Raw genomic sequence first — 57671 nt, 5'->3', positions numbered from 1 at the left:
CCACTAAGACCTTAATCTTTTGCATAACCTCACCTGAAAGTTAAAAAATAAGCTTTAACATTCCCTTAAAGCCAGAAATATCCCTAACCCCTTCCATACCTTTTTTTCTACCAAGAAAAACCACTTGCGCACCAACTCCTCTTCCCACTGACTCCCCACACCTGAATCCATAATTTCCTGCACCTTATCCAGGGGTAAGGCCTTGCGATAAGACCTATCTGAAGTCATGGCTTCAAAGGCATCCACCACACTTAACATTTTAATGGGCAGGGTAAGCTGATCCCCTCTTAAACCTTCTGGATAGCCTTTACCATCGACTCGTTCATGGTGGTAATAGACCAGAGGGATTACATCCTTTAAAGACTCCACTTTTCCCAGTATTTCTCTGGCAATTACAGGATGTTTTTTCATTACCTCAAATTCTTCTTTGGTTAACTTGCCTGGCTTATTTAAAATATTATCCGGGATACCAATCTTACCTATATCGTGTAAAACGCCAGCTACATAAAGCAGCTCACACTCCCTTTCTTCTAATCCCAGAAAACGAGCAAAGTTAAGGGCATAACGGGCAACATTGTCTGAATGACCTTTGGTATAGTAGTCTTTTGCTTCCACTGCCTTGGCATAAGAGTGCATGATATCCAAATTTAAACTATTTAACTTTTTCAGAGCCCAGGCATTTTGTAAGCTACTGGCTGCATGATTGCAAAAAATACTAATCAATTGCTTTTTGGTGCTTAGCAGTTGTTCATCCTTACCAGCTTCTTTTAATAATAAGGTAGCTCCAACCTTTTCCTTTTGGACAATTAAAGGAGTAACCACCAAAGAAAACACCTGTTGTTTATCTTTAAAGCTAAAAGAGTTATCCCAGAGGGTTTTGCCTGCCTTCAAAGCTTCTTCCATTTTGTGAAGTAGAAGAAATAAGGAATTGTAATTTCTTCTAATTACAGCCCCTCTTAAAATGCGAGGTCTTAAGTTGCCTTGAGAATAAAGGCCTACAATAATGCCGTCCGGGTTAAAATTGCGCTGCAAGTGATAAATAAACTCCTCTAAAATGCCATCCAGGTTTTGCAAACGATTTAAGGCATTACTCAAATTTAAAATCCTGACTACATTACTTAGCCTCTTTTGTTCTAGTCTGCGCTCTCGCTCCTGAAGGACTTTTTTTACCTTAATTAAAAGATGAGAGATATTAAAAGGCTTGGGCAAATAATCAGCAGCTCCCAGCTTTATACACTCTACAGCTACTTCAATGGTGCCAAAACCAGTGGTAATTAAAAAATCTGCTTCCAGCCCTTCTTTTTTAGCCTGGCGTAAAAACTCAATCCCATTTAAACGAGGCATTTTTAAATCAGATACAACCAGGGCAATATCGCTATCTTTTCGCAGAAGTTCCAGGCCTTCCTGTCCATCTTCAGCAGTCAACACTTCATAGCCTTCATCTTCTAGGGCATCCTGACAAATAACCCGGAGACTTTCCTCATCATCTACCACCAGCAACTTTAACTTGGATTCCATATTCTGACCTCTTTAAAAGACTTGTCTTACCTCGCTAAAAAAACTATTATTTTCTTTACGGGATGTGGCTCAGCCTGGCTAGAGCGCAGCGTTCGGGACGCTGAAGTCCGGGGTTCGAATCCCCGCATCCCGACCACTTTTTATCCCACTGTTTTGCGACCAATACTAAAGTAGGCAAATCCCATTTCTCCCATAAGTCTAGGCGGATAAAGATTTCGCCCATCAAAGATTAAAGGTGCTTTTAACTCCTTTTTTATCCTGTTAAAATCTGGATTTCTAAACTGATTCCACTCCGTAATAACAGCCAGGGCATCTGCCTCTTCCAGGGCTGCATATTGATCATCTACTATTTCTACATATTTATTGTCCTTTAAAAGCTCCTTGGCCCGTTCTCCAGCCACTGGATCAAAGGCCCTGATGCGCATCCCCTCTTTTGTCAGCAGGTCAATTAAAACCAGCGCAGGAGCTTCTCGCATATCATCTGTATTGGGCTTAAAACTAAGCCCCCACAGGGCCAGGGTTTTTCCCTGCACTCCTCCTTGAGGCTCAAAATATTGCTTGATTTTAAAAGCTAAAATTCTTTTCTGTAAATCATTTACCCTATCTACAGCCTGCAATAAAATGGGGTCATAGCCATATTCTATAGCAGTAGAAATAAGGGCTTTTACGTCTTTGGGAAAACAAGAACCTCCATAACCAACGCCTGGATAGATAAAATGATAGCCAATTCTATGATCTGAACCGATTCCCAGACGCACATCACCCACATCTGCTCCTACCAGTTCACAGATATTGGCAATTTCATTGATAAAGGAAATCTTTGTAGCCAACATACAATTGGCAGCATATTTGGTCATCTCTGCACTGCGTACAGACATAACAATTAACTTTTCTCTACTCCTGGCAAAAGGAGCATATAAGGCCTTGAGTAACTCTGCGGTACGCACATTATCTGTACCTACAATCACCCTATCAGGCTTCATAAAGTCATTTACAGCATCCCCTTCTTTTAAAAATTCAGGATTGGAAACCACGTCAAACTCTATACTAACCCCTCTTTTCTTTTGCTCTTCTAAAATCAAAGAGCGCACCTTATCTGCAGTGCCAACTGGCACTGTGGACTTATCCACTACAATTTTATAATCCTGCATAAACTTACCAATATCTCTGGCCACCTGATAAACATAGGATAAATCTGCACTGCCATCTTCTTTGGGAGGAGTGCCGACACAAATAAAGACAAATAAACTATCTTTAAGCCCTTCTTCTAAACTGGTAGTAAAAGACAAACGCTTTTGAGCATAATTTCTCTTAACTAATTCTTCCAGACCAGGTTCATAGATGTGTACTATCCCCTGTTTTAACTTTTCCACCACCTCAGGGTTAATATCCACGCAGCAGACATTATTTCCCATTTCAGCAAAACAGGCTGCACTGACCAAACCTACATATCCAGTACCTACGATACATACATTCATAGTTAATTCTCACTCCTTTTCAAAAGAATTCCAATTTACACCTTTTAACAAAGGGATATCCCCAAGGTCAACTACAAAGCCTTGATTTTTTTAATACCCTATGCCAAGTTTTTGTTTCTTATGGATAAAAAATATTTACTCTCTTTTGGGTGGTTTTGCTTGCCCTTTTGTTTAGGTCTTATAGGGCTTTATCTTTTTGCTCCAATAAAAAACCTTTACCCTTTTTTTCACTCTTTAAAAACAACCCATCCAGGTTTTAGCAATTTTGTACTTTTTTTAACCAATTGGGGTAATTTTTTTTTCTATCCCATCTATCTTTACTTTTTAATTAAGGGCCTAAAAGAAAAAAAGCCTAAACTTACCTATCTGGCTCTCTTTTATCTTTGTTTTCAACTTCTTATCTCCTTTCTCCTGGTAAGAATCTTAAAAATCTCCCTGGGAAGGGCCAGGCCAGAATTTGGCTCTCATTTTACCTTTTTCTCTCTTAGCTCCAGTTATCATTCCTTTCCTTCCGGGCATACCACGGAAATCTTTGGAGCAGCTCTTCCTTTGGCACTTAAAAGCAAGAAAAAAGCAAACAATTTTTACTTGGTGTTGTTGCTTTTGCTGTGGGCTTTTCTAGAATATATTTAGGCCAACATCACCTAACCGATGTCATGGCTGGTTTTATTTTGGGCAATTGTAGTGGGATCTTAACCTTTTATTTCTGGAGAAAAAAATGTCAGCAACTAGCACCTTCCAAAAAATAAATAACTTTTTAGCCAGATATCCGCTCCTACCTTTAATTTTTATTTACCTTTTACATACTCTCTTTACCCTGCACACCAGAAGCCTCTGGTTTTCAGATGAAGTGCGCTATGCCAATGTCTATGAGCACCTGGTCCAACACCAAAAATGGCTGGTCCTTTATTTAAATGGAGTACCCTATCCAGATAAACCACCTCTTTACTTCTGGTTTTTGCACCTTTTATCCCAGCTAACCACCCTAAAGGGACCGCTACTTTTTTTCCTGGGCTCAGCAATAAGTGGTTTTTTGTACCTTTTAGCCACCTATTTTTTAGGTAAAGTTGTGCTCCAGGATCCCAAAAGAGTGTTTATTGGCTGCGCTCTGCTTTTAACCAATTTTTATTTTTTAGGGCTAATTCATTATTTTCGGATGGATTTACTCTTTGCCACTTTTATCCTGGTTGCCCATATTTTTCTCTTTGTTTACCTAGAAAAAGAAAAAATCCCTTTCCTTTACCTGGGATTTTTTTGCTCTTTTTTAGCCCTTTTGACCAAAGGCCCTTTGGGTTTTGCCTTTCCCCTGCTCACTTTTCTTTTCTATGCCCTTTTAACTAAAAAAAAGAACCTGCTCTTAAACAAGCATCTGGGTTTTGCTTTACTGGGAGTTTTGGGCCTGGCTGGGCTATGGTTGGTGGGAGCTTACCTGGTAGAAGGCAAGGATTTTATTCACAACATCTTATATGACCAAATTTATAGGCGAGCTACTAACACCTGGCATCATCCCCAGCCCTTTTACCACTATTTCTTGGTGTTTCCTCTGGTAGTCTTACCCTGGTCCTTACTCTTTTTGTTTCCGCGCCAGTTAAAGCTATTTCAACTAAGCAAAGGGGAAAAATTTCTTTTAACTTTTTTCTTTTCTGGTTTTACTCTCTTATCTCTTATAAGTATAAAAATTGCAGTCTATCTCTTACCCCTTTTTGCGCCTTTTTTCTGTTTTGCTCGCGTTTTTTTATCTCTTCTAAAATGGCCATAAGAAAACCTCTGGGATTTTTCTTTTTGCTTCTGGCTATTATTTTGCCCTGGATAAATTATTTTCCTGTAATAGAAGTCACCCTACAAGGTCTCCCACTTCTAAGCCTTATGTTTCTGGTTTTAGCTATTATTCTCTTGAAAAAAAACTTTACGCCCTATCAAAGTCTTATTTTTCTACTCCTAACCTTACCCTTTATCTTTATCTTTACCGCTACAAAAGTGGCTCCTTCTTTAGACCCTCTTATGAGCCCCAAAAACCAGGCCCTGGTCATAAAAAAATACATCCAACAGGGCTATACTCCCCTAGCTTATAAAATCTATTCTGGGATTTATACTTACTATGCAGGTAAAAATATAAAGGAAACCAAAGAAATAGAAGAAGTAAAAAAACAACTACAAGAAAACCCTCATACCCTCTTAATTATGCCTGAAAAATACTACCAAAAATATGAGGATGTTTTAAAGGGTTTAAAAATAGTCCACAAACAGAAAATTGTAGAGCAAGATTATTTATTGTTGGTGAGAGGGTGATATTGTAAAGGGTGTCAAGGTATAAACTTCTTTATCATCCTTCCCAATCTAAATCTTACGATACTCCTATACAACCAGACGTATACCCAGCAGAAAAGAATGCTAAAAAAAATAAGAACTGAAGTATTTTGCCAGAAAATTACGGCCGGGATAATCCCAAAGGAACAAATAAGCCAGAGTAAGGGCGAAGTGGCAGAGTTGCGCCTGAGTCTTTCATGTCTATGAATATTATAGATAACTGGCACTACACGTTTATAAATAAGCTGATGCAAATGATAACTATCTGGTCTATCTACTCTCTGTCTTTTACAAAACTTTCTTCTAAACATAGAAAATACTGTCTCAAAAACAGGATAAACTACTGCTAAAAGTGGAAACCAGGGCGATACCTGAGGATGTCGTTTTACCAGTAACACAGATAACACAGCTATGGTAAAGCCGATAAAATAGGCCCCTCCATCTCCTAAAAAGATTTTACCAAAAGGATAATTCCAGATAAAAAAACCAGCAATACCACCTATGAGCACAAAGGAGAGAATATAAATAAATTCATCCCTTACTTTATATCCCACATACCCTAAAGCCAGTAAAATAAGAATAGAAACCACAGCAGCAAGGCCATTATAGCCATCAATAATATTAATAGCATTGGCAACACCAGCAATGGCAAAAAGAGTAAAACCTAAAGCAATTATCTTAAATTGGAAAATACTATCTATAAGGGGCAAATCTATTCTGGTAAGATATACATCTAATAAAAAATAAGCCAGCATTCCTGAAAAGATTGAAGCCAGCAAACGTATCTTCGGAGAAATTTTTTTAGTTATATCCTCGGCTAATCCAAATAAAAATAGCGGTAAGGTTGATAAAAAAAACAAAAAATACCTTTTATCATGTTTATAAAAGTTTATAAACAAAATCACGCCTAAAAAAGCCAAAAATATTCCTATTCCACCAATTCTAGGAGTAGGTTTATCATGAAATTTTTGTGGCCCATCAAAGCAATCAGAACAAAAATTATTATTTTTAGCAAAAATAAAAATAATAAAAAAACATACCACAAAAGAAATTAAAAAACTCATTAACAATAGATTAACCATTTATTGTCCTATCTGAAAGTTATTTTTCTCAGGCAGGAGGGAAATAATTTCTATTTGCAGTCCTTACCCACACAAATATCTGCCTTAATCTTTTCCAAAATCTTAGGACCTATCCCCTTTACCTTTAATAAATCCTCTACTGAGGTAAATTTGCCCTGACTTTCCCTATAACTGACAATATTTTTTGCCTTAACTGTTCCTATATGTGGTAAAGATGCTAACTCTTCTTCACTAGCTGTATTTATATTTACTTTGGCTAAAACCAAAGAAGTAAACATAAAGAAAAATATTATTATACTTAATAATATCCTCTTCATAATTTACTCTCCTTTTAATCATCCCCCCTGCCTGAGAAAGTTAAATTGAAAAATAAAAAATTTTAGTTGTTTTGACAAGTATTGTGTTAGTTAAGTGGCATATTAGTTGAGTGGAATAGTAGAATAGTGCTTAATTCTTGTTAGTTACTACCTTGCACTTCCTCAATCCACTCATCTACTTAACCACTAAACTGCTCAACAACTCATCCCTAACTCCTCCCATTCAAAATTTACAATATTCTTTTCCTCGGAGCTAAATTCTATACCAACCAGGTAAATTTCTTTAGATTTATTTAAATACTTCTGCGCATAATCTCTTTCTTTTATCTGTTTTAAGGCTTCTCCTTTCTTCCCATCAACCTTAAATTCCACTATATAAATCTTATCTCCTGCAAATAAGGTCAAATCTATACGGCCTTTATTGGTCACATCTTCACCAATAACCCTAAAACCCAGCGAGGAAACATAGGTAAATATTATACTCGCATAAAAACCTTTATACAAATTTAAATCGTTTTTGGTATAATTTGTATATGGTATTGAGGAAAATAGAGAGACAAGAGATTTTTTAAAATCTTCAAGTTTTCCATAATAAAGAGATTTTACCAATGATTCTTTAATCTTAGTATCACTATTGTAAAGATAACGAATTATGTAGTCACTTAAGGATATCTGAACTTCCAGATTGGGTATCCGAAGTTTGTATTCTATAGATTGCAAAAGCTCATTATGTATAACTTCATCTATGGTCAAATAACCTGATTGATAGAGTAAAACCTCTAAATCCATATACTCTATGTCAAAACTTGATAATATTTTGTCATCCACTTGCAAATTACTCAAACTGGGTAAAAAATACTTTTTCTCTTTGATAAGTTTGATTAAAAAGGATGGAGTTCCTGTCTCAAACCAGTAGTTTCTAAACAAAAAATTATTACTGATAAACTGCAATATATCAAAGGGATTATACACATTATCCTTTAAAAAATTATAGCCATTATACCACCGTTTCACCTTTTCCATATCTACCTTTTCTAAATAGGGCTTAAAAATTGTCTCTAAGTCATGCTGGGTATAGCCACAGATATTTCCAAACCTTGGATTTAGAGATATGTCAGTTAGCATATTTAAACCACTGAAAATTGATGCCCTGGAAAACTTGCTAACCCCTGTTAAAAAGGCAAATCTTATGCACGCATCCACACCTTTTAATATTGAATATAACCCCCTTAAAAATTCCCGATGTTTTTTTGCTTGCTCAGTATCTTCTATCACATCAAGTATAGGTTTATCATACTCATCTATTAAAACTACCACTTTTTGATTGTATTTCTCACAAGCTTTTTGAATAAGCTCTTCAAAACAAACTGATAAATTATTCTGCTCCTTACACTCTATCCTCAGCCTTTTTGCATTATCCTGGAATGCTTTTTTCACCCTATCTTTGACCGCGTCTAAACTTGTTAAATCACCTCTGAAATCTAAATGAATTACAGGGTATTTTTTATCCCAATCCCACTTATCGTAAATGTATAAATCTTCAAAGAGCTTTTTATTCCCCTCAAAAAGTTCCTTTAAGGTATCCAGAAAAAGAGATTTCCCAAATCTGCGCGGACGGGAAAGAAAAACATAGGTATAATTATTAACTAACTCATAAGCCTCTTTTGTTTTATCCACATAAACATAATCTTCTTCCCGAATTTTTCTAAAGGTTTGTATTCCTATGGGTAGTTTTTTCATGTTTGTTCCTTTTTAATTCAACGTTTACCCATTGCACATTTCAGTATTTTAACTTTTCAACATTATTTACACAACTATCCTCCTTCTCTTAAGCCAACTGTTTTCCTCTTCTCCTTTCTCTTAAAGCATCTTTAAAAAGTGCAATAAAAATCCCCAGGAATAAACTAGAAACAGTTCCTACACTTATATTAAGTACTGGTTTTGGTTTTACAGGATTATTACTTACACTAACTTCAGTTACAGGATATAAAATTTGAGGCTTTTTAAGCCATTGTTCCAAATTTTCTTTTTCTGTTAACAAATCAGCTGCCTTTGCTGGGTCATAAATAATTCCGCTTTTTTTATTTACCTCTTCTAAGGCTATCTGAATAGACTCTAACCTTGTGTTTATTTCCTTAACTTCTTTATCCACTTTCTCTTTAAATAAACTCTGATTTATTAAGTTTACTGCTTTATTTAAGCTATCTTTTGCACTCTCTGGAGATTTATCCTCTGCTTCAATTTTAATGATATTATTAGTTCCTCTAACTGCAATAAACTTTACCTCAAGCCCTGGAGATTGATTTTTTTGATATCCCTTAAAAGCCTCAGAAACTTCCGGAAAAGTAATAAACTTAAGCTCAAACAAAGCTTCTGCCCGATATTTTTTGGGCATGGAAAGGGTAATTATCAAAGCCAACAGACACCCTATAGCTGTAATACCCAGGATTAACCATTTTTGTTTGTAAAGCCTCTCCAAAAGTTCCAAAAGGTCTATTTCTTCCTCAAAGCCTTGAACCTTTTCTTCCATAGCTATATCTCCTTAAATTTTCATATAAATATTAATAGCCAGCTACCCTTCTTATTTTTGCTCTATCTATTAAATTTAAAATATTGCTCAAACCTTAAACTACATAAACCAACTTCCTAAACACACACTCACTTCGTTGCTAAGTATTTTCTAGCTATTTCAATTATTTTACTCAACTTGTCAATTCCCTTTAATCCAAATGTATCTTATAAACTCTAGAAACACTTCCCAAAAAAATAAAAAAATTTACCCTCTTGATTCTTCCTGAAAAATAGCCTAAAAATCTTTTACAAAACTTGAAAAGCAAAACTATTCACTCCTTCACCAACAAGGGAGAAAAAATGACCATTTATCCCAGTTTATCAGCCCTGGAAAGTTTTAGCCTTATTCAGGAAGTCAGTGCCAACAATCTGGCTAATATAAATACCAATGAGTTTAAAGCCAGCAGGGCTGACCTGGAAACAGGCCCTCAGGATCAGGGTGTAGTGGTCAGTCAAATCATAGAGGACAACTCTCCAGGAGCACTGATTCCAGAAATCTCCCTCAAGGAAGAAAACTCCCAGGTAGAGCAAGAACTAACCTATGTAGAAAGCAGCAATACAGATCTCATCCAGGAACTTACCACAGAGCTAATCACTGAAACCAATTTTAGTGCCAATGCTAAAGTTCTCCAAACCTATGATTCCATGGTAGGAACCTTGCTGGACCTTTTTGCCTAACTTTTTGCTTTAAACCACTTCTTTTCTCCCCTTTCCCTATTTTTCTGGTTAATTTTTTTCTTTCCCCTCTTGACTATCTCTTATCCCTTTTTATTTATATTTTTGAAAACACAATGCAGGAGGTGAAAAAATGGTCATAGATTTAAGCACTTTTTATGATATGCCAAGGCAATTGGATAAACTATTAGACACTTTTTTTAGCCCAACAACAATAAGTCAAAGGAAATTTGCCTATCCACCTGTCAACTTAAAAGAAGATGAAGAAAACATTTATGTATTAGCAGAAATACCTGGCGTTGATATCAACGATATAGAATTGACTATTACCGATGGAAGTCTGGTGATAAAAGGAGAAAGAAAATCTGAAAAAGGAAATTATTATCGTCAGGAAAGACCAAATGGACTTTTTCAAAGAATTATCAATCTAAATATAGACATAGATAAAGATAACATTAAAGCAAAGTTAAAAGACGGAATTCTTGAAGTCGTATTACCTAAGGCTAAAGAAAGTAAACCTAAAAAAATTGCAATAGAGCAAAATTAAAGGAGGAGTAAAAATGACTGAAGCAGTCGTTCAAAAAAATAGAGAAAATATTCCCATCTTTAGCCCTTATACAGATATTTTGGAAAAGGAAGAAGGTTTTTATATCCTTCTGGACTTACCTGGGGTGGGCAAAGAAGATGTGGAACTAAACTTAAAGGAAAATGAACTGGAAATAAGGGCTAAAGCCCGTATTCCAGAGCAAGAAAAGGTGAAAAACATTCACCTGGAATTTGTACCAGGGGAATACAGAAGGCAATTTACCCTTTCTGAAGTGGTGGACAAGGAAAACATTAAGGCTTCCTTAAAAAATGGGGTCTTAACTCTCTTTTTACCCAAAGCTCAGGAAGCCAAACCTAAAAAAATTGAAATAAGTGCTGAATAAAAAAATAAAATAAAAAGGAGGTGAGGGCCATGTTAGAAAGACTTCTTCCCAGCATTCGCAGCAAACGCAATGAAGGTGTTCTCACTCCTACAACCAGTGTCTTTGATGTATTCGATCAAGTAGATCGCTTTTTTAAAGAAAGTTTATGGGGCAATGGCGAACTGGCCACAGGCTTATTTACTCCCGCTGTTGAAGTAAGGGAAACTGATGAAGAAATTATTGTCAAAGCGGAAATTCCAGGCCTGGATACCAAAGACCTGGATGTACGCCTGGAAAACAATTACCTTATCCTGCAGGGAGAAAAGAAAAGGGAAGAAAAGAGCGAAAAAGAAAATATCGTGCGCATGGAAGTAAGTTATGGTTCCTTTTACCGTGCCATTCCTCTACCTGTAGAAGTACAAGAAGATAAAATCAAAGCCAAATATAAAAAGGGAGTACTCACTATCACTCTGCCCAAAGCAGAAAAGGCCAGGGCCAAGAAGATAGCCATTGAAAGCTAAAAAAGTTAAAACAGACCAAAAAGAAAGGCAGGGAGTTATCCCTGCCTTTCTTTTTCTCATGGTGCCCGGGGCCAGACTCGAACTGGCACGGTACAATGTACCGAGGGATTTTAAGTCCCTTGCGTTTACCAGATTCCGCCACCCGGGCGAAGAATTCATCTTTTAGCTTCTCTTGAAAAGAGAGTCAATATTTTTTTAAAGGGTTTAACAGAACTATAGCCTGGCTAAAAACTACTCTTTACCTTAACTCACTTAATAAGGCCAATGTGCATGTCCATCACATTGGTATAGGTGGGGCCAGTAATAACCAAAGCCTCTAATTGTTTAAATAGATTATAACTATCGTGAAGGTTCAAATATTTTCTTAAAAATAATCCCTTTTCTTCGGCTAGTTTTCTAGTTTCTCCAGAAACAATGGCTCCACAGGCATCTGTAGGCCCATCAGTTCCATCTGTACCCAGGGAAGCAAAAAGGACATTAGACAACCCTGCTATTTCCAGCCCAACTGATAGGGCCAATTCTTGATTTCTTCCTCCTTTACCTATAGGTGGAGTCAAGCAAACTGTGGGCTCTCCTCCACTTAAAATACAGGCAGGTTTAGGTACGGGGTTATCGTGATATAAAATTTCTTTGTATACACTGGCTAAAACCCTCCCCACTTCTCTGGCTTCTCCCTGGATAAAACTACTTAACAACAAGGAATTATAACCCAATTCCCTGGCCTTTTGGGCTGCTCCAAGCAAAGCCTGGCGATTGGACGCCAGAATAAAGTTAAAATTTCGTTCAAAACACGGATCTGAAGGCAGGGGAGTATCTTCGATTTCTCCTCTTAACCCCTTTCTCAGGCGAAAAATTACCCTGGGCGGAAGTTTATCTTCCAAACCATATTTCTCCACAATGTGCCAGCAATCCTCCCAGGTAGAACTATCCCCAACCAAAGGAGCAGATCCTATACTTTCCAGGTCATCACCAAGAACATCGCTAATAATCAAACTCACCACCACTGAAGGTGTTAAAAGTTTTTTCAATCTTCCACCCTTTACTTCGCTTAAGTGCTTTCTCAGGACATTAATCTCTTTGATATCTGCTCCACTGGCTAAAAGCACATCTGTAGTTTTTTGCTTGTCTTCTAAAGTAAGGCCAGAGGCAGGTAAAACCAATAAAGAGCTGGCCCCACCAGAAAGCAAAAATAAAATCAAAGTTTTTTCACTTCTGTAACCTTTAGCTATTTCCAGTAATTCTTTGGTAGCTAAAAGTCCTCTGGTATCTGGCAGGGGATGGGAGGCTTCTTTGATCTTAACTTTCTGACAATCCAGAGAGTGGTTGTCCTTTACTATGACCAGGCCAGTACTAATATAATCCTGTAAAATCTTTTCCACAGCCAGGGCCATGGAAGCACTGGCCTTGCCTGCTCCTAAAACCACCACATATTCATAATCTTCTAAATCCAACTGAAGATCTGGACCAATAAACAAAATATTTTCCTGGAGACGCAAAAATTTAGGAATTTTTTTCTCAGGCAAAACTTCGGTTAGTCCAGCCCAAAAAATTTCTTCCAGGTCTTTTTTCATCTTTTTAAGCATTTACCTTTCTCCCACCTCTGGTCTAAAACTTGCTTGACATATTTTAAAAGGAGCTATACCCGAAAATTATTTTTTACCCAACAAAAATTTTTATGCATAAGCAAAAATATAACATAGGATTTGTTTCTACCCGTTTTGCAGGTACTGACGGTGTTTCTTTAGAAGCTGCTAAATGGGGAGAAGTACTCAAAGAAGAAGGACACAAATGTTTCTGGTATGCAGGGCTTTTAGAAACTCCTAAAGAAGAATCCTTTTGCATACCTGAAGCCTACTTTGCCCATCCTGACAATGAGTGGATAAACCGTCATATCTGGGGAAAGGTCAAACGCTCTCCCAAAGTAACCCGCCGCATTTATGACTTAAGTGAATATCTCAAAAAAACTCTCTACGAATTTGTAGAAAATTTTCAAATAGACATCCTGATTATTCAAAATGCCCTGGCTATCCCTATGCACCTTCCTTTAGGAGTAGCCATTACCAGCTTTTTAGCTGAAACCTGTATCCCGGCCATTGCCCATTATCACGATTTTTACTGGGAAAGAGATAGGTTCCAGGTTAATTGTGTGCCTGATCTTTTGGATATGGCTTTTCCTCCCAGGGATGTCCAACTGCAACATGTGGTGATCAATCAAAGTGCTAGAGAACAACTGGCCTTACGCAAAGGCGTGCCTTCTATCCTGGTGCCCAATGTCCTGGACTTTGACAATCCTCCTCCAGAAGAGCCCCACCCCTGGGCAAAGGATTTGAGGCAAGATCTGGGCTTATCTCCAGAAGATAAACTTATTTTACAACCCACAAGAGTTGTGCCCCGAAAAGGCATAGAGCACAGCATAAATCTTATTCACCGTCTAAATGACCCTCAGTGCAAGTTGGTTGTCTCCCACCCTGCAGGAGATGAGGGGTCTGAATACCAATATCAATTGCAAGAATTAGCTAAATCCATGGGAGTAGAAATCATCTTTTTTGGAGACAGGGTAAATTATCGGCGCAGAATCAGTTGTGCAGGAAAAAAAATCTATATTCTTTCAGATATCTATCAGCAGGCTGACCTGGTAGTGTATCCAAGTATCTACGAAGGCTTTGGTAATGCCCTGTTAGAAGCCTTTTATTTTAAAAAACCTATTGTTATCAATAGTTATCCGGTGTGGGTACGAGACATTGCGCCCAAAGGCTTCTGGGTCCCAACCATGCATGGAATTGTAACCAATGAACTGGTAGAAGAAGTAAGAATTCTTCTAAGTGATGAAACTTACCGCCAGGAACTGGTCAACTTCAATTATGCCCTGGCCCAACGCTACTATAGTTATAAAACTCTTCGTTATTCCCTTTCCACTCTTTTAAATAATATCACCCATCAACTTTCTTAAAACTTTCATCCTTACTTATTATTTTTTTGGCCTTTACTTGCTTCTTTTTTATTTTTCCTTTATTAAAATAGAGAAAATAAAAAATAGTAACAAGGAGTAAAATGATGTGGCGTATTGAAGACTCCTTTAAAAAGCACCTGCAAAAGCGTTTAAATTTTCTCTATCCCCAGGCCAATTTAAACCGTATTTTAGATCGAATAGCCTTGCTTGTTGCCCGTTATGAAAATTTATCTTCTAAAGTGGACCCTTCTCTCTGGGAACAAAATGTAACCATTCTCATCTCCTATGGACATATGATTCAAGAAAAAGGCACAGTTCCCTTGCAAAGCCTGCTTCAATTTCTGGACTCCCAGCTTCAAGAATATATTCAAGGTATCCATATTCTTCCATTTTTCCCTTATAGCTCTGATGATGGTTTTTCTGTAATAGACTATCGCAAAGTCAATCCAGAGCTTGGAGACTGGAAAGATATAGAGCGCATTGCCAGAAAATATATCCTCATGGTAGATCTGGTGTTAAATCATGTTTCCAAGTGCTCCAGCTGGTTTCAAGACTATATTGGAGGCATCCTGCCTGCTCTAGATTTCTTTATAGAAGTAGATCCTAAAACTGATCTCTCCCAGGTAGCAAGGCCCAGAACCACTCCCTTGTTAACTCCAGTGGATACAGTTTTGGGCACTAAATGGGTCTGGACTACCTTTAGTGAAGACCAGATAGATTTAAACTACAAAAACCCGGATGTACTTATAGAAATGCTGGATATCCTTCTCTTTTATATCCTTAAGGGAGCCAGGATTATTCGCCTGGATGCTATTGCCTACCTGTGGAAGGAAATAGGCACTTCTTGTCTCAATCTTCCTCAAACCCACGAGGTAGTAAAACTCTTTAGAGATATTATAGATTATTTAGCGCCAGGAGTACTGCTCCTTACTGAAACCAATCTCCCTCAAGAGGATAATTACAGTTATTTTGGTGAACAAGATGAAGCCCATATGGTATACCAATTTAGTCTTCCACCCCTTCTACTCTATTCCTTTCACCACCAAGATTCCCAGCTTTTAACCCAATGGCTCCAGAATATCTCTCCTCCAGAAAATTGCACCTTTTTTAATTTTACAGCTTCTCACGATGGTATTGGCCTTAGGCCTCTGGAAGGGCTTATTTCTGAAAAAGAATTGGAAAATTTAGTCCAGACCATCCAGGATTTAGGAGGTCTGGTTTCCTATCGTCAGGAAAAAGATACTCAAAAGCCCTATGAACTAAATATTACCTACTTTGATGCCCTAAAAGATCCAGAGGACAAAGATAATATATCCTTACAAATCCAACGCTTTTTATGCTCTCAAGCCATTATGTTAAGCTTACAGGGAATACCTGGAATATATTTACCCAGTCTCTTTGGCACTTCCAACTATTATGAAGGAGTAGAAAAGAATAAACAAAACAGGTCTATAAATAGGCCTATTTTTCAATATGAAGAATTAAAAAACAAATTAAATAATCCTAAAAGCAAAGAATACATAGTATTTAAGGAATATAAAAAGATGCTCCTGGCCCGTAAAAACCATATCGCCTTTCACCATGAAAGTAAGCAAGAAGTATTAAACCTGGAAAAGGGACTTTTGGGTTTAAAGCGTATACCAGGTACAGAAAGTGAAAGTGTATTTTGTCTTTACAATCTAACTAAAAATTCCAGGACCATACCTCTGGACAAAATTGAATCAGGCCTTAATAAAGTAAAAGACCTTTTAACTGATAATATTATCTCCAAAGAGATAAACCTGCCTCCCTATGGTTATCTCTGGTTTAAACCAGTTTAAGAAGGAGAGTTTTATGTCTAACCTGGAGCAAAAAGAATTTTTACAAATTACAGAGCATCGTCCCTGGGGTAGCTTTACCATTTTAGCAGATGAAACAGATCACAAGGTCAAAAGGATTGTGGTTAAGCCAGGGGCAAGACTGTCCCTACAAAGGCATAAGAAAAGACAAGAACATTGGTTAGTGGTTGCAGGAAAAGCTACGGTCACCCTAAATGACTCTCTTCTTACTTTAGAACCTGGCATGGCTGTGGACATTCCCAGAGAAGCCTTACACCGAGTGGAAAACAAAGAAAATACCCCCTTAGTTTTCATAGAAGTACAACTGGGTGAATATTTTGGTGAGGACGACATAGAAAGGCTAGAAGATGACTATGGCCGCAAATAACCCAGAAGGAGTCCTTTATGGCCACGACTCAAGGAACCTATCCCCTTGAAAGAATAACCAACCTAGCCCGCAAAGTAGAGCAATATAGGGAAATACTTCTTTCCAACCTGGTACTTGTGGGCGAAATTCCTGCACCTTCTGGTCAGGAAGAAGAAAGGATAAATTTTATCCTGGAAAAATTTTTACAACTGGGCCTGGAAAACTGTGCCACAGATGAAATAGGCAATACTGTGGCCATCTTGCCTGGAAGCAAAAGAAAGCATTCCATTTTACTCACTGCTCATGTGGATGTTCCCTTTGAAATTACAGCCAATCACACCTACACTCTAGAAGAAAACAAAGTCTGGGGCATTGGAGTGGCTGACAACAGTTTGGGAGTGGCCACCTTGCTTTCTTTGCCCATTTTTTTAAAAAAATTAAATATAACTCTGGAAAATGATTTAATCCTTTTAGGAGCAGTAAAAAGCCTGGAACAAAGCAACCAGGAAGGGCTAAAATTTTTTCTTGCCAATACCCAGAAAAAGCCCCATTGTGCCCTACTTTTAGAAGGCTCTCCTTTAGGACGCTTAAACTTTCGCTCCATGTCCACCTTTGGAGGGCAGATAACCTGTCAGATAAATCGCCGTTTAAGTGAAGCAAGCGCCATTGAGATGATCTGCCAGATCATTCAAAGCTTAAAAACCCTACCCTTAGCTGAAGAAGAACATACTGTCTTAACCCTGGGAAGCATTGAAGGTGGAGCTTCTCATAAATATCCTGCCCGCAGTTGTAATTTAAAATTTCAAATTCGCAGCAATTCTGATCAAACCATAAAAAATCTTATTCAAAAGATATATCAAATCCTGGATAATATCTCTCAACACCCGGGCTTATCTGTCCATCTTAAAACCATTGCCACTAGTATTGCTGGAGGGCTTAATTCATCTCATCCTCTGGTTTTAAAGGCCAGAAATATCCAGGAAAAACTGGATATTACCCCTCAAGACAATATTTACTCTCCTGTTATTTCTCCTTTTGTGGAGCACAATATACCAGCTCTTTGCCTTGGACTTACCAATGCAGATAATCTGCATTACCTAGATGAATACATAGAAATAGAGCCCTGCAGTAAAGGTCTGGCTCAACTCATAGGTCTATTACTTCTTATAGACAAGGAGATAGATCTATGCAGAACATAAATAACTGGCTCCAAACCAATACCTTTCACCACAGTCAATTTGAAGACCTCAAGCGCTTAGTTGAAGCCAAAGAAAAACAAAACCTTACTATTTCTGTCTGCATTCCCACTTTAAATGAAGAAAAAACCATTGGAAAGGAAATTGTTATTTTTCGCTCTGAACTTATGGAGCAATATCCCCTTATTGATGAACTGGCGGTCATTGATTCTGGCTCTACAGATAGAACGCTAGAAGTTGCTGCTTCCTTTGGAGCTGATGTTTATCTTTCAGCAGAAATCTTGCCCAGGTGGGGATTTAAACGGGGCAAAGGTGAAAATCTGTGGAAAGCTATTTATCAATTAAAAGGAGATATCATTGTTTACGTAGACGCAGATATTAAAAATATCCATCCTCGCTTTGTCTATGGCCTGGTAGCCCCTTTAATTTTTAGGCCAGAAATAAAATACGTAAAGGCCTTTTATGATAGGCCCCTGGCCCTTTCTGACCAGATACGCCCTTCTGGAGGAGGAAGAGTTACAGAGATACTTATTCGACCTCTCTTTTCCCTATTTTTCCCGGAATTAACGGCCCTTATCCAGCCCTTATCTGGCGAATACGCAGTGCGAAGGGAAGTTTTGGAAAGTATACCCTTTCCCATAGGTTATGGAGTAGAGACTTCTCACTTAATAGACGTCTACTCAGACTGGGGCCTGGAAGCTCTTGCCCAAACAGATTTGGACAAAAGGGTACACCGCCATCAATCCACTAGAGATTTGGGAAAAATGGCCTTTGGCATTTTAAGAGTATTTTTCAAGCGCCTAAAGGAAAAAGGAATGCTGGAGTGTTTGCCTGAACTTTCCTATTATCTGCGACAATTTCAGGTAAAAAAAGACACTTACGAACAAATTGTCTATGAAATCTTTGAAGAAGAAAGGCCTCCCATGCTTCAGGTCCCAGAGTACCGGGAAAAAATGGGACTAAATCCTCTATAACCTCATTAAAAAGCCATGCGCATTGTGTTTATTCACTACCATCTTCAACCTGGTGGGGTGACAAAGGTCATTTTGAATACTGTAAAAGCCCTGGAGCAATCTCCTTCTTTCAAGCTCCTTATCCTCTGCGGAGAAGCTCCCCCAAGTAGCTTAGAGATAAACACTCCAGTAAAAGTAATTAAAGGGCTTGCCTATGAAGGCAAGCGCCCTCAAAATATCTCTGCTCAGGAACTAAAAAAAGAAATCTTAAAAGTTAGCAAAAGTGTATTTGGCACTTTCCCAGATATTTTTCACGTCCATAATCATAACCTGGGCAAAAACCTTCTCTTGCCTCAGGTGGTCTACGGGCTTGCCCAGGAGGGATTTCCCCTTTTTTTGCATATTCACGATTTTGCTGAAGATGGAAGGCCTGGAAACTATCAGTTACTTTTAAAACATCTGGGAGAAAATAACTTTGAAAATCTTTCCACCTACTTGTATCCTCAAGGTCCACACCTCCATTACCTCTTTTTAACTTCCAGGGACATAAAGTTTTTTCAATACGCAGGAGGTAGTTCCAATCTCCATCATTTACCCAATCCCATTCAAAATACCTTTTTTCAGCTAAGTTAGAAAAAAATATTTTCCCCCGGCAAAGACTCTGGCTCTATCCCACCAGAGGAATTAGAAGAAAAAATATAGGCGAACTTATTTTTTGGTCCACCCAGGCAAGGGCTAATGATGTTTTTGCCACCACCCTGGGACCGCAAAATCCTTTGCAACGCCCCTATTTTAAACTCTGGAAAAATTTTGCTCAAACCCATAATCTACCTCTTCACCTGGAACTAGCTAATACCTATCCCTACGAACAACTCCTAAAGGAAGCTCATTTTTGCCTCACCACCAGCATAACAGAAGGATTTGGTCTGGTTTTCCTGGAACCCTGGTTAAATAATAAAGCTCTTTTTGGCAGAGATTTACCTGAAATTACTAGAGATTTTAAAGAAAAAGAAATAAAACTACCCTATCTTTATCCCAGTTTAAAAATTTCTTTAAATAAGTTAAATCAAAACCTTCTCCATCAAAAAATACACACCAAAATAAAATCCTTATTTGCTTTATACTCACTGCCCTTAAAACAGGACTTTATAGATAAAACAATTAGTAATTGGACACAAAACAAGCAAATAGATTTTGGAAAATTAGATGAAGAACTACAAATGCAAGTATTAGAAAAGATAATAAAACATAAAGAAAAGATTTTTAACTTACCAGAAAACATAGATTATCATCTAATTGAAGAGAATAAGAAAAAAATAGAAAAAAATTTTAGCCTTTCTAATTATATATTTAAGTTAAAAAATATTTATTTAGAGGCGACAAATAAACAAAGTAAGTTAGAAGGTTTTGCAGATAGTAAAAGATTATTGGAGTGTTTTTTATCTCCAGAAAACTTGAGCTTATTAAAGATAGATGAAGTATAAATCCATTTTAAAAAAACATTTAAAACCTTTAGAGCCCATTCCGCTAAAGGTGAAACGCCAGATAACTCCTTTTTCTCCTAAATGTATTCTGTTTGATGTCTATGGAACTTTGCTTATTTCTGGTGCTGGAGACATAGGTAAAGATAGTGAGTTAAAAGAAACTTTTTTTTATCAGACAGCTAGAGAACTAGACTTACCTCTGTTAAAAATGCCATCCTCTCCTACCAACTTACTTTTAGAGCTAATAGCTCAAGAACATAAAAAGAAAAAAGATAGAGGAATTGAGTATCCAGAAGTAGATATTGTACACATCTGGAAAACCTTTTTTCTACATCTAGGAATAAATTTAAGTCTGGAAAAAATCCTGGAATTTGCTTTTCTCTATGAATTGTTAAGCAATCCCATCTGGCCTATGCCAGGGTTAAAAGAACTTTTAAACTGGCTAAAGGAAAAAAAGGTTTTGCTGGGGATTATTTCCAATGCCCAATTTTATACTCCCTTAAGTCTGGAGTTTTTTCTAGGACAAAAATTAACTCATTATTTTAATCCAGAACTCTGTTTTTGGTCTTATAAGGAAAAAATGGCCAAACCTTCCCAAGGATTATTTCAAAAGGCCCAACAAACTTTGGCTAAATGGCATATTTCTCCTGACCAGGTTTTATATGTAGGTAATGATGTTTACAAAGATATCTATCCAGGTACTAAAGTGGGTTTTAAAGGATGTTTACTGGCAGTAAATAAACGAAGTTATCGTTATAATTTTAATATTACCAATTTTGATATTATAAGTGAGTTAAAGGAAATAGGTATGTATTATCCCTAAACTTCACAAAAACATATTTTCTATTTATAGAATTTATAAAAATAGACTTCTCTTTGAATACCAATATAGAATAATTATCCCAACATGTCAGGGAAGATGTCGCCCAGGCTAGTTTAAGATGAGGGTATATTAGTTCTCTTATCTTGTTATCCTTCCCCCTAGGGGAAGGGGGAATTTCAACCTGGGCGGTAGGAGATTTTTTTATGGTATATCCTGATAATGTTAAAGAAAGTGTACTTAAACAAATTTTTGCCTCATCAAAGACAATTGCTGATATTGCAAGGGAGAATGGAATTCCATATACTACAGTGATGACGTTACTCTATGAATAAAAAATTTACAGCAGAGGAAAAACTTAACCTTCTTTTCAAAGTGCCTCAATGAATGAGGTAGAGTTAGCTGAATTTTGCAGGAAAAGGGCATTTATCCATCTACCTTGGAGAAATGGAAACAGTCTTGTCTGGAAAATATTGACAGACAACCTGGTAAGAAGTTTAAGAAGAAAGAAAAGCAATTAAAACAAAAGATAGTTAAGTTAGAAAGAGAGATAAGGAAGAAAGACAAGACCATAGCAGAGACTACGGCTCTATTGGTACTTTAAACAGAAAGAAGTTGTGTATAAAGCTATAGATGAAGCCAAAAAAGAGGGGGCTAGATTGAAAAAGGCATGTGAACTTATTGGGATATCAATAAGGACCTATCAGAGATGGAAAAGAGGGATACCTTAAAGGACAGAAGGGAGGATGTTTTAAGAAATCCTGCTAATAAGCTATCTAAACAAGAGAAACAGAAGATATTAGATACTTGTCATTCAAAGGATTTCAGAGAGTTACCTCCTTGTAAGATAGTTCCAATGTTGGCTGATAGAAGAATATACATAGGATCAGAGAGCACCTTTTACCGAGTTCTTAGGGAAGCAGGGGAATTGACCCATAGAGGTAGGTCTAAGCCCAGGACATATTTTAGGCCCAAACACTATAGAGCCACAGGCCCCAATCAGGTCTGGAGTTGGGATATTACCTACTTGCCTAGTTGTATACAGGGGATGTTTTTCTATCTTTATATGTATATTGATATTTATAGCCATAAGATTGTAGGCTGGGAAGTATATACTGAACAAAGGAGTAATTTAGCTACAAAGGTGCTTAAACGTGCCCTTCTTAAAGAAAAGATAACAGGAGAGGGCTTGGTAATCCATTCAGATAATGGCAAGCCCATGAAGGGATCTACTATGTTAGCCACAATGCAAAATTTAGGAATTATTCGTTCTTTTAGTCGTCCTCATGTTAGTGATGATAATCCCTATATAGAATCCCTCTTTAAGACAGTTAAATATTGTCCTAAGTATCCTGGTAGATTTTCAAATATAGAAGAGGCCAGAAAATGGTGCTTGGAGTTTGTTACATGGTATAATAGTAAGCATTATCATAGTAAAATTAAGTTTGTTACTCCTGAGCAACGACATTCAGGTCTAGACAATGAGATTTTGGCCAAGCGGAAAGAGGTTTACAAAAGGGCTCGCTCCAAACATCCAGAGCGCTGGTCTGGAAATGTTCGCAATTGGAACCCAGTCCTTACAGTAGACCTTAATCCAGTTAACGAACAACCTTATTTGCTGATGGAAAAAATGGCATGGCCTTTGGTGACATCTTTATTGACAAATTCCGAAAATGGGAGTGAATAAATACCTTATAGATGTTTTACGTCACCTACATAATCTATGTGAGGCGTAAGAATAAAAACACAGGAGAGCAACCATGACTAAACTACTTGAAAAAGCCTTTGAAGAAGCATCAAAATTATCAGAGCTAGAACAAAATGCTCTCGCACGCTGGTTGATTGATGAAATTATATCTGAAAAAAGTGGGAGAAGACTTTTGCTGAATCAGAAGATGTATTAGATAAGCTAGCGAATGAGGCGCTTGAAGAACATACAAAAGGTAAGACAAAACCACTAAATGTTAATCAACTATGATATCCCATACCACAGAACGGTTTCGTAACCTACTGGCTCAATTACCAAAACAAATTCAAAAACAAGCAAAGGAAGCTTACATCCAATTTGAAAAAGACCCTTATCATCCAGGATTCCGTTTCAAACGAGTACACTCAAAATTACCTATCTATTCAGTTCGCATATCAAAGGATTATCGTGCACTGGGTATACAACGGGACGGTGAAATAATTTGGTTTTGGGTGGGGTCACACTCAGATTATGATAACATATTGAAAGAAGTGAAGAATGCCTAACAAAAAAAGCTCACAGCTATTCCGCTAGCGTTCCCCCCAATTATGCCCAATAAGCTGCTATCCTTGAGCTAATTTAAGATGAAGGAATATTCATCCTTTTCTTGTCAAAGTGTGAAGTATTATTTGGGTAAAAAAAAAGTCCTGGCGACGGCCTACTTTCCCACCTTTTAGGAAGGCAGTATCATCGGCGCTGGAGGGCTTAACTTCCGAGTTCGGAATGGGATCGGGTGTTTCCCCTCCGCTATGGTCACCAGGACGAAATTTTTATTAAACAGGGGTTTAGGGAAGAGTTTTTGGGAAAATTAAGGTTAAGACTCACGGACTATTAGTACCGGTTAGCTGAACGCATCGCTGCGCTTACACTTCCGGCCTATCTACCTGGTAGTCTTCCAGGGTCCTTTAGTCATCCGAAGATGAGGGGAGACCTTATCTTGGGGAGGGCTTCCCGCTTAGATGCCTTCAGCGGTTATCCCGTCCGATCATAGCTACCCTGCTGTGCCGCTGGCGCGACAACAGGTCCACTAGAGGATCGTCCATCCCGGTCCTCTCGTACTAGGGACAGACCCCCTCAAGTCTCCTACGCCCACAGCGGATGAGGACCGAACTGTCTCACGACGTTCTAAACCCAGCTCGCGTACCACTTTAAACGGCGAACAGCCGTACCCTTGGGACCTGCTCCAGCCCCAGGATGTGATGAGCCGACATCGAGGTGCCAAACCACGCCGTCGATGTGAACTCTTGGGCGTGATCAGCCTGTTATCCCCGGCGTACCTTTTATCCGATGAGCGATGGCCCTTCCATGCGGAACCACCGGATCACTAAGGCCGACTTTCGTCCCTGCTCGAGATGTCTCTCTCACAGTCAAGCTCCCTTATGCCTTTGCACTCAACGGCTGGTTTCCAATCAGCCTGAGGGAACCTTTGCGCGCCTCCGTTACCTTTTGGGAGGCGACCGCCCCAGTCAAACTACCCACCAGACACTGTCCCCAAGCAGGATTACTGCCTTGGGTTAGAGCCCTAGATTACCAAGGGTGGTATTTCAAGGACGACTCCACCTGAACTGGCGTCCAGGCTTCCCAGTCTCCCACCTATCCTACACATGATAATCCAAGACCCAATGTCAAGCTGTAGTAAAGGTGCACAGGGTCTTTCCGTCCTGCTGCGGGTACCCGGCATCTTCACCGGGAGTTCAATTTCACCGAGCCTCTGGTTGAGACAGTGTGGGGATCGTTACGCCATTCGTGCAGGTCGGAACTTACCCGACAAGGAATTTCGCTACCTTAGGACCGTTATAGTTACGGCCGCCGTTTACCGGGGCTTCGGTTCAGAGCTTCGGGTTACCCCTAACTCCTCCCCTTAACCTTCCGGCACCGGGCAGGCGTCAGTCCCTATACGTCGTCTTACGACTTCGCAGAGACCTGTGTTTTTAGTAAACAGTCGCCCCCACCATTTCTCTGCGGCTCTCAGCAGCTCCAGTAGTTCTACCTTCACCACCAAGAGCACCCCTTCTCCCGAAGTTACAGGGTCATTTTGCCGAGTTCCTTAACCAGAGTTCGCTCGAGCGCCTTAGGTTACTCACCCCGCCCACCTGTGTCGGTTTGCGGTACGGTCTGCCAGTTAGTCTCGCTTAGAGGCTTTTCTCGGCAGCATGGGCTCAGTCACTTCGTCCGTTATAGACTCGTACTCACCCCTCAGCGTTAACAGGAGCCCGGATTTGCCTAAGCTCCCCGCCTACAGGCTTGAACCGACTATTCCAACAGTCGGCTGACCTACCCTTCTGCGTCCCCCCTTCGCTCAAACGACTAACCAACAGGTGCAGGAATATTAACCTGCTTCCCATCAGCTACGCCTCTCGGCCTCGCCTTAGGGACCGACTAACCCTGGGCAGATTAGCTTTACCCAGGAAACCTTGGGCTTACGGCGAGAGAGTTTCTCACTCTCTTTATCGTTACTCATGCCAACATATTCACTTCTCTACAGTCCAGCACACCTCACGGTATACCTTCTTCCCGTAGAGAACGCTCCCCTACCCCGAGTACCTTACGGTACTCAGCCGTGGCTTCGGTAGTACACTTGAGCCCCGTTACATTTTCGGCGCAGAGCCACTAGACCAGTGAGCTATTACGCTTTCTTTAAAGGATGGCTGCTTCTAAGCCAACCTCCTGGCTGTCTCAGTAGCTCCACCTCCTTTCCCACTTAGTGTACATTTAGGGACCTTAGCCGACGGTCTGGGCTGTTTCCCTCTCGACCATGGACCTTCTCACCCACAGTCTGACTCCCAGGCTAAACTTACGGCATTCGGAGTTTGGTAGGGTTTGGTAACCTGGTGGGGCCCCTAGCCCTTCCAGTGCTCTACCTCCGCAAGTCATCGCCTGAGGCTATACCTCAATATATTTCGGGGAGAACCAGCTATCACCGAGTTTGATTGGCCTTTCACCCCTATCCACAGGTCATCCGAGTAGTTTTCAACCTACACCGGTTCGGGCCTCCAGTAAGTGTTACCTTACCTTCACCCTGCCCATGGATAGATCACCCGGCTTCGGGTCTAATCCGCAGTACTTATCGCCCTCTTCAGACTCGCTTTCGCTACGGCTCCACCTCTTAAAGGCTTAACCTCGCACTGCAGATTAACTCGCTGGCCCATTATGCAAAAGGCACGCCCTCATCCCGCACTCACTTTAAGCCGCGAACCCTTCTCAGGTTCATCTCAACTCACCTCGACTTAAAGTGAGTGCGGGACTCGGACTGCTTGTAGGCAATCGGTTTCAGGTTCTATTTCACTCCCCTCCCGGGGTTCTTTTCACCTTTCCCTCACGGTACTATCCGCTATCGGTCGCCAGGGAGTATTTAGCCTTGGAGGATGGTCCCCCCAGATTCCCACAGGGTTCCACGTGCCCCGCAGTACTCGGGTACTGTCCGCGCCACTTTCAGTTTCGCATACGGGCCTTTCACCCTCTATGGGGCACCTTCCCAGGTGCTTCTGCTACTTACTCATGGATCGCTTGTGGACAGCCCCACAACCCCGCGTGGCAAGCCACACGGTTTGGGCTACTCCCCTTTCGCTCGCCGCTACTCAGGGAATCTCTTTTAATTTCTTCTCCTCCGGGTACTGAGATGTTTCACTTCCCCGGGTTCGCCTCCCGCACCTACTTTACTTGCGACAACCTTACATACCTCAACCCCTACGGTCACAAGTAAAGTAGGTGCGGGATACCTGGATATGACTCCAGGTGGGTTACCCCATTCGGAAATCCCCGGATCAAAGCCTGTTTGGCGGCTCCCCGAGGCTTTTCGCAGCCTCCCACGTCCTTCTTCGCCTCCTGGCGCCTAGGCATCCACCGATTGCCCTTAATATCTTAACCTATTTTCCCGCTCTTCCCTTTTTACCCCTATTTAATTCTCAATGAACCCTTTTCTAGGCTTATCTGAAGTACCTAAGTCTACACCTAGATACTCCATTCTAAACCCTTCTCTTCCTGGTGGAGGTGAACGGAGTCGAACCGATGACCTCCTGCGTGCAAGGCAGGCGCTCTCCCAGCTGAGCTACACCCCCATCTACTCCTCCACTTATGGTGGGCCTAGATGGACTTGAACCATCGACCTCACGCTTATCAGGCGTGCGCTCTAACCGAAACTGAGCTATAGGCCCATCTAAACCCTATCTTAACTCCTTTTCAAAGACCTTCTTCCTTGCTCTTCATAATTAAATAGCGAGAGTGTGGTGAGTTCTTTCTCTATAAAGGAGGTGATCCATCCGCACCTTCCGGTACGGATACCTTGTTACGACTTCACCCCAATCACCAGCCCTACCGTCGGCAGCTGCCTCCCTTACGGGTTGGCTCACTGACTTCGGGTAGAACCGGCTTTCGTGGTGTGACGGGCGGTGTGTACAAGGCCCGGGAACGTATTCACCGCGGCATGCTGATCCGCGATTACTAGCGATTCCGCCTTCATGCAGTCGAGTTGCAGACTGCAATCCGAACTACGATGGGTTTTTTGGGATTAGCTCCACCTCGCGGCTTCGCAACCCTTTGTACCCACCATTGTAGTACGTGTGTAGCCCTGGGCGTAAGGGCCATGATGACTTGACGTCGTCCCCACCTTCCTCCGAGTTAACCTCGGCAGTCCCCCTAGAGTGCCCGGCTTTACCCGATGGCAACTAAGGGCAAGGGTTGCGCTCGTTGCGGGACTTAACCCAACACCTCACGGCACGAGCTGACGACAGCCATGCAGCACCTGTCTCCGCGTTCCCCGAAGGGCACCCCACTGTTTCCAGCAGGTTCGCAGGATGTCAAGCCCAGGTAAGGTTCTTCGCGTTGCATCGAATTAAACCACATACTCCACCGCTTGTGCGGGCCCCCGTCAATTTCTTTGAGTTTCATCCTTGCGGACGTACTCCCCAGGCGGGACACTTATCGCGTTTGCTTCGACACCGAGCGGATCTAACCACCCAACGTCTAGTGTCCATCGTTTACAGCGTGGACTACCAGGGTATCTAATCCTGTTTGCTCCCCACGCTTTCGCACCTCAGCGTCAGTATCGGCCCAGGTAGTCGCCTTCGCCTCTGGTGTTCCTCCCGATATCTACGGATTTCACCCCTACACCGGGAATTCCACTACCCTCTACCGAACTCTAGCACAGCAGTCTCAAGTGCAGTCCCACAGTTAAGCCGTGGCCTTTCACACCTGACTTGCCATGCCGCCTACGCGCGCTTTACGCCCAGTGATTCCGAATAACGCTCGCACCCTCCGTATTACCGCGGCTGCTGGCACGGAGTTAGCCGGTGCTTCCTCTGGAGGTACCGTCAGCTTGGCAGCCTGTTCGACTACCAAGAGTTCTTCCCTCCTGACAAAGGTTTACGACCCGAAGGCCTTCTTCCCTCACGCGGCGTTGCTGGGTCAGGGTTTCCCCCATTGCCCAATATTCCCCACTGCTGCCTCCCGTAGGAGTCTGGGCCGTGTTCCAGTCCCAGTGTGGCCGGTCACCCTCTCAGGCCGGCTACCCATCGTAGCCTTGGTAGGCCATTACCCCACCAACTAGCTAATGGGACGCAGGCTCATCCCTAGGCGGTAGCTTCTCCGAGAGGCCACCCTTTCCTAGCCAACCACTTAATAATTGACTAGCTTATCAGGTATTAGCACCGCTTTCGCAGTGTTATCCCTGTCCTAGAGGTAGATAACCCACGCGTTACTCACCCGTGCGCCGCTTTACTCACCACCCGAAGGTGGCTTTCTCGCTCGACTTGCATGTGTTAGGCACGCCGCCAGCGTTCATTCTGAGCCAGAATCAAACCCTCCAGTTATAATTCTAAACTCCTTAAACCTTACCTCACACCATCACTCTCGCTATTCAATTGACAAAGAACAAAAAGTTTTTATCGTGTCGAGACTTTCTAAGTTATTCAAAACCGAGTCAGCTGTCAATCACTTTTTTCAACTTTTTTCGCTTTCCTTGTGAAAGTCTCGAAAACCTTATTTTCTTGTCTAAAGAACTTTTCGCCCTCACGTGCGAAGGTGCTCTTTTTAACGAGCTCTAAAAAAAAGTCAACAACTTTTTTTAAAAAAATATTTTTTTCTTATAACAGCCTATAATTATTAAAAATAAGCTTTGAGTAGCAAATTGTCGGCGTGAATAACTTCTGGATAGACAAAGGATTCGTCCAGCAAGTCTTTAAGTTCTGAGCTTTTACAGCCCAACATTTTGGCGATGTCAGCAGAGCTATAATTACTAAGTCCTACGCCTATAATCTCACCATCTTCACTTAGAATACTTAACAAAGCACCTTTCCCAAACTCCCCTTCCACCTCTTTAATGCCCACAGGCAACAGACTTTTCCCCTTTTGCAAAGCAAGACCAGCTCCCTTATCCACAATGACCTTTCCTTCTGGGTCCAGATTATAGGCCAGCCAAAACTTTCGCCGGGAAATCTTTTTTCTTCTGGCAAAACCCAGGTACCCACATTTTGCCCCTGAAAAAGTTTCTCCAAAATAAAGCGTTCTTTACCGGGCAGAATAACTGTAGGCACTCCAATCTGGGCTGCCCTTTTAGCAGCCAAAAGCTTACTATACATACCGCCAGTGCCTTCTGCACTACTGCCTTCACACAAAGAATTTAAATCCAAAGAAGTAATGTCTTCGATATAGTCTATTTTCCTGGCTTCTGGGTATAATTGAGGATTTTTATCAAAAACACCCTGGGCTGAGGTAAGATTGATAAACAAGTCTGCCTCTACCAGATTTAAAATTAAAGCTGCCAGTTGATCGTTATCGCCAAATTTTAGCTCCTGCACAGCTACAGTGTCGTTTTCATTTACCACAGGAATCACTCTCCATTCTAAAAGCTTGAGAAAGGTATTCCTGGCATTTAGAAAACGCTCCCTATCCCTTAAGTCATCACGGGTAAGCAATACCTGGGCAGTCACTTTGGAAAACCGAGCAAAGCCTTCATCGTAAAGGTGCATCAACCTGCTCTGGCCAATAGCAGAGGTAGCTTGCTTATAGGTAAGCTCTGGCTTTAGCTTACAAGAAGACATCACCTTGCAGCCTGCAGCCACTGCTCCTGAGCTAACCAGGACCACTTCCTTACCCTGATCGTGAACCAGGGATATATCGTCAATAAGGCGAGAGATAACTCGCAAGTCCAAGCCCCTGGGAGTAGTTAAGACAGCACTCCCGACCTTAATCACCACCCTTTTGGCACTTTTTAAGCTATCCAGTTTAAATTGTTCAAAATTTTGCCTGGTTGTCTTCATAGGCGTAAAATCTTTGCCACATATAAGTTAAAAGTTCGTCTACTCCCTCACCTTTAAGGGCAGAAATAAAAAAGACTTCACCGGGAAACTTTTCCTTTAATTTTCTTAGCTCTTCTGGGGTTAAAAGGTCAATCTTGTTCACGACCCAAATCTGTTCCTTTTCACTCAAAGCAGGGTTAAACTTTTCCAGTTCTTCATTTATCAACTGAAAACCAGCCTCAGGCTCTTCTGGCACAATTTCTTCTATACTTAAAATGTGTACCAAAAACCGTGTTCTTTCCACATGTTTTAAAAACCTATCTCCCAAGCCCTGCCCCAGATGAGCCCCTTCAATAAGGCCTGGAATGTCTGCTATTACCATTTTCTGGCCTTTCTCATCAGCAACCACTCCCAGGTTGGGAACCAGAGTGGTAAAAGGATAGGGAGCAATCTTGGGCTTGGCTGCAGAAATGGCAGACAAAAAAGTGGACTTGCCTGCATTGGGTAGCCCCAAAAGTCCCACATCAGCTATGAGTTTTAACTCCAGGTAAATTTTTTTCCTTCTCCAGGAAGGCCTGGCTGGGCATAACGAGGAGCCTGGTTGGTAGGGGATTTAAAATACATATTTCCCTTTCCACCCTTACCGCCCTTAGCCACCAATACCTTTTTCCCGTCTCTATCCAGGTCTGCAATTAGGACTCTCTTGCCTTCTGCCTGCACTTCATAAAGCAAAGTACCCACAGGCACCTCAATAATCAAATCTTCTCCAGATTTACCATCACACTGACTGCCCATGCCAGGCTGTCCATTTTGAGCTTCATAAACTCTTTTTAACCTAAAGTCATAAAGGGTCAGCAGTCTGTTGCTGGCCAAAAAATAAACGTCTCCGCCCTTGCCTCCACTTCCACCATCAGGTCCACCTTTGGGAATAAACTTTTCTCGCCTAAAGGAAACGCAACCTCGCCCGCCTTTGCCAGCCCGCACCAAAATTTCTGCTTCATCAATAAAACGCATTTTAAAATCCCTTTTAGTTTCCTGCTAGTTTTTGCTTTTTTCTTTACCAGCCAGGACATGTCTTTCTTTGGCAGATAAGACTGCTTTGCGCAAGCGAATGCTTTTGGGGGTTACTTCTACCAGTTCATCATCTTTAATAAAGTGAATGGCCTGTTCTACAGTTAAAGGCAAAACCGGGGTTAAAATCACAGCGTCATCTTTGCCTGCTGCCCGCAAGTTAGTAAGCTTTTTGCTCTTGCAGGGATTCACATCCAAGTCATTCTGCCTGTTATGCTCACCAATAATCATACCTTCATAAACCACATCTCCAGGACGAACAAACAACCGGCCTCGAGGCTCCAGGTTAAACAGGGCATAGGCCACAGCCTGTCCAGACCTGTCCGAGACCAGAGCACCTGTTCTTCTGCCCGGAATATCTCCAGCATAGGGAGCATAACCAGCAAACAAAGAGTGCATAATGCCCGTGCCCTTGGTGTCAGTTAAAAATTCATCTCTATAGCCAATAAGGCCTCTGGAAGGGATAAGAAACTCCATGCGCACTCTACCCTGACCATTATTAAGCAGAGAATGCATCTTACCTTTGCGTAAAGAAAGTTTTTCTGTCACCACTCCCATAAACACTTCTTCGCAATCTACCAACAAGTTTTCCATGGGCTCCTCTAATATCCCCTTTTTTTGTTTCAGAATAACTTTGGGCCTGCCCACGCAAAATTCAAAACCTTCCCGCCGCATGGTCTCTACCAGTACAGCCAGTTGAAATTCACCTCTACCCTTGACCAAAAAGGAGTCCTTATCCTCTGTTTCTTCCACCTTAATGGCTACATTTAAAAAAGTTTCTTTAAATAAACGCTCTCTAATTTTGCGAGACTGCACAAATTCCCCTTCTCTTCCAGCTAAGGGAGAGGTGTTGATACTAAAAAGCATGGACACTGTAGGCTCTTCAACCCTAATCCTGGGTAGTTGTTGCGGATTTTCCTGGGTACAGATGGTATCTCCAATATGTACGTCCTCCAGGCCTGATAACACCACAATATCTCCAGGAAAAACTCTGGAAACCTCTTTTAATTCCATCCCTTCGTACACTTGCAATTTAGAGACCTTAAGAGGTTTTTGCTCTCCTTCAGCTAAGATACAGACCAGATTTTCTTTAGCTTCTACCTCTCCGTGAAAAACCTTACCTATGGCCAGACGTCCCAGGTAGTCTGAATAGCCCAGATCTGATACCAGCATCTGAAAAGGCTTTTGGGGGTCAAAACCAGGTCCAGGAATATTTTGTAAAATAGTCCTGAAAAGTGGCTTTAAATCCTGCTTTTCTCCACCCAAAGTTTCAAAACACACTCCTTCCTTACCAATGGTATAAAGCACAGGCGCTTCCAGTTGTTCCTCTGAAGCTCCTAACTCTATGAGCAAATCATAAACCTCGTTTAAAACCTCCTGCGGTCTGGCATCCTTACGGTCAATTTTATTGATACAAATAATAAGGGCCAAATTGCCTTCCAGGGCCTTTTGCAGAACAAATCTAGTTTGAGGCAAAGGACCTTCTGAAGCATCCACCAGCAAAATAGCCCCATCAGCCATGGACAAAGCACGCTCTACCTCTCCTCCAAAGTCAGCGTGGCCAGGAGTATCAATAAGATTAATCTTCACTCCTTCATAGAAAAAAGAACAGTTTTTGGCAGCAATGGTAATCCCCCTTTCCCGTTCTAACTCCAGAGAATCCATTATCCTTTCAGCCACTTCCTGATTGTCTCTAAAAAGACCACTTTGTTTTAACATACTATCTACCAGGGTGGTCTTGCCATGATCAACATGGGCTATAATGGCAATATTTCTAATCTTTTCATTTTGTTCCCAGGACATAAAATTTTCCTTTTTTTAGAGATGAAAAAAAATACAAAAGCCCCTTTAGGACAAAGGGGCTTTACGCTTTCTACCAGAATACAAAAACAAACTCAAAAAAAACTTAGGCAGGAATTACACTAACTCTAGTCTTAACTCTATTTTTTCTCTTAAATTTTTCAAATTTAACCACACCATCTACCAGAGCAAAAAGGGTGTAGTCCTTACCCAGACCTACATTTTCTCCAGGATGAATCTTGGTACCCAACTGCCTAACCAGGATATTGCCAGCTCTTACCTGCTGACCAGCAAAACGCTTTACACCGCGTCTTTTTCCTATACTATCTCTACCGTTTCTAGTACTTCCACCAGCTTTTTTATGAGCCATGACTTCCTCCTCTCTACCTACTTAGGCCTTGATTTCCTTTATCTTCAAGGCAGTAAACCATTGTCTGTGGCCCTGTTTTTTACGATAGCCTTTTCTTCTTTTCTTTTTGAAAACAATGATCTTCTTGCCTCTGCCGTGTCCCAAGACTTCACAAACGACCTTTGCACCCTCCACATAAGGAGTGCCAATCTTGACTTCTCCGCCTTCACCCAGCACCAAAACTTTGTCTAAAGTAATTTCCTGGGCCGGCTCTACCTCCAGCTTTTCTACTTTAATCTGTAAGCCTTCTTGGACTCGATATTGTTTTCCACCTGTTTCAACTATAGCAAACATGTTACCCTCCCATACGTGAAGAAAAAGATGCTTAAACTACACTTTAAACTCTAGTCAAGCTTTTTTCTCCTTTCTGGAAAAAATCTAACTCTCCTCAACAACTCCTGGCCAAAACCAAGACCTCTATCTCCTTAACTCCTTGTATTTGTAAAACCTTACCCACTTCCCTTAAGGTAGCCCCTGTGGTATAAATATCGTCTAATAATAAAACCTTTTTCTCTCTCAAATCTGCCTTTAAGGCAAAAACTCCCTGCACATTTAAAAACCTTTCTTTTTTCGCAAAGTCCTCTGGGGTAGATTTTCTCTGATTTTCTAAGCCCCAGGGTCAAAACCTTGCCCCCTATTTTACCTTGAAGTCCTTTAGCTAACTCCAAAGTTTGATTAAAACCTCTTTTTCTGAGCCCTCCTTTAGAAAGGGGTATGGGCAAAATAATATCTGGCCGGGTTAACTTATGCCGGTAAAACCCATTTTCCAAAAGGGAAACAAAAAAATCCAGGTAAGCCAGCTTTTCCCTGAACTTATAAGCATAGACAATTTCCTGAAAAGTCCCAGTTAAATAACAGCCAAAACCAAATTTAGACCAGGGTGGAAGTACACTCTGACACTCTGCACAGAGGTGAAAACAGGGCAAGGTATAAGGCTGTCCACATAAGGGACACCAGCCCCTGGCTAAAGCAGGTAAATACTTTCTACACTCCAAACAAAAAAAATCATCCACTTCTGGCTGGCCACAAAAAAGACAGCGACGAAAGTGTTTACCAAGATTGGACAAAATCCAGAATCTCTTGCTCTTTGTGAGCATCCAGGTCTTCAGGTCCATCTACACCTCTAAGACCCAAAATTTCCACTTCATAGCCAAAGATTTGTAAGAAGTATTTTAAGGTAAGACGCGCTCCTTCAAAAAGCTTTTCCCCTTTGGGCCTGCCTGCTAAAAGTACAGCCTTGGCTTTTTTAACTGGTAAAGAAGCAGGATTTAACATATAAAAACTTTGCGCCCGGTCAATAAAACCTTTAAACAGAGAAGGAAGATGATAAAAATAGATGGGAGAAAAAAAGACAAGCTTCTCCCTTTGGGCCAAAGAATCAAAAATTGCTTTTACCTCATCCTTACCTTCAAAGATACATCTACCTCTGGACTCAGCTTTGGCACAGGTTTGACAACCAATACAGGGAATAATTTTCCTGTCCCGCAAAACAATATATTCTGCCTTTTCCCACTTCTCTAAAACCAGGTTAAAGGCCCTGTCTGTACTGCCCTTTAGATGCGGGCTGGCGTTAACCAGTAATGTTTTTTTCATAACTACCTTTTAAAAAGCTGCTTTTTTCCTCTAACTTTAACTGATAATGAGGAAAAATAAAACTAACCTCTCGCAAGGTGCTTTTAAACACTGGAGAAACCAGCACCACCAAGCGTTTAAACTTATTTTGTCGGAGATAAAAACTTATCTCCTCCAATACCCTTCAGCAGGTATGCCGCAAATCTAAAATAAATTCTTCTCTAGTTTTGGACATAAACTTTTCCATACTCTTTGGCCATTTTCTCTATTCTAAAAAATCTTTGCCACCTTTCCCTGGCTTGTACTCCCATTTTCCTGAGTTGCCCAGGATTTTTAAGCAGAGCAAGTGCAGTTGCTATTAGTTTATCTTCAGCCAAAGGAGCAATCAGTTCCCCACAATCTCCAGCAATGACTTGCTCACCTATTCCTCCTACCTGATAAGCCACTACAGGCAAGCCACAGGCCATACCTTCCAAAATAACAAGGGGAAAGTTATCTATTCTAGCAGGATAAATTAATAATGACCCCTGGGCCAGCAAATTTAAAAGTTCGCTATGAGGTAAAACAGGTACTTGCTTAACCCTGGCAGCCACCTCTGGTGAAGAAAAGGACAACTTTTCTCCTCCCACTAAAAAAAAGCGTATTTCTTTATCTTCTTGAAAAATAGATTCTATAATGAAAGGCCACCTATCACTTCCCTTAATTTCATTGCGGCCCAAAGAAGAACATATTAAAATTATAAACTTTCGTTGATAGCGAAACAATTCCAGGGTAGGATTAAAATTAAGTTCCACTCCATTATAAATAAGTTTATGCTCCAGACCTGGATACATTTTGCTTCCCATCTTCTTTAACCAGTTAGAAGGATAAATAAAAATGGGGTTTATTTTTAATAACAATTTTTTCTTCTGTGCAAAAACTTCTTTACTGTTTGTAAATCCCAAAGGACAGGATAAACACTCCTTTTGCCAGTTAAAACACTGAAAGGGATAAACACAGCCTCCACCAAGCACCTGGAAATCATGCGCAGTAATAAAAACTCTTCCCTTAAAAGCAACCAGTTTTTTTAATACCTCCAGCCAGTTTTTACTGGAATGAAGGTGAAAATTAGAAGCATCTTTCAATTTTGACCAATCAACTCCTTCCCTTTCTACCAGTTGAATAAACTCATACCCAGGCTCTTTACTTAAATAGCTGGCAATTAAGTTGGCAACTCTGGCTGCACCTCCTTTATCTCGCAGATAAGTATAGTAAACAATTTTCATCGCTAAAAAAGGCCACCTCGCAAATGAGGATTGAGATAGGGATTGTGCAATTTTTCTTCCCCTACTGTAGTAGCTTCTCCATGGCCTGAATAGATAATGGTCTCTGAAGGCAAGGTAAGTATCTTTTCCCTGGCTGACTTAATTAATACCTCCTGGTCGCCGCCAGGAAAGTCTGTCCTGCCTATGGAACGAAAAAAAATAAGATCACCCACAAAAACAGCTTTTATGGCTGGGAAATAAAAAGAAAGGCTACCTGGAGAATGGCCAGGCGTACTAAGGACTTCACAGGTAGTGTCAAGTACCTGTAAAGGACCGGGCTCTAAATTTTGAAAGGAAAACTCTGGGGTTTCAGGAAAATCCATAAAACCACCTAACCCCAGTTCACTTTCCAAAAGGTACTTATCCTTTTCACTGGCCCAAATAGTTACGCCTGTAGCCTTACTTAAAGAGGCATTGCCCTGAATGTGGTCAAAGTGCAAATGGGTATTGAGGATATGAGTAAGTGTAAGGTTGTTTTGTTCTAAAAAATTTAAGACCTCACTTGCCTCTCCGCCTGGGTCTATAGCCACAGCTTCCTTATCCGAGTAAACTAAATAACAGTTGGTAGAAAGCACGCCTAAGGGAAATATTTTTACCTTTAACACCTGTTGCTCCTTTAAAACTCTTTAAGGATAAAGCTTTCCAGTTCTTTTCTGGAAGAACTACCCTTTTGGGCTGGATGGCCAAGTGCAATCACTGCCATTAACTCTAAATCTTCTGGATTAGTATCCAGAATTTCCTGAACCCGGGCTTCTTGATTTAAAATCTCTCCCAGCCAGACTCCACCCAAATTCAAACCATGAATGGCCAAAAGCATATTTTGAATACACGCTCCAATGGCTTGAGCGTCCTTGATGTGATGATAAGAGGCCTTTTTATCCAGAAAAACAACTATCAAGGCCTGAGCACTTCTCACAATGTGGCCATACTTGGTACACTCTGCTAAACGCTCCTTTATCTTGCTATCTTGAACCAAAACAAAACGCCAGGGCTGGTTGTTAAGCCCACTGGGCGCCCAGATACCTGCCTCTAAAATACGCAAAAGCTCTTCCCTGCTTACAGGTTCAGAAGTAAATTTGCGAATACTTCTTCTCTCCAAAATGGCCTGGAAAAGTTCCATCTTCTAAGCTCCTTATTCTTAAGTATATTTGTTTATGACAGCTTTGACTTATTTTGCAGATTAATAATGAAGTTTTTTTTTGCTGTCATCCTAAAATTATTCTTCTTGTTGAGGAGAACACCAATTTTCAACTAGCCTAACAAGCTAAAATTCTCAAAAATCTATCAAATCTAGAATTTGACAAATAAAACTCCCTATTGACAATAAGTGCTTTTTATAAGATATTTTAGTATAACTAAAAAAATATGAGGACCTAGCCATGTTTACAAGAAACATAATTTTATTAGTTTTTTGTTTATGTGTCTGGAGTACCTCCCTTGGAGCGCAAAATTTAGAACAAAAATATCAAGAACTTAAATCTAGAATAGAAAAAAATTACAATGAACCCAAAGGAGACCCTGGTAAACTAGAGCCCTACCTACAGTGGATGGAAATCAAAGCAAAAGACAGAGATGAAGTAAAAAGTATCCTAGAAAACATTAAACAAAATCAGGAAAATAAACACTTAAAACAATGGGAAGAAAAATTCTCTTCCTTGCTAAACTTAGCTCAAGGTTCAGGAGAGACTACAGTTAACGGAGCTGTGTTGAAATTTATGCGCATAAGAGACCCCAGGTCCCCCAAGGCTGCAAATTGGGAAACAGTAATAGAGCGGTTGAAAAATTACGGACGAAAAATTTACCTCAAGGCCAGGGAAACCAGGTTTGCTACCCAAGGGGTCAAGGCTGCAGCAAAGTGCATGATTAACTTTAGCCTCAGAGATGTGGAGGGGAATCCTACAGGGAAAAGCGTATATAAGAGACGGGAAGGAAGGTTTGGCTCACTTGATGAGCAAGGTAATCTGGTCATTCCAGACCGAGATTTTGATACAGACTGTGAGCCACGCAGTTCTTTTACCTATTTCTCCAGGGGAGAGCCAGCAGTGCAAACAGATTGGGGGCTTGATTGGATAAACCAGGTATGCCAAGAGGCTCGCTGGTGGAACTTTGGAGATGCGGAAAAGGATGCCACTGATTTGATGGAAGAGTTTTTTAAGGATTCCATGTGCAAGATTCCTCCCAATGGTTGTGATAAAGGACATAAAAGCTATAAAGAGTTAGCTAAGCGTTATTCTTTACCCAAAGCACTACAATACAATCAAGGTTTTTACGGTACTGTATTTGGTAAGGTAGAAGCTATTACTTCTTCTGGTAAAAAACCAGTAGAAAACGCTAAAATAACAATACAATCCCTAATAGATAATAGTATCTGGGAAGGTTTTACAGATGAGAATGGCAAATATGAAATTGCAGAAGTTCTTTTACATAAAGAGTGTAAACCATTAAAAATTACTGTTATAGCAGGAAATGATAAAAAAAGTGAAACCTTTAAAGGTCCTCTTCAAGAACCCGACCCTTCTTACCGATATGAAAAAAATTTTGTATTCACCAAAGGCGATAGCAACTTCCAAGTATTCACCTTTCTTGGGATGAAACCAAAAATAACCTTCGTTACACTGGCTTTTTTAAAGCCAATATAAAAGGAAAAGCAAAATTAAAAAATTCAGAAGGCAATTGGGAGCGTTATATATGTGAAACCCCCATTATTTCCTGGGACTTAGGGAGCGAAGTATTTGATGAAAGTGGAATATGTATGGGCACTAAAATAATTGACTTCTCAGGAAAAGGAAGAGGTGAGGTAATAGAAAAAATTTTAATTGATATGTTTTTCTTTAAAAAACAATACGCCTTTTCTCTTTCAGCTAAAGGAGAAAAGGCAATGCTTCTTCGTCCTACTAGCAATACATCCTGCAAACCTGTTTTTCAAGAATACAGGCCTATAGCCTGGCTCCTAACCATAATGGATACAATCACTCCTAACTCTTTGCAAAAAAGTATTAGTTGGACAGGTCTAGGTGATGGAACCCCTTATCCTTTAGGAGGAATGAGTTTTATAGTATTAGATGCGAATTCAGCATTTCTTCCTGGCTGGACTCCTGAGAGAGTCAAGTATCAAATAAACTTGCAATTTAATTACAATAAAAAATAAAACTTAAAGTTTATAAACAATACATTTAGGGCAGTTAATTTTATTACTTTTCTACAAATACTTTAAACTAATTAGAAAACAACTTGAACCCCTTAAACTTTACTTGCTCTTTAACCACAAACACTCCATAGGTAGTGCTTCCATAATTCTTTTTACCCACTATCTCCAGATGTTTACCTTTAAAAACACTATTAATTTTGCTGTTAATACGGGATTTATTTTGTAAAAACCAGGATAAAGTGTCTTTAGTTGTTAATCTTTTTTCTATATTCTCCACACGCAAAGACCAATTTCCCCATATTTTTTTTAAAATCAAAATAAAGTTTTCAACAGGAAATTCCCTTGGATTTAAAAAACATTTAGCACATCTAATACATTCTTTATTATTACAACCTTTTTTACTATCCAATAAAACAAAATAAATAGAAAATTCTAAAGGAGTTAATTTTACTACTCTATCTTGATAAACTATAGAAGTATTCTCCAGGTCCAGCTCCAAACAATAATTTTGTTGAAGACTATATTCTACTGCTTGAACCTGTTCTTTAAAAGACAGTTTTTTATCCATATCCCAGTTTAATTTATCTCTAAGCCTTACAAAGGGAATTTCAGCCAGCTTAATTTCTGCTTCTTGAGATTTTTTTACTACCATTTTTTTGGCTTCTGCATCATAAACCATAATATTTTTATCGATTTTAGAAGGGAAAAAGAACTCCGGATGGTTTTCAAAAGATGGATTTACCAAGACATGAAACAGTTTATCTGTTTTTTTGGCATAAAATTGCATAGCCATACCCAGATAAAAACTCATAGTTTTTCTACCACCACTTAAAGAAGCATAAACTATATTTTCTTGGGGAAGGCATATCTCTTTTACCTTTTGTAAAATAAAATCAGCTACCAAGCTATTTTCCAGGCTGTTTTGTAAATCCCAAAGCTCTTCTTCTCCTTTGAAAACATAAATATCCTCTTCATCAAAAATGATTGAACCCAAATTATATTCTTCGCATAGATGGAAAAACCTTCCTTCTACAGGATGTAAAAGTTTTTCCTGAATTAAAGCTTTGCCCTTAGCTGTAGTTAAAACTTTTATTTGGTGTGGAATAAAAGGCGGATTATATTTAAAAGCAAGAGCATATAAACTTTCTGTAATTACTTGTGGAGTAAGACCTGAAAGACATAAAAGTATGTTCATATTATTGCTACCTCTGGAAAAATTAAAAATCTTTTACCCCTACCTAATAAAATAGCCTTTTCATAACATTTATTACACAAATAAAAATATTTTACTGTATCTTCCTGAGGATTAATAATTGATTCTACTTGTTTTTGCAATTTATAAAAACTAGACTTATCCAAAGAGCATTCAAAAACAGACTTCTGCACCCTCTGGCCAAAGCCTTCCATGATTTTAGCCACCTTGTTCAACCTACGAGGATTACGAATATCATAAATCACTAGGAACCACATCAGTAAACCCAGAATTCTTTATCTATCCAAACTTCTCCTATCCCAGAAATTTTGGTTTTCTGGCGACAAACTTTACATACAGGATATAATAAAAGGCTATCTTCTTCCAGATCTAAAATTGCAGAAACCCTTTCCAGCATTTCCTCAACCTGAGACAAAGATAAATCACACTCAAATACAGAGTATTGTACTGGAACTCCAAAATCCTTAAGGGCATTGAAAACCCTATTTAACCTTTTAGGACAAGAAATATCATAACTAACTACATAAAGCATTATCTTATAACAAAAGGAATATAGTCTTTACTTTCTCCCTTTAGACAAGAAATATAGTGCTCTACCTGATAGTGAACTATATCTCGTAGAAAGCACTGTTTCTCTTTTAAAGGATAAAAGATGCTCTTACTAAGCCTTTTTTCTAAATGTTTTATAAATTTTTTCTTACCTTCTCTATTTAACAAAACCTTAGTAACCTTATTTGGCTCTTCCACGATGCTTTCTTCCAATTCATGTTCTTTGGGTAGAAAGATTTCTGAATTTAAAGGATCAACTTGTTTTACAAATTCTTCTCCTTTTTCTTCTACTTCTTTTATCTCTTCAAAAATAAAATTATCACGAGCAAGTATTTTTAAATTAAAAAGGGCCAGAACAGTCATATCCACGACAATAGGTCGAAACTCTTCCATTAAATCTAAGGCTAAAGAATTACGCCCATAACTTATGGCATGCAAATTCCCTAAGCCAGCATCCAACCCCTTGCTCTGTACTGCTCCTAAAACCAAGCTATAGAGGACCATATAGCCAAAAGATAAACAGGCATTTACCGGGTCTGTAGGAGGCCTGCGTACCCGTTTGCTAAACTTTAAAGCCTTAGAAAATCCTTCTCTATAGGCCCTAAAGTATTCCCTGCTGGCCTGACCTTCAAAGCCTCTAAGGCTGTCTAAGTCCTTGGCCTGCTCTACCAGAGTTAAAACCTTATTCAACCTATCTGCCACCTGGTCGGCTACTGCACTCTTTTGGGTTCTGGCCATACGCATAACCAAGGTGCGCAAATTGATTATCTTTCCTTGCACTATGCTTTTGGCCATTTGCAAACGAAAGTCCTTATCTTCAAAACAACGATACTGAGTCAGTCTAAGCACAGTGTTTTTATTATCTGGCCCAGATAAAGAACCTAAAAATTGACCGCCTCTACTTAAAAAGACAACACTAACACCGTTGCGAAACAAATGTACTAAAGCAGCGTGAGTAATCTCTACCTTCCCTACCAGAACTAGCCTATCCAAATTAAAAGTATAAATATTTTGTAGATAATTTTCCCCTTTTACCAAAAGGTGATTTTTTTCCAAGTGGACTTTTACGCCTGGTTTAGTTATGTACACTACACTCATAGGCTAAGTTCTATCAAAAAAAGAAAAAAGATAACAAAAACAATATTTGCCAAACATTGCTAAGGAAAGAAAAATGGAAAAACACATTGTAATCATATCTGAGCAGTTAATTCCCAACTTTATACCTCTATACTTAAACAAGGAAAAAATAAATTTCGTATATATTATCGCTACCTCCCAGATGAAGAAAAAATATGAAATTTTTGCCCAAATATGCTCTACATATAACTGGAAATGCCAAAAAATAGAGGTTTCTTCTTACAATTACCCAGAAATAATTGAAAAGCTAAACAAACACATCCCTCAAGAAGAAAACCTACATTTCAATCTTACTGGTGGGACCAAGATGATGACCATCAGTGCCTATGAATTTTGCCAAAAAAGAAAAATTCGCTCTTTATATGTTGATACTGCTAATCAAAAAATACTTCAAATAACTCCAGAGTTCAAAGAAACTCCTTTGCCTGATATTTTGGACCTGGAAAACTATTTAAGTCTTTATGGATATAAAATTAAATCAAAAGAAACTAAAAAACCAGAGAAAAAGTTTCTTGCCTCAATACCAGAGTTATTAAACATAGTTTGTAAAAATAAAAATTTTTTTTCAATTCTGAATTATCTATCTAGCCAAGCTAACAACTCAAACAATAAGGTAATGATTAAAAAAAACAGCACATATATAAAAAAACAATTATCTTTTCTACAAGAAAGAAAAATGCTAAATATAAATAAAGATACTATTATCTTTACAGGGGAAAAAGAAAGGTTTTTCTGCAATGGTGGATGGTTAGAAGATTATGTGTTTACTTGTTTGCTTGAACTAAAAGAAGAAATAGGTATAAAAGATTTAGCCAAAAATATAAAAGTAGTAGACTTAGAAGAAAATAAAAATGAACTGGATATAGCCTTTTGCATAAAAAATAAACTTTATATAATTGAATGCAAAACTACCAAGAAAACTGACTTTGAATCTTCTAAAAAACCTTTAAAGACAGATGTTGATTATCTTTACAAACTAGAATCTATCAAGAATAAGGTTGCTGGGATATATGGTTATCCTATTTTTATAGGCTTACATACCTCAGACAACTTAATTCAAAGAGCCAGGTCATGGGGAATAAGGATAATTTCTGATAAAAAATTAAAAAATCTTAAAGAGGAAATCAAGAAACTCCTTTAAAACTTCAAGATAAATAATATTACCCCAAAAAACAAACCAAATTTTCTTTGTTCTAAAAATATTAGTTAAAAAATTATTTCTTATTGCTTATACATTTACCTCTTTAAAGTCCACAAACTAAATCATTACTAGTCTAATCAACTATAATCCTTTTTTCATCAAGTAACAATTCTAACAGTATTCTCCCAAATTTTGGCACTTACACTTTCCAGTCGCAATCCTTTTTTCATCAAGGAACAATTCTAACGATATTCTCCAGAAGATGCTTTTAAACTTTATCAAGATGTAGTCGCAATCCTTTTTTCATCAAGGAACAATTCTAACAGGGGACATCTGGCTGAGGATATTGTATTCAATGCTCTAGAGTCGCAATCCTTTTTTCATCAAGGAACAATTCTAACCCTTAAAAAGAAATCAACAAAAGAAAAAGGAGGTCAAATCGTCGCAATCCTTTTTTCATCAAGGAACAATTCTAACAGAAAGTGTATCTCTGGGGTTTTGAAGCTGACCCCAGAGATGAGTCGCAATCCTTTTTTCATCAAGGAACAATTCTAACTACCCAGCAGGTTTCGACACCGAAGACGGTGTCGAAATATTCCATGGTCGCAATCCTTTTTTCATCAAGGAACAATTCTAACAGGCAAAAAAGTTGTTGCGAAATGATACAAATGGGTATCTAGTCGCAATCCTTTTTTCATCAAGGAACAATTCTAACTGTAATATGAAATTATATGAAATACCAGAGTTTTTAGAAAAGGTCGCAATCCTTTTTTCATCAAGGAACAATTCTAACAAAGGAGGAAAATATGAGAAACACCATTGAATTTGAAAAACAGTCGCAATCCTTTTTTCATCAAGGAACAATTCTAACACAATAAAAAAAAGGAGGGATTGAAAATGAAGTTATTCGAGTCGCAATCCTTTTTTCATCAAGGAACAATTCTAACAGTATGAAAAATGTAGTTTTGTTTTCGGTTGGGTTTTGGGCAGTAGTCGCAATCCTTTTTTCATCAAGGAACAATTCTAACTTTTTTTGACCTGGATTATGATTCAGAGGCGGAATGAACCATTGTCGCAATCCTTTTTTCATCAAGGAACAATTCTAACTTTTTTTGACCTGGATTATGATTCAGAGGCGGAATGAACCATTGTCGCAATCCTTTTTTCATCAAGGAACAATTCTAACAAAAAAGGAGGAAAAAAATGGAAGTGTTGTTCATTAGTAGTCGCAATCCTTTTTTCATCAAGGAACAATTCTAACGGTTATGCCGTCGGAGAATTTATAGGGTATCAAGAATGATGTCGCAATCCTTTTTTCATCAAGGAACAATTCTAACTTTTCGAGTATAAAATTAAATTTTTATACTCGAAACACTGTCGCAATCCTTTTTTCATCAAGGAACAATTCTAACAATGATGACTTTGCCCTGAATGACAGGGCAATCTGTGTTTGTCGCAATCCTTTTTTCATCAAGGAACAATTCTAACAAATATATAGAGTATTGAATTTTGAGGAGGAAGAAAAAGGTCGCAATCCTTTTTTCATCAAGGAACAATTCTAACGTGCTGAGTGTAGAAGAGAAACTCGCTTTAGTGCGGAAGGTCGCAATCCTTTTTTCATCAAGGAACAATTCTAACCTTAATAGACCCAGTAGCGTTAATTGGAGTACATATCGTTGAGAATGTCGCAATCCTTTTTTCATCAAGGAACAATTCTAACAAGAGGAGACGGCCCGTTTTATGTACTAATAGAAACAAACGGGTCGCAATCCTTTTTTCATCAAGGAACAATTCTAACTGCTTGGTTGGTTCACATAATTATAATTTAAACGATGAGAATGTCGCAATCCTTTTTTCATCAAGGAACAATTCTAACAAAAATGAAAGTAAAAACAGAAATTAATTTAAATTATGCCCGTCGCAATCCTTTTTTCATCAAGGAACAATTCTAACATCCATGTTGCGGATGCAATCCATTGTGGCACAATCAGCCGTCGCAATCCTTTTTTCATCAAGGAACAATTCTAACAAAAATGTTGGATTTAGAAATAAAGACTTTTGGCGCAAGTCGCAATCCTTTTTTCATCAAGGAACAATTCTAACCGTCTCCCTGAGGGGAAAGTGTTATCTTTAGAAGAGTTAAACGTCGCAATCCTTTTTTCATCAAGGAACAATTCTAACCGCTTGGTACCAGCGTTAGATATTCTTATGTGGAAGACATGTCGCAATCCTTTTTTCATCAAGGAACAATTCTAACTGGAGACTGGAACAGTGGAAATTGGAATAGTGGAAAAGGGAGTCGCAATCCTTTTTTCATCAAGGAACAATTCTAACAAACTCTTTATTTAAAGTTATATAGAGATTTGCCGTTTAAGTCGCAATCCTTTTTTCATCAAGGAACAATTCTAACTGGGAGAGAAAAGATGTGTGGGAAGTTTTGGCTGTACCAAGGTAGTCGCAATCCTTTTTTCATCAAGGAACAATTCTAACAAGCTCCAGCTATCATTAGATATTTTTTAGGAAACTAAAAAACGTCGCAATCCTTTTTTCATCAAGGAACAATTCTAACGATCTTTACGAGATCCTGGAATACCTCGGATATTAAAAGGGAGTCGCAATCCTTTTTTCATCAAGGAACAATTCTAACCACAATCCTGTGCGAAGGTAAAATTGCCCAGGGTGACGCCGGAAGGTCGCAATCCTTTTTTCATCAAGGAACAATTCTAACAAGAAACAAGAGAATTTAGTTTTACTTTTTATAGGCAACAGTCGCAATCCTTTTTTCATCAAGGAACAATTCTAACCACCTGGGATGAGCGGGAAATTTCAGATATCTTCTAATCGTCGCAATCCTTTTTTCATCAAGGAACAATTCTAACAAAATAACAGGCTTAAAAATAAAGAAAGTAGAAGAAAAAGTCGCAATCCTTTTTTCATCAAGGAACAATTCTAACTATTTTTGAAGGAATAAATGGTGTTGGTAAAACCAGTCGCAATCCTTTTTTCATCAAGGAACAATTCTAACCTCAGTTTTTAGAGGCTGCAGTTGAAGCAGCCAAAGAAAAAGTCGCAATCCTTTTTTCATCAAGGAACAATTCTAACTTACTATAAAGGTCGATTCCGTTTTATAGTGTTAGTCGTAAGTCGCAATCCTTTTTTCATCAAGGAACAATTCTAACTAATAAACTCTGTATCCATATTGCGGATTGTATCAACTGGTCGCAATCCTTTTTTCATCAAGGAACAATTCTAACTATTTTCTAATAGATTCCGAGACCTGAGCATGTCTTTAAACTGTCGCAATCCTTTTTTCATCAAGGAACAATTCTAACTAAAGAATGATACTAATGGATATAGGATTTATGCTAATAAATGTCGCAATCCTTTTTTCATCAAGGAACAATTCTAACATGCCGTTGGTGAATGGGTAAGGGTCTTCCAAAGATACTATGTCGCAATCCTTTTTTCATCAAGGAACAATTCTAACTACATGACAAGAAAAGATATATTAATTTTGTGTGAAATGTCGCAATCCTTTTTTCATCAAGGAACAATTCTAACGAAAAGATGCCGTTGGTGAATGGGTAAGGGTCTTCCAAAGTCGCAATCCTTTTTTCATCAAGGAACAATTCTAACAATTGAGGTATTCCAGGACATTTACGAAGTCCTGGAATACTGTCGCAATCCTTTTTTCATCAAGGAACAATTCTAACACCTAAAGGTGAAGAACACTATTTACATGAATTGTTTATTGTCGCAATCCTTTTTTCATCAAGGAACAATTCTAACAGGAGGGCAACATGACAGTTTACATCTTAAACACTTCAATGTCGCAATCCTTTTTTCATCAAGGAACAATTCTAACAAAAACAATTGGTATTTTTAAAATAAGCGGTTAGGGCATCGTCGCAATCCTTTTTTCATCAAGGAACAATTCTAACCGGCACCTGTTCCAATTTTACACTTGGAAAAGAAGCCGTTGGTGTCGCAATCCTTTTTTCATCAAGGAACAATTCTAACACAAAAACTAAAAGAAACAAAACAAAAAAAGGAGGTAGAAAAATGTCGCAATCCTTTTTTCATCAAGGAACAATTCTAACAAAAATGAGATGGTATAAGGTAAAGGTGACATTTAAAGATGGTCGCAATCCTTTTTTCATCAAGGAACAATTCTAACGATAATACAGATAAGACAATATTTTATGGAGAATTTGATGTCGCAATCCTTTTTTCATCAAGGAACAATTCTAACAATTGGAAATGTAGATGGAAATTTCAGAAAAATCTGGAACTGTCGCAATCCTTTTTTCATCAAGGAACAATTCTAACGTAAAATGAAATTAAAATGGTATAAAGTAAAAGTGACATTCGGTCGCAATCCTTTTTTCATCAAGGAACAATTCTAACACGAGGATGAAATACAAGGGTTTAATAGATGGCATGCTTATAAAGTCGCAATCCTTTTTTCATCAAGGAACAATTCTAACAATTGAAAAAGATGAAAATATAATTAAAGATGTTGAGAATAATAGTCGCAATCCTTTTTTCATCAAGGAACAATTCTAACCAAAGAAGTCGTGGGTGATTGGGTGAGGGTCTTTAAGGTCGCAATCCTTTTTTCATCAAGGAACAATTCTAACTCTGCCCTTTTTATTCTTAAATATTTCAAAGAGTTAGACCTTGTGTTGCGCCGACCCTTTTTAAAAAAATAAAGTTTAAATATTTTTATAGGCCTCTTTTTTGATTTTGTCAAATAATTTCAAAAGCTTATCCTTTGCGCCGACCTAAGCAAAATTCACCCTTTTTTAAGGGGTAAAAGAGGTTGGCGCAAATATAAAACCCCTATTTTTCTTTTTCAAAGAGCTTTTTAGAGCTGTATAAAACCAGTCTGTTTCGTAATATTATAAATGATCATCCAGTCTATCCACCACATACACATCGTTATCAAAATAACCATATACTCTATCATCTTCACCAGTCCAAGCATAGAATTCATGGGTACACTTACCCATTTTTTTACCTTCAATTGGGTGGAAACGTAAACTCCTTGGATTATAGCTTTTATCTCGCAACGCTTTGACAAGCTGATCTATACGTTCATTCATCTCTTTTTTCTATGTCCAGGCAGTGCATTTATCTGTTTAACAAATTTATCAGAAAACTTTACATACTCTACTGGCTCTGGCCAGAGTTCTTCCTCATATAAAACTTCTTTGGCCCTATTCCAAACAAGCTTTCCCCAGGGAGAAAAGTCAACTTCTTCATCCATCTTAAAAATAAACATCTCCGGCAAACTTTCAGCCTCCTTGAGAGTTAAAAGGCCTGCTTCTAAACGCCGAAACACAGTAATGTTTTTTTTAATACTTTCTTCCAAATCAATCTTTAGAGGTAAACGAGGAATACGCAATAAAGAAGAGCCAGATTCAAAAACATAAATAATTTCATCTGCATAAAACATGGCAATAACCTGTAAAAATCCCTGTACACTTTTAAACCCACCAGTAAGGTTAAATATAATACGATATTGATTTTGCTTATATTCAGGCAAAATAGCTTCAAACTTTTCAGCAAGTTCGGTTAAAGCTAACTGAAATGCTTCCATATTTTCTGTTTGCAGATCTGGTTGACGATAAACCTCAACCACCATTTTATTGTTTTGACTCTCCAACCATTCTCTTATCATATTAGCTGTTTGTTCTCCTAGCCAGGTATCTGTACAAAGCAAGAAGTGATAATCCCCGGACAAAAATTTACCTTGATAAAACTTTACCAAAGCATTTAATTCTGCTGAAAACCTCGTTACTTCTGTGGAAGGAAGTTGCATGAGCTTATTTTTTACTTCTCGTACCCTCTTTTCCAACAAAAACCTATGCTCTGGCTCAATATCTTGTAAGTTTTTATAATTAGCGTATTGAATCAACAATTTTCTTTCTTCATTACTTGCACCACCAGTTAATAGACTGGTTCCACAAGGAGATACAATATAGTTGGGCATTGATTAGAGCTCCTTTCTAAGTTTAGTAATTTATTCATCTTAATCTAAACTAATGTTCAATATCTCAGCTAATATCTGATAACTCTTTGTATATTCTTTATTTTTCTTTTTTTTACGTACCTTATCTAGAAGCCTTTGGGCAATATCTTTATCTGTTTTTAATTGTTCATTTTGTTGCCACTGCTGAATAAAAGCATCAACTTCTTGTGAGCCTTTATTTAATTTATCTATTTCAGTTAACATTTTTTCTTTATATTGCTTTATCTTATCTTCTTCGGACATATACTTCTCTTGGTATATTTTTATTATTTCGGGAGGTTCATTTGTAGAGATAACTTCAAAAAGACCATACCCCAAAGCAGTCTTAGCTCCCACGCCTTCTTCAGTAATAGCTCTTTTTAGAGCTTTTATTGTCCTCTTCTTTAATTCATTGCAATTTTTGTCAGTTTTATCAATCAATACTCTAAAAACAAACCTAGAGCCTTTAGCCACTGTCAAAAATTTTATTGGAGTTGGTTGATGATAGTCTCCAGGTGGGGTTTTGTGTTTTTCATCAGAGTAGTATGGGCCATAATGGGGATTCATAATATCTATGTGTAATTGAGGGACTTCAAAGGGATAACTATCTAAAAAAATAACCTTCCCTCGTTTAGCATTATCTCCTCCTGTTCCAAGTATATGAGGAACATAGGTCCATTTTTCTTCCTCATCAATATAAAAATTACCTTTATTGTCTTCTTTCAGCTTATCTTCGGGAATACCATTATCAACTAATTCCAACATATGGGCAAATCTCACAACTCCCTTAAGAGATGAGGCAGGGATATAAGGAAGACCTAAGTTATGATCAAAAATCATACCTACCTCACTTGGATGTGTTTCTCCTATTCCTACTATGAGAGGAGACTTTAATTGTGCTACAAAAACCACTATTTCATATTTTGAAGACCGACTTTGACAGAACTGATATTGATTTACGTGCTTTTTTAACAAAAACTCTTTTAAATAATTGGATAGTTCTTTATACTTTTGTCTATATTCAACAACAGAATCTCTAGGCACTTTAAAATTATCTCTTTCATTTAGTTCTATAAATTTATTAAACCATAAGCCAAAATTTCCTTTGTTATACGAGTTTAAAATACATAATATTTTATTATGTACTGGAATCATTTTATCTTACCCCTCATTCTTTACGTCTTTATTACCACAAAAGGCTTGGGCATATCTTTTTACCCATTCTAAAAGTGCTAAGACTTCCTTTTGTATGGAGAGATATTCTTTTTGCTCAATTTTATTTAAGTATTCTATAAGCTTTTCCCTGTCTTGAAGAGTTTGAGGAATAAATTCATTATTTATATCTTTATCTTTACATTTTAACCAATTAAAAATTATATCAAATAAAACTATATGCTTGTCTTTTGTATTAAATTCTTTATCGCCAGAGTTTTTATTCTTTTTTGCTCCTTTAGATAACCAAAAAGCTAAGGTTTGGCCAAAACCATTTTGTAATATCTGAGCAGGAGCACCAGCAACAAAGGAATCAAATTTATCTATATCTTTTGCTTTTAAAACTTCTTTTAAAGCATATTCTGCCCTTTTTTGCCCTAAAGTCCTCATTATTTACCTCCTTATTCTTGTTCTTTATCAGCATCAATCCACTTTATATTACAGATCCCTTTTCCTAAAGTTACATCACCGCCAATTTGCAAAAAATCTTTTATATTACTTTGAATATAATCCTTAATTGTCTTTGCAGCAAAAGAATTTTTATCCTTACTTTGCGCACTAAAACAAACTAAAGAATACAAAAAAGAATCAGCAGGCAAAAATTCTTGATATCTAAGTGAACGATCTTCTGCTGTACCTTTTTCAGCATTTATCTTTATGTTAGTTTGAATTTCTGTACAACAAGTAACACAATAATCAAACATCTCATCTGAGATAAGTAAAAGAGTCTTTATTTCAAGAAAATTTTCACATATAAATTCTACCAATTCATCTTTATTTTCTTCAGTATTATTATCTATTTTTACAAGGGCTTCTTCTAACAATACATCATAATTTCCCTTAAAAGTTTCTGCTCCTTTTAAGGTTATAGCTTTATTCTTTGATACTGAATCATAAGTCAAATTTTTCTTAATACCCAAATACTCCAAATCTCGCTTAAATCTTTCCAATACTGTTGGACAAGTTACCCAAACAAAAGGGGCTACATTAGACCTTACAGGAAATGCTAAAAGCTTTGCATCTGAAAGAGAGATCGCTCCAGGTAAACTTTCTTTTTCACTCCAATCATCTTGTTTATCCGAACCAAAAATATAGTTAATAACTTCTTTTACATTTTTATTATCCTTATTATCTTCAAAAAAATTTCGAAAATGGTCTCTCATAGCTCCTTTTACTCCAGAGGCCTGAATGATAGGATAACCTGTATGCCTTTCTCTTTGAATGGGTAAATCCACTGTAGCTACAGAAGCACCACTCCCTGCATGTATGGGAGAAATAGCGTAGAAAGAAAGTATAGAAAAATATTCTTTTTTTAACATAATATCCTCCTGTTATAGTATTTTAAAATTAATCAATAGCTATGCAATTATCTAACTTTTTATTAAAAACAGTACCTGCAGGAAAATATCCCTTCATAGGTTTATGAAATCCTTTGGACAAATCCCATCCACCTAAATAAACAATCTTGCCTGTAGCAACCACAGATTCATTTGCCTCTTTGCTGCCTGATATTAAAGATAACGACATGAAATAGTTCCCTTGTTCATTTAAATCTAAGTCAAAGTTTTCTCTTTTATACCATCCAAATCTCTGTTCTGCTCCCAAAAATAGAACCCCCTCATCTCCCAAGTCTTTTACATCTATTCCGAAAATAAGACTTACTCCTTTTTTCAATCTGCAGTGAGTAAAAGAATAAATGTGATGGGTTCTTACACTTCTATTTGGATTTAACGCAATACCAACTCTAGGCTCTGTTTCATAAAAATCTTCTATTGTTCTCAGGTTAACAACTTCCTTTCCCATGAGATCATCATAAGCTATCCAACTTCCCCCAATACTCTCTAACTCTGAGTTTCCTTTTGCCCAATACATATCTTTAGCAGAAGATTTTATTATACCTTTTTTTATTCTTTTGGCCTTTATTACTTTTACCTTTTCATCTTTATCTATACTTTCTTTATATTTTTGCTTTTCTCTAAACCATAAATAAGGAGCAGGAACATATACTTTATCATCCAGTTTAAAAAAAGGACCAACTATGTTAAATCCTGGCTTTTCTTTGCCAAGATTTATTAATTTTTCATATTTTGCCTTATCTTTTTTGAAAAAATAAGTTCTTATAGCTCCTGCAATAGTATGAATAGGAGGAGGAAAGTTTAAGGTAGAATCATGATGTTCACCCATACTCATAGGTTCAGAACCTCTAAAAAAAATAGTGTCATTGGGTTGAAAAGAATAGAAATTAAACATTATTAATCCTCCTGCTTTCTATTTAAAAATCCCGCTATTATCAGAGGATCATTAGAAAATAATAATTCTTTCCCATTTTTATCTTTCTTCTCATATAAAATTATTTTTCTAATATCCTTTGCTAAATTCTTTCTCTTAATTTCTTCTATTTTTTTGCTAGATTTGCTCAGTTGTTTATCTATAAAACTATCTAACAAATCCATTTTTTTATCTTCTGTTTCATTATCTAGATTTATTATAGAATAAATACCATTTTCTAATGCTGCCAATTTATAAGCAAAACTTTTGGATAAAGATGTTCCAATATTATTAGCCACTCTTTTAAATGCTTCCAATTTATCATCATCCCATTTGCTAATAAAAAATCTATCTCCTCCGCTTCTTTTTTTTAGTTGTATAGCAACAGCGTTTCTTCCTCCTTCTTTTTTTGCTTTATCTTTCAACAATTTATTTGCTTCTCTAATCATGTGTTTTAAACTTGCTTTGTGATGACAAATAAGAATACCTGCTGAAATAGAAATATCTTTCCCCTTACCTAGATTTACAGATAGTTTACCAGGCCTCAAATTAAAACTATCCTTTATATCTTCGCTTATAGTTTTATCTTTTTCATTATAAATTACCTTAAAAGCAGATTTATAATATTTACTAATTTCTTCTGCAGCTAATAAAGCCTTATCCATAGGTAGTACTGCACAAACATCATCTCCACCAGCATATATGAGTTTACCTTCATATTTTTTCACTATCTTTGCTACTCCATATATGGCAAAGTCTCCCAAGGATTCAGAAATAGAAGCATGTATTGATGGAGTTAAATTACGTTTAGGTACCTCACGAAAGATTTTCTTCCAATTTTCTGAATAAATCTTTTCAATCTTACCCTGTTCTATTTTGGATTTAATTTCTGGATGCATTATGGAATCCCAGGTAGAAGCTATAGTCTCTCCCCCTACAAGTTTACCCATACTATCTCCATCCATTAATAAAATGGCGTAATAACAATCCTGATTATCTATGTCCTTCTCTTCTTCATGTATTTCTTGAGCTATTTTTATCTTTTGTCTGTAATCTGTAACATTTTCTCGCTTAAAATACTCATTAAGAGCCATATAGGTTGTGCTTGGAAAACCTTCTTCTACTTTACTAAATGTGCTTTGTAGAATATGTTTTTCATCCTCTTTTATGGAGTAAGGAGCTAGTCTTTTTGTTAAACATATGGAACAAAGATGCTCATTTTTTTTAAAATCTGTACTTTTATCTCCTCCATATGCACTTCTTACTTTATTCCAAAAAGAGTCAATGTATTTTTTATACTCATTGGCAGACATATCTTGATTATATTTTTTAGAATGCAAAACCTCAAATTCACCACACATATGACACTTTTCCCCAGGTTCATCTTCTCTTGCAACTATTTTCTTTGTTTTTTCTGCAGCTAAAGCTGCCTGGCATAGCGTATGAGATACAGAATACAATACTCCTATCCCAGATTTTTCATAATTTGGTTTATTTTTAATCATTTCGTAAAAATATTGGAATAATGTAAAATTCCCTTTATATGCCTTTTCAGGTAAAAGCTGTACTATCTCTTTTTGATCACTTATCTTAAGCATTCTAATAGAAGCCCATTTTATTTCCCAAAAATTTTCATTTTGTCGTTTAAATAAAAATTTAATATATTTTTTTTCGTCCTCACTTAGTTCTATCCTTGAATACAACTCTTCAACAACTTTTAAATAAATGTTTTTCCATGAATTTAATATAGATTCTTTTATTTCTACTGCAATGTCTTCTGATTTACTAAAAGGTACAAGAAATAAAAATTTATTAGGGAAAGAAGCTATTTCAGACTCTTGATTTAGAAAATCTCTTACTTCATAAATCTTCCACTCTTTCTCTAAATACTTATTAACTAAAAATTGATCTATAAGAGAAGGATAGAGAACATGATCTGGGCCTAAATTCTCCATTATCCATCTAATGCCTTCAAAGGCAAGATAAGATAAAAATACAGAACCTACCCAATAATCTCTTAGCTTTCTGGCATTTTCAATAAACCCCTGAACTGGAGTTATGCTAAACACCATCATGCCCAAATCATCGTCTCCACCAAGGTCAAAACAAGATTGGATTGCCGAAACCAGGGCATTGTGTTGCCATATAGAATGATCTGGAAATCTGGTATCAGCAGGCAATCTATGCCATAGGGCACCAATCCCTCCCACATTTTCAGTAGCAAGCCTAAATCTTAAAACCAAATGAGTATAAAAAAAACGAGCTATTGCGAATTTCTTTGGATCATTTTTAAATCTATCTGAAAATCCACCTTCTCCAGGTCTTACCCCGATTTCTTTTTTTATAAAGTCAGTTAAACTTTGGAAAATTTGCTCTCCATCAACATCTTCTAGATTAACTGTTATTTGAGCTTTCTCTCCTGTAGGATGAGTAAGTACTGGACTTTTAGTAAAATCCACCGCACCACTTTTTTCTTCATCTGATGAGTATCCTACTATCTGACCTCGCTCAAAACCTGAAGCAATACCATCTGCTTTTTTCCAAAAATCATTATTGGGGGGAGTCACTCCAAATAAGTCAACAATTTTTTTAGCCCGCTCCACATGCCTTTTTATATCAAAACACTTATCAAAAGGGTCATGCATATATGCCCAAAATTTATTATTCCAGTAATTATCTTCTCTTTTAATCATAAGACACCTCATTAATACTAAGATGGTTAATGAAATTTTGATACTCATCTCTATCAACTTTATTATATATATCTGAAGAAAAGTTAAACTCACTGATAATGATTTGATATTTCTTATTTTTATTAATTCCAATTGTAATATACGCAGGTGATGCTAATCTATAAGATTTATTATTTACTTTTTTTACATATCCTGTATAATCTGAATTATATTTATGAGATGCCTCTCCAATTTTTATTAACAGTTTATTAAAATCTCCACTTTCAGAGCCAAGACTAATCCTTTTTAAAAAAGGATAACCATCTTTTACATCAATCCTAAGTTTAATTTCATTAGTCACGTACTCATAATTATCATTTTTGAGTTTATCTTTTAGTAAATTGAACAAATAACTCATTACATTAATTGAAATATCATCATTTAATATCCTAAAACTCCCAAATCCACGTCTACATCTTTTTCCTACACCTCCCACATACGATACAAATTTAAATAGATAGTGAATTTCTTCTGGACCAATCAGAATTAATTTAAAATGATGTCCTGAAGGTATAGCTGAGAAACGAAATCTAACCCTTTCCTTATGTGGCAACGGATTTATTTGTATAGGTTGAAAATTTTTACTTTCCAATTTTATTTTTACTCTACTTTTTCCTATATCGCCGCTATCGCCAAAAATTGAACTTTCTCCTTTAGCTAATTTTTCAAAATCATTATTATTGTTTACCAAATGCGGATTTATAGCTCTCCACCAATATCTCATCAAACTTTTAAATGGCGGCACCCTCAATTCTGCTTTTCTGCCTTCATTTCCTCCCAAAAACATGGGCGTAACAACTTCAATATTGTATTCTTTTTTTCTATTCCTTTATATCTACCAATATAAAAAACCATTACCTCCTCCTTAAATTAAAATATATTTTCCCAAACCTACACTTGTATTTTTCCCTACATGCAAATACTCTCCCAACACTAAAAAAGGCCAAAAAGAAGAAATATCTCCTGTAAAACTTATCTTTCCAACTAACCCCCCAATGGGTATCTTTTGTTTTTGTCTAGTAGAAAACCTACTTAAATTAACCCAAATGGTTTTATCTTCTATAACTTTTATTTCTTGTGATTTAGTAATTAAATCTGAAAATTTTTCTACTTCTAATTCATCTTCTTTAACCTTGCAATGAAAATAAGCAAGAAGTGAAATTCTACGCAATAAAGAACGAAAAATATCCTGAAAAGTTAAGTTTTCTCTTATTATCTTACTATTCCTTTGCAGTTTTAGCGGAGTAACAAAATTTAAGCTTAAATCAATCTTATCAGATTTTACTTCTTTTAAATCCTGTAAGCTCAAAGGGGTCACTTTTTTAATTTTGGCTTCTTCATAATTAAAGACTTCTTTTCCCAAAACACTCACCCCTTGGAGAGTACACTTACCTTTGTGTTTGCCCAGACCGGCTTTACCCAATTCATTCATAACCAAAATAAAGTAGGGCAAATATTCTATAGCCTTGCCAATTAACACCATCTCCACTTCCAAGCATTCACCTGCCTTTACCAATCTATGCCTGCTTAAAGTCGGACATAGTACAAAAGGATGTGGGACATGCTCATATTTACGCATAATCTGAGCATCTTTAGGCCTGGGAGTCTCAAAGACATAAGCATACGCACAGTTTGAACTAAGCAAGCAATCTTTGCAATCTACCACAGACTTAAGCGCACAAACACTTTTCTTAAAAGTATACCCAAATCCACCTCTAAAGGTAGCTCCTTTATAGGCAGGCAAAAGGACCTCTTCTTCTGCCTTAAACTTAAACAATAAAGGTAAAAAGTATATCTTTTTTAACCACTCCATTAGGTATATTCCCAAAATAAAAAATTTATAACCCAGTATAAAATTATAAAACAAAGGTCAACAATATAAACCTATTTTTTATACTTCAGCTTATAATCAAAAAGAAAAAAATTAGGGGGAAAATAAATATTTGGCAAATATTTATTTTCGAAAAAGGTGGGAAAATTCTGCAGAATAAAGACAGGAATTAAGTAGTTCCTGTTTAGGTATAACTAAAAATAAAATTTGTCGTTTTTGTTTAAAAAGTTTATAATCTTGAAGTAAATTTTTTAAATTGGAATAAATAATTTTTTCATCTGGCCAGCCTACTCTATAACCAATAACCACCAAACTATCTTCTGGA

51 protein-coding genes, 4 tRNA genes, 3 rRNA genes, 3 pseudogenes and 1 CRISPR repeat array (2 of these 62 only partly in view) are annotated in these 57671 nt (G+C 37.9%); of the genes and pseudogenes, 23 read left to right on the top strand and 38 right to left on the bottom strand.

The features are described from left to right. Both ACZ42F_RS12545 and ACZ42F_RS12540 read right to left on the bottom strand, forming a co-directional pair. A protein-coding gene (locus ACZ42F_RS12545) for a protein-glutamate methylesterase/protein-glutamine glutaminase (RefSeq protein WP_464279242.1) crosses the window boundary here: on the bottom strand, positions 1 to 25 show its start. It extends 1040 nt beyond the left edge of the window; the window shows 25 of its 1065 coding nt (coding positions 1–25); its start codon is at positions 23 to 25; its stop codon lies beyond the left edge, outside the window. A 29-nt stretch (positions 26 to 54) separates the two neighbouring features. Further along, complete coding sequence (locus tag ACZ42F_RS12540) at positions 55 to 1518, bottom strand: HD-GYP domain-containing protein (RefSeq protein ID WP_464279241.1); 1464 nt, start codon at positions 1516 to 1518, stop codon at positions 55 to 57. A gap of 58 nt (positions 1519 to 1576) precedes the next feature. Between ACZ42F_RS12540 and ACZ42F_RS12535 the strand changes: the two genes are divergently transcribed. After that, a tRNA-Pro gene (locus ACZ42F_RS12535) sits at positions 1577 to 1654 on the top strand. A gap of 4 nt (positions 1655 to 1658) precedes the next feature. Here ACZ42F_RS12535 and ACZ42F_RS12530 read toward each other — a convergent pair. Next, positions 1659 to 2996: a UDP-glucose dehydrogenase family protein gene (locus tag ACZ42F_RS12530; protein WP_464279240.1), complete on the bottom strand. Its 1338-nt coding sequence runs from the start codon at positions 2994 to 2996 to the stop codon at positions 1659 to 1661. A gap of 120 nt (positions 2997 to 3116) precedes the next feature. Between ACZ42F_RS12530 and ACZ42F_RS12525 the strand changes: the two are divergent. The 3 genes and pseudogenes from ACZ42F_RS12525 to ACZ42F_RS12515 all read left to right on the top strand — a co-directional run bounded on the left by ACZ42F_RS12525 (position 3117) and on the right by ACZ42F_RS12515 (position 5285). Beyond that, a pseudogene (locus ACZ42F_RS12525) lies at positions 3117 to 3745 on the top strand (phosphatase PAP2 family protein). Further along, a complete protein-coding gene (locus tag ACZ42F_RS12520) occupies positions 3715 to 4755 on the top strand; it encodes an ArnT family glycosyltransferase (protein WP_464279239.1) in 1041 nt (346 codons plus the stop codon). Before ACZ42F_RS12525 ends, ACZ42F_RS12520 begins: the two are co-directional and overlap by 31 nt. Then, entirely contained in the window at positions 4746 to 5285 is a 540-nt protein-coding gene (locus ACZ42F_RS12515; protein ID WP_464279238.1) for a hypothetical protein, read from the top strand. Before ACZ42F_RS12520 ends, ACZ42F_RS12515 begins: the two co-directional genes overlap by 10 nt. Positions 5286 to 5299: 14 nt before the next feature. On the opposite strand, the gene ACZ42F_RS12510 is transcribed toward ACZ42F_RS12515, so the two are convergent. The 4 genes from ACZ42F_RS12510 to ACZ42F_RS12495 all read right to left on the bottom strand — a co-directional run bounded on the left by ACZ42F_RS12510 (position 5300) and on the right by ACZ42F_RS12495 (position 9232). Then, on the bottom strand, positions 5300 to 6367 hold the full coding sequence (locus ACZ42F_RS12510) for a glycosyltransferase family 4 protein (protein WP_464279237.1): 1068 nt from the start codon (positions 6365 to 6367) through the stop codon (positions 5300 to 5302). 68 nt (positions 6368 to 6435) lie between these two features. Further along, on the bottom strand, positions 6436 to 6702 hold the full coding sequence (locus ACZ42F_RS12505) for a ComEA family DNA-binding protein (protein ID WP_464279236.1): 267 nt from the start codon (positions 6700 to 6702) through the stop codon (positions 6436 to 6438). 195 nt (positions 6703 to 6897) lie between these two features. Then, a complete protein-coding gene (locus tag ACZ42F_RS12500; RefSeq protein ID WP_464279235.1) occupies positions 6898 to 8442 on the bottom strand; it encodes an ATP-binding protein in 1545 nt (514 codons plus the stop codon). Positions 8443 to 8530: 88 nt separating this feature from the next. Next, positions 8531 to 9232: a Wzz/FepE/Etk N-terminal domain-containing protein gene (locus tag ACZ42F_RS12495; protein ID WP_464279234.1), complete on the bottom strand. Its 702-nt coding sequence runs from the start codon at positions 9230 to 9232 to the stop codon at positions 8531 to 8533. Positions 9233 to 9528: 296 nt separating this feature from the next. Here ACZ42F_RS12495 and ACZ42F_RS12490 point away from each other — a divergent pair, with 296 nt between their 5' ends. From ACZ42F_RS12490 to ACZ42F_RS12475, 4 genes are all read left to right on the top strand, one after another. Next, positions 9529 to 9951 (top strand): flagellar basal body rod C-terminal domain-containing protein, encoded by a 423-nt coding sequence (locus tag ACZ42F_RS12490; protein WP_464279233.1) that lies wholly within the window; start codon positions 9529 to 9531, stop codon positions 9949 to 9951. A 130-nt stretch (positions 9952 to 10081) separates the two neighbouring features. Further along, a complete protein-coding gene (locus ACZ42F_RS12485) occupies positions 10082 to 10495 on the top strand; it encodes an Hsp20/alpha crystallin family protein (RefSeq protein WP_464279232.1) in 414 nt (137 codons plus the stop codon). A gap of 13 nt (positions 10496 to 10508) precedes the next feature. Then, positions 10509 to 10877 (top strand): Hsp20/alpha crystallin family protein, encoded by a 369-nt coding sequence (locus tag ACZ42F_RS12480; RefSeq protein WP_029967558.1) that lies wholly within the window; start codon positions 10509 to 10511, stop codon positions 10875 to 10877. 29 nt (positions 10878 to 10906) lie between these two features. Then, positions 10907 to 11377, top strand: a complete 471-nt coding sequence (locus ACZ42F_RS12475) for an Hsp20/alpha crystallin family protein (RefSeq protein WP_029967556.1) — start codon at positions 10907 to 10909, stop codon at positions 11375 to 11377. 59 nt (positions 11378 to 11436) lie between these two features. Here the strand turns inward: ACZ42F_RS12475 and ACZ42F_RS12470 are convergent. After that, a tRNA-Leu gene (locus ACZ42F_RS12470) sits at positions 11437 to 11525 on the bottom strand. Between the two features lie 100 nt (positions 11526 to 11625). Further along, positions 11626 to 12960 (bottom strand): glycerate kinase type-2 family protein, encoded by a 1335-nt coding sequence (locus tag ACZ42F_RS12465; RefSeq protein ID WP_464279231.1) that lies wholly within the window; start codon positions 12958 to 12960, stop codon positions 11626 to 11628. A 92-nt stretch (positions 12961 to 13052) separates the two neighbouring features. Here ACZ42F_RS12465 and ACZ42F_RS12460 point away from each other — a divergent pair, with 92 nt between their 5' ends. The 12 genes from ACZ42F_RS12460 (at position 13053) to ACZ42F_RS12405 (ending at position 23217) form a co-directional block, all read left to right on the top strand. Next, on the top strand, positions 13053 to 14327 hold the full coding sequence (locus ACZ42F_RS12460; protein WP_464279230.1) for a glycosyltransferase: 1275 nt from the start codon (positions 13053 to 13055) through the stop codon (positions 14325 to 14327). Between the two features lie 104 nt (positions 14328 to 14431). Continuing rightward, positions 14432 to 16147, top strand: a complete 1716-nt coding sequence (locus ACZ42F_RS12455) for a sugar phosphorylase (protein ID WP_464279229.1) — start codon at positions 14432 to 14434, stop codon at positions 16145 to 16147. A gap of 13 nt (positions 16148 to 16160) precedes the next feature. Next, positions 16161 to 16532: a phosphomannose isomerase type II C-terminal cupin domain gene (locus tag ACZ42F_RS12450; RefSeq protein WP_464279228.1), complete on the top strand. Its 372-nt coding sequence runs from the start codon at positions 16161 to 16163 to the stop codon at positions 16530 to 16532. Positions 16533 to 16549: 17 nt separating this feature from the next. Continuing rightward, entirely contained in the window at positions 16550 to 17710 is a 1161-nt protein-coding gene (locus ACZ42F_RS12445; protein ID WP_464279227.1) for a M20 family metallopeptidase, read from the top strand. Further along, complete coding sequence (locus tag ACZ42F_RS12440; RefSeq protein WP_464279226.1) at positions 17698 to 18681, top strand: glucosyl-3-phosphoglycerate synthase; 984 nt, start codon at positions 17698 to 17700, stop codon at positions 18679 to 18681. The genes ACZ42F_RS12445 and ACZ42F_RS12440 overlap by 13 nt, the downstream gene beginning before the upstream one ends. A 15-nt stretch (positions 18682 to 18696) precedes the next feature. Beyond that, entirely contained in the window at positions 18697 to 19293 is a 597-nt protein-coding gene (locus ACZ42F_RS12435; RefSeq protein WP_464279225.1) for a glycosyltransferase family protein, read from the top strand. Between the two features lie 143 nt (positions 19294 to 19436). Continuing rightward, positions 19437 to 20144, top strand: a complete 708-nt coding sequence (locus ACZ42F_RS12430; RefSeq protein ID WP_464279224.1) for a hypothetical protein — start codon at positions 19437 to 19439, stop codon at positions 20142 to 20144. Beyond that, a complete protein-coding gene (locus ACZ42F_RS12425; RefSeq protein ID WP_464279223.1) occupies positions 20134 to 20967 on the top strand; it encodes an HAD family hydrolase in 834 nt (277 codons plus the stop codon). Before ACZ42F_RS12430 ends, ACZ42F_RS12425 begins: the two co-directional genes overlap by 11 nt. 203 nt (positions 20968 to 21170) lie before the next feature. Further along, on the top strand, positions 21171 to 21299 hold the full coding sequence (locus ACZ42F_RS12420) for a transposase (protein WP_464279222.1): 129 nt from the start codon (positions 21171 to 21173) through the stop codon (positions 21297 to 21299). A 374-nt stretch (positions 21300 to 21673) separates the two neighbouring features. After that, positions 21674 to 22651 carry an IS3 family transposase gene (locus ACZ42F_RS12415; RefSeq protein WP_464279221.1) on the top strand — a complete coding sequence of 326 codons (978 nt, stop codon included), beginning with the start codon at positions 21674 to 21676 and terminating at the stop codon, positions 22649 to 22651. Positions 22652 to 22724: 73 nt separating this feature from the next. Beyond that, positions 22725 to 22868: a hypothetical protein gene (locus tag ACZ42F_RS12410; protein ID WP_464279220.1), complete on the top strand. Its 144-nt coding sequence runs from the start codon at positions 22725 to 22727 to the stop codon at positions 22866 to 22868. Between the two features lie 70 nt (positions 22869 to 22938). Further along, entirely contained in the window at positions 22939 to 23217 is a 279-nt protein-coding gene (locus ACZ42F_RS12405; protein WP_464279219.1) for a type II toxin-antitoxin system RelE family toxin, read from the top strand. A 139-nt stretch (positions 23218 to 23356) separates the two neighbouring features. Here the strand turns inward: ACZ42F_RS12405 and rrf are convergent. The 16 genes and pseudogenes from rrf to ACZ42F_RS12325 form a co-directional block, all read right to left on the bottom strand. Further along, a 5S ribosomal RNA gene (gene rrf / locus ACZ42F_RS12400) occupies positions 23357 to 23472 on the bottom strand. Between the two features lie 49 nt (positions 23473 to 23521). Next, a 23S ribosomal RNA gene (locus ACZ42F_RS12395) occupies positions 23522 to 26578 on the bottom strand. A 115-nt stretch (positions 26579 to 26693) separates the two neighbouring features. Further along, positions 26694 to 26769, bottom strand: a tRNA-Ala gene (locus ACZ42F_RS12390). 17 nt (positions 26770 to 26786) lie between these two features. Further along, a tRNA-Ile gene (locus ACZ42F_RS12385) sits at positions 26787 to 26865 on the bottom strand. Between the two features lie 89 nt (positions 26866 to 26954). After that, a 16S ribosomal RNA gene (locus tag ACZ42F_RS12380) occupies positions 26955 to 28518 on the bottom strand. The 16S, 23S and 5S rRNA genes sit together here with 2 tRNA genes alongside, the layout of an rRNA operon. A gap of 292 nt (positions 28519 to 28810) precedes the next feature. Next, positions 28811 to 29967: pseudogene (proB, locus tag ACZ42F_RS12375) on the bottom strand (glutamate 5-kinase). Continuing rightward, positions 29942 to 30960 (bottom strand): annotated as a pseudogene (gene obgE, locus ACZ42F_RS12370) (GTPase ObgE). Before obgE ends, proB begins: the two co-directional pseudogenes overlap by 26 nt. A 24-nt stretch (positions 30961 to 30984) precedes the next feature. Then, positions 30985 to 32820, bottom strand: a complete 1836-nt coding sequence (gene typA / locus ACZ42F_RS12365; protein ID WP_464279218.1) for a translational GTPase TypA — start codon at positions 32818 to 32820, stop codon at positions 30985 to 30987. A gap of 103 nt (positions 32821 to 32923) precedes the next feature. Continuing rightward, complete coding sequence (rpmA, locus tag ACZ42F_RS12360) at positions 32924 to 33187, bottom strand: 50S ribosomal protein L27 (protein ID WP_464279217.1); 264 nt, start codon at positions 33185 to 33187, stop codon at positions 32924 to 32926. Between the two features lie 21 nt (positions 33188 to 33208). Further along, the gene (rplU, locus tag ACZ42F_RS12355) at positions 33209 to 33520 is read right to left on the bottom strand and encodes a 50S ribosomal protein L21 (protein ID WP_464279216.1); all 312 of its coding nucleotides are present in this window, start codon (positions 33518 to 33520) and stop codon (positions 33209 to 33211) included. A gap of 94 nt (positions 33521 to 33614) precedes the next feature. Beyond that, the gene (locus tag ACZ42F_RS12350; protein WP_464280269.1) at positions 33615 to 33713 is read right to left on the bottom strand and encodes a hypothetical protein; all 99 of its coding nucleotides are present in this window, start codon (positions 33711 to 33713) and stop codon (positions 33615 to 33617) included. Beyond that, complete coding sequence (locus ACZ42F_RS12345; RefSeq protein ID WP_464280303.1) at positions 33676 to 34341, bottom strand: hypothetical protein; 666 nt, start codon at positions 34339 to 34341, stop codon at positions 33676 to 33678. The genes ACZ42F_RS12350 and ACZ42F_RS12345 overlap by 38 nt, the downstream gene beginning before the upstream one ends. Next, on the bottom strand, positions 34277 to 34819 hold the full coding sequence (locus ACZ42F_RS12340) for a flavodoxin family protein (protein WP_464279215.1): 543 nt from the start codon (positions 34817 to 34819) through the stop codon (positions 34277 to 34279). Before ACZ42F_RS12340 ends, ACZ42F_RS12345 begins: the two co-directional genes overlap by 65 nt. 200 nt (positions 34820 to 35019) lie before the next feature. Next, entirely contained in the window at positions 35020 to 36063 is a 1044-nt protein-coding gene (locus ACZ42F_RS12335) for a glycosyltransferase (RefSeq protein ID WP_464279214.1), read from the bottom strand. A gap of 2 nt (positions 36064 to 36065) precedes the next feature. After that, entirely contained in the window at positions 36066 to 36707 is a 642-nt protein-coding gene (locus ACZ42F_RS12330; protein ID WP_464279213.1) for an MBL fold metallo-hydrolase, read from the bottom strand. Positions 36708 to 36718: 11 nt separating this feature from the next. After that, positions 36719 to 37222 (bottom strand): nitroreductase family protein, encoded by a 504-nt coding sequence (locus tag ACZ42F_RS12325; protein ID WP_464279212.1) that lies wholly within the window; start codon positions 37220 to 37222, stop codon positions 36719 to 36721. Positions 37223 to 37481: 259 nt separating this feature from the next. On the opposite strand from ACZ42F_RS12325, the gene ACZ42F_RS12320 reads away from it, so the two are divergent. Together ACZ42F_RS12320 and ACZ42F_RS12315 are read left to right on the top strand one after the other, a co-directional pair. Beyond that, positions 37482 to 38741, top strand: a complete 1260-nt coding sequence (locus ACZ42F_RS12320; RefSeq protein WP_464279211.1) for a carboxypeptidase-like regulatory domain-containing protein — start codon at positions 37482 to 37484, stop codon at positions 38739 to 38741. A 113-nt stretch (positions 38742 to 38854) separates the two neighbouring features. Then, positions 38855 to 39250 carry a hypothetical protein gene (locus tag ACZ42F_RS12315; RefSeq protein WP_464279210.1) on the top strand — a complete coding sequence of 132 codons (396 nt, stop codon included), beginning with the start codon at positions 38855 to 38857 and terminating at the stop codon, positions 39248 to 39250. A gap of 67 nt (positions 39251 to 39317) precedes the next feature. Here the strand turns inward: ACZ42F_RS12315 and csm6 are convergent, their stop codons facing one another. From csm6 to cas1, 4 genes are read right to left on the bottom strand one after another with little or no spacing between them, the layout of a single operon-like run. Next, a complete protein-coding gene (gene csm6, locus ACZ42F_RS12310) occupies positions 39318 to 40445 on the bottom strand; it encodes a CRISPR-associated ring nuclease Csm6 (RefSeq protein WP_464279209.1) in 1128 nt (375 codons plus the stop codon). After that, entirely contained in the window at positions 40442 to 40720 is a 279-nt protein-coding gene (cas2, locus tag ACZ42F_RS12305) for a CRISPR-associated endonuclease Cas2 (protein WP_464279208.1), read from the bottom strand. Before cas2 (ACZ42F_RS12305) ends, csm6 begins: the two co-directional genes overlap by 4 nt. Then, positions 40720 to 40995 carry a CRISPR-associated endonuclease Cas2 gene (gene cas2 / locus ACZ42F_RS12300; protein WP_464279207.1) on the bottom strand — a complete coding sequence of 92 codons (276 nt, stop codon included), beginning with the start codon at positions 40993 to 40995 and terminating at the stop codon, positions 40720 to 40722. The genes cas2 (ACZ42F_RS12305) and cas2 (ACZ42F_RS12300) overlap by 1 nt, the downstream gene beginning before the upstream one ends. Continuing rightward, the gene (cas1, locus tag ACZ42F_RS12295) at positions 40995 to 42110 is read right to left on the bottom strand and encodes a CRISPR-associated endonuclease Cas1 (protein ID WP_464279206.1); all 1116 of its coding nucleotides are present in this window, start codon (positions 42108 to 42110) and stop codon (positions 40995 to 40997) included. Before cas1 ends, cas2 (ACZ42F_RS12300) begins: the two co-directional genes overlap by 1 nt. 73 nt (positions 42111 to 42183) lie before the next feature. Between cas1 and ACZ42F_RS12290 the strand changes: the two genes are divergently transcribed. Continuing rightward, the gene (locus ACZ42F_RS12290; protein WP_464279205.1) at positions 42184 to 43290 is read left to right on the top strand and encodes a Card1-like endonuclease domain-containing protein; all 1107 of its coding nucleotides are present in this window, start codon (positions 42184 to 42186) and stop codon (positions 43288 to 43290) included. A gap of 140 nt (positions 43291 to 43430) precedes the next feature. Next, positions 43431 to 47930: a CRISPR direct-repeat array (repeat unit 36 nt; unit sequence GTCGCAATCCTTTTTTCATCAAGGAACAATTCTAAC). Between the two features lie 461 nt (positions 47931 to 48391). Here ACZ42F_RS12290 and ACZ42F_RS12285 read toward each other — a convergent pair. From ACZ42F_RS12285 to cobM, 9 genes are all read right to left on the bottom strand, one after another. Next, positions 48392 to 49285: a putative CRISPR-associated protein gene (locus tag ACZ42F_RS12285; RefSeq protein WP_464279204.1), complete on the bottom strand. Its 894-nt coding sequence runs from the start codon at positions 49283 to 49285 to the stop codon at positions 48392 to 48394. 39 nt (positions 49286 to 49324) lie between these two features. Then, the gene (cmr6, locus tag ACZ42F_RS12280) at positions 49325 to 50458 is read right to left on the bottom strand and encodes a type III-B CRISPR module RAMP protein Cmr6 (protein ID WP_464279203.1); all 1134 of its coding nucleotides are present in this window, start codon (positions 50456 to 50458) and stop codon (positions 49325 to 49327) included. Positions 50459 to 50464: 6 nt separating this feature from the next. Then, positions 50465 to 50905: a type III-B CRISPR module-associated protein Cmr5 gene (gene cmr5, locus ACZ42F_RS12275; RefSeq protein ID WP_464279202.1), complete on the bottom strand. Its 441-nt coding sequence runs from the start codon at positions 50903 to 50905 to the stop codon at positions 50465 to 50467. Positions 50906 to 50916: 11 nt separating this feature from the next. Next, positions 50917 to 51834: a type III-B CRISPR module RAMP protein Cmr4 gene (gene cmr4, locus ACZ42F_RS12270; RefSeq protein ID WP_464279201.1), complete on the bottom strand. Its 918-nt coding sequence runs from the start codon at positions 51832 to 51834 to the stop codon at positions 50917 to 50919. Between the two features lie 28 nt (positions 51835 to 51862). Beyond that, a complete protein-coding gene (locus ACZ42F_RS12265) occupies positions 51863 to 52765 on the bottom strand; it encodes a type III-B CRISPR module-associated Cmr3 family protein (protein ID WP_464279200.1) in 903 nt (300 codons plus the stop codon). 2 nt (positions 52766 to 52767) lie between these two features. After that, positions 52768 to 55476 carry a type III-B CRISPR-associated protein Cas10/Cmr2 gene (gene cas10, locus ACZ42F_RS12260; protein ID WP_464279199.1) on the bottom strand — a complete coding sequence of 903 codons (2709 nt, stop codon included), beginning with the start codon at positions 55474 to 55476 and terminating at the stop codon, positions 52768 to 52770. Next, positions 55469 to 56320, bottom strand: coding sequence for a type III-B CRISPR module RAMP protein Cmr1 (gene cmr1, locus ACZ42F_RS12255; protein WP_464280268.1), 852 nt, complete (start codon positions 56318 to 56320; stop codon positions 55469 to 55471). Before cmr1 ends, cas10 begins: the two co-directional genes overlap by 8 nt. Before the next feature lie 60 nt (positions 56321 to 56380). Further along, entirely contained in the window at positions 56381 to 57328 is a 948-nt protein-coding gene (gene cas6 / locus ACZ42F_RS12250; RefSeq protein ID WP_464279198.1) for a CRISPR system precrRNA processing endoribonuclease RAMP protein Cas6, read from the bottom strand. A gap of 141 nt (positions 57329 to 57469) precedes the next feature. Next, a protein-coding gene (gene cobM, locus ACZ42F_RS12245; protein WP_029968035.1) for a precorrin-4 C(11)-methyltransferase crosses the window boundary here: on the bottom strand, positions 57470 to 57671 show its end. 545 nt of this gene lie beyond the right edge of the window; 202 of the gene's 747 nt are visible here — the last part of the coding sequence; its start codon lies off the right edge, out of view; the stop codon is at positions 57470 to 57472.

The sequence above is a fragment of the Desulfonauticus autotrophicus genome (genome assembly GCF_055381725.1).
The sequence above is the reverse complement of the archived record's forward strand: the minus strand, read 5'-3'. Positions and strand labels throughout refer to the sequence as shown.

Coding starts and splice junctions, on each gene's coding strand:
- cmr6 (WP_464279203.1), bottom strand. CDS start 50,458: ATGATTCCAGTACATAATAAAATATTATGTATTTTAAACTCGTATAAC.
- cmr4 (WP_464279201.1), bottom strand. CDS start 51,834: ATGTTAAAAAAAGAATATTTTTCTATACTTTCTTTCTACGCTATTTCT.
- cas2 (WP_464279207.1), bottom strand. CDS start 40,995: ATGCTTTATGTAGTTAGTTATGATATTTCTTGTCCTAAAAGGTTAAAT.
- ACZ42F_RS12420 (WP_464279222.1), top strand. CDS start 21,171: ATGGTATATCCTGATAATGTTAAAGAAAGTGTACTTAAACAAATTTTT.
- rplU (WP_464279216.1), bottom strand. CDS start 33,520: ATGTTTGCTATAGTTGAAACAGGTGGAAAACAATATCGAGTCCAAGAA.
- ACZ42F_RS12485 (WP_464279232.1), top strand. CDS start 10,082: ATGGTCATAGATTTAAGCACTTTTTATGATATGCCAAGGCAATTGGAT.
- ACZ42F_RS12325 (WP_464279212.1), bottom strand. CDS start 37,222: ATGGAACTTTTCCAGGCCATTTTGGAGAGAAGAAGTATTCGCAAATTT.
- cmr5 (WP_464279202.1), bottom strand. CDS start 50,905: ATGAGGACTTTAGGGCAAAAAAGGGCAGAATATGCTTTAAAAGAAGTT.
- ACZ42F_RS12530 (WP_464279240.1), bottom strand. CDS start 2,996: ATGAATGTATGTATCGTAGGTACTGGATATGTAGGTTTGGTCAGTGCA.
- cas2 (WP_464279208.1), bottom strand. CDS start 40,720: ATGTGGTTCCTAGTGATTTATGATATTCGTAATCCTCGTAGGTTGAAC.
- ACZ42F_RS12505 (WP_464279236.1), bottom strand. CDS start 6,702: ATGAAGAGGATATTATTAAGTATAATAATATTTTTCTTTATGTTTACT.
- ACZ42F_RS12515 (WP_464279238.1), top strand. CDS start 4,746: ATGGCCATAAGAAAACCTCTGGGATTTTTCTTTTTGCTTCTGGCTATT.
- ACZ42F_RS12320 (WP_464279211.1), top strand. CDS start 37,482: ATGTTTACAAGAAACATAATTTTATTAGTTTTTTGTTTATGTGTCTGG.
- ACZ42F_RS12265 (WP_464279200.1), bottom strand. CDS start 52,765: ATGTTTAATTTCTATTCTTTTCAACCCAATGACACTATTTTTTTTAGA.
- ACZ42F_RS12340 (WP_464279215.1), bottom strand. CDS start 34,819: ATGAAAAAAACATTACTGGTTAACGCCAGCCCGCATCTAAAGGGCAGT.
- ACZ42F_RS12540 (WP_464279241.1), bottom strand. CDS start 1,518: ATGGAATCCAAGTTAAAGTTGCTGGTGGTAGATGATGAGGAAAGTCTC.
- ACZ42F_RS12465 (WP_464279231.1), bottom strand. CDS start 12,960: ATGCTTAAAAAGATGAAAAAAGACCTGGAAGAAATTTTTTGGGCTGGA.
- ACZ42F_RS12345 (WP_464280303.1), bottom strand. CDS start 34,341: ATGGACCTGAAGACCTGGATGCTCACAAAGAGCAAGAGATTCTGGATT.
- typA (WP_464279218.1), bottom strand. CDS start 32,820: ATGTCCTGGGAACAAAATGAAAAGATTAGAAATATTGCCATTATAGCC.
- rpmA (WP_464279217.1), bottom strand. CDS start 33,187: ATGGCTCATAAAAAAGCTGGTGGAAGTACTAGAAACGGTAGAGATAGT.
- ACZ42F_RS12440 (WP_464279226.1), top strand. CDS start 17,698: ATGCAGAACATAAATAACTGGCTCCAAACCAATACCTTTCACCACAGT.
- ACZ42F_RS12290 (WP_464279205.1), top strand. CDS start 42,184: ATGGAAAAACACATTGTAATCATATCTGAGCAGTTAATTCCCAACTTT.
- ACZ42F_RS12285 (WP_464279204.1), bottom strand. CDS start 49,285: ATGCCCAACTATATTGTATCTCCTTGTGGAACCAGTCTATTAACTGGT.
- ACZ42F_RS12405 (WP_464279219.1), top strand. CDS start 22,939: ATGATATCCCATACCACAGAACGGTTTCGTAACCTACTGGCTCAATTA.
- cas1 (WP_464279206.1), bottom strand. CDS start 42,110: ATGAGTGTAGTGTACATAACTAAACCAGGCGTAAAAGTCCACTTGGAA.
- ACZ42F_RS12450 (WP_464279228.1), top strand. CDS start 16,161: ATGTCTAACCTGGAGCAAAAAGAATTTTTACAAATTACAGAGCATCGT.
- csm6 (WP_464279209.1), bottom strand. CDS start 40,445: ATGAACATACTTTTATGTCTTTCAGGTCTTACTCCACAAGTAATTACA.
- ACZ42F_RS12445 (WP_464279227.1), top strand. CDS start 16,550: ATGGCCACGACTCAAGGAACCTATCCCCTTGAAAGAATAACCAACCTA.
- cas10 (WP_464279199.1), bottom strand. CDS start 55,476: ATGATTAAAAGAGAAGATAATTACTGGAATAATAAATTTTGGGCATAT.
- ACZ42F_RS12335 (WP_464279214.1), bottom strand. CDS start 36,063: ATGAAAATTGTTTACTATACTTATCTGCGAGATAAAGGAGGTGCAGCC.
- ACZ42F_RS12510 (WP_464279237.1), bottom strand. CDS start 6,367: ATGAGTTTTTTAATTTCTTTTGTGGTATGTTTTTTTATTATTTTTATT.
- ACZ42F_RS12475 (WP_029967556.1), top strand. CDS start 10,907: ATGTTAGAAAGACTTCTTCCCAGCATTCGCAGCAAACGCAATGAAGGT.
- cas6 (WP_464279198.1), bottom strand. CDS start 57,328: ATGGAGTGGTTAAAAAAGATATACTTTTTACCTTTATTGTTTAAGTTT.
- ACZ42F_RS12455 (WP_464279229.1), top strand. CDS start 14,432: ATGTGGCGTATTGAAGACTCCTTTAAAAAGCACCTGCAAAAGCGTTTA.
- ACZ42F_RS12315 (WP_464279210.1), top strand. CDS start 38,855: ATGGGCACTAAAATAATTGACTTCTCAGGAAAAGGAAGAGGTGAGGTA.
- ACZ42F_RS12520 (WP_464279239.1), top strand. CDS start 3,715: ATGTCAGCAACTAGCACCTTCCAAAAAATAAATAACTTTTTAGCCAGA.
- ACZ42F_RS12410 (WP_464279220.1), top strand. CDS start 22,725: ATGACTAAACTACTTGAAAAAGCCTTTGAAGAAGCATCAAAATTATCA.
- ACZ42F_RS12415 (WP_464279221.1), top strand. CDS start 21,674: ATGGAAAAGAGGGATACCTTAAAGGACAGAAGGGAGGATGTTTTAAGA.
- ACZ42F_RS12435 (WP_464279225.1), top strand. CDS start 18,697: ATGCGCATTGTGTTTATTCACTACCATCTTCAACCTGGTGGGGTGACA.
- ACZ42F_RS12460 (WP_464279230.1), top strand. CDS start 13,053: ATGCATAAGCAAAAATATAACATAGGATTTGTTTCTACCCGTTTTGCA.
- ACZ42F_RS12425 (WP_464279223.1), top strand. CDS start 20,134: ATGAAGTATAAATCCATTTTAAAAAAACATTTAAAACCTTTAGAGCCC.
- ACZ42F_RS12500 (WP_464279235.1), bottom strand. CDS start 8,442: ATGAAAAAACTACCCATAGGAATACAAACCTTTAGAAAAATTCGGGAA.
- ACZ42F_RS12480 (WP_029967558.1), top strand. CDS start 10,509: ATGACTGAAGCAGTCGTTCAAAAAAATAGAGAAAATATTCCCATCTTT.
- ACZ42F_RS12495 (WP_464279234.1), bottom strand. CDS start 9,232: ATGGAAGAAAAGGTTCAAGGCTTTGAGGAAGAAATAGACCTTTTGGAA.